The organism is Nocardioides sp. zg-DK7169 (genome assembly GCF_013155365.1).
GTDB lineage: Bacteria > Actinomycetota > Actinomycetes > Propionibacteriales > Nocardioidaceae > Nocardioides.
On record NZ_JABJRA010000012.1, the window covers coordinates 1 to 57,349 of the forward strand.

At 72.0% G+C, this 57,349-nt stretch carries 52 protein-coding genes, 3 tRNA genes and 1 pseudogene (1 of these 56 cut by a window edge); 15 read left to right on the forward strand and 41 right to left on the reverse strand.

Translation table 11 applies throughout. From position 1 onward, the window contains the following. On the reverse strand, positions 1-131 hold a 131-nt coding region (locus HOQ23_RS16990), incomplete at its 3' end, for a transposase (RefSeq protein ID WP_172216039.1). Between the two features lie 283 nt (positions 132-414). Next, a complete protein-coding gene (locus tag HOQ23_RS16995; protein WP_367650553.1) occupies positions 415-939 on the reverse strand; it encodes a GNAT family N-acetyltransferase in 525 nt (174 codons plus the stop codon). A 116-nt stretch (positions 940-1,055) separates the two neighbouring features. On the opposite strand from HOQ23_RS16995, the gene serC reads away from it, so the two are divergent. Continuing rightward, entirely contained in the window at positions 1,056-2,177 is a 1,122-nt protein-coding gene (serC, locus tag HOQ23_RS17000) for a phosphoserine transaminase (protein WP_172216041.1), read from the forward strand. Here the strand turns inward: serC and HOQ23_RS17005 are convergent. From HOQ23_RS17005 to HOQ23_RS17030, 6 genes are all read right to left on the reverse strand, one after another. Then, the gene (locus HOQ23_RS17005) at positions 2,156-2,683 is read right to left on the reverse strand and encodes a macro domain-containing protein (protein ID WP_172216050.1); all 528 of its coding nucleotides are present in this window, start codon (positions 2,681-2,683) and stop codon (positions 2,156-2,158) included. The two genes, serC and HOQ23_RS17005, sit on opposite strands and share 22 nt — an antisense overlap. Positions 2,684-2,685: 2 nt before the next feature. Next, positions 2,686-3,687, reverse strand: a complete 1,002-nt coding sequence (locus HOQ23_RS17010; RefSeq protein ID WP_172216052.1) for a DNA topoisomerase IB — start codon at positions 3,685-3,687, stop codon at positions 2,686-2,688. A gap of 157 nt (positions 3,688-3,844) precedes the next feature. Next, positions 3,845-4,891 carry a YncE family protein gene (locus HOQ23_RS17015; protein ID WP_172216054.1) on the reverse strand — a complete coding sequence of 349 codons (1,047 nt, stop codon included), beginning with the start codon at positions 4,889-4,891 and terminating at the stop codon, positions 3,845-3,847. Further along, positions 4,872-6,134, reverse strand: a complete 1,263-nt coding sequence (locus HOQ23_RS17020) for an SAM-dependent methyltransferase (protein WP_172216056.1) — start codon at positions 6,132-6,134, stop codon at positions 4,872-4,874. Before HOQ23_RS17020 ends, HOQ23_RS17015 begins: the two co-directional genes overlap by 20 nt. Before the next feature lie 148 nt (positions 6,135-6,282). Next, a complete protein-coding gene (locus HOQ23_RS17025) occupies positions 6,283-9,108 on the reverse strand; it encodes an FAD-binding and (Fe-S)-binding domain-containing protein (protein ID WP_172216058.1) in 2,826 nt (941 codons plus the stop codon). Further along, positions 9,105-9,605, reverse strand: a complete 501-nt coding sequence (locus tag HOQ23_RS17030; RefSeq protein WP_172216060.1) for a DUF1648 domain-containing protein — start codon at positions 9,603-9,605, stop codon at positions 9,105-9,107. The genes HOQ23_RS17025 and HOQ23_RS17030 overlap by 4 nt, the downstream gene beginning before the upstream one ends. Positions 9,606-9,735: 130 nt before the next feature. Between HOQ23_RS17030 and HOQ23_RS17035 the strand changes: the two genes are divergently transcribed. The 8 genes from HOQ23_RS17035 to HOQ23_RS17070 all read left to right on the forward strand — a co-directional run bounded on the left by HOQ23_RS17035 (position 9,736) and on the right by HOQ23_RS17070 (position 19,881). Next, a complete protein-coding gene (locus HOQ23_RS17035) occupies positions 9,736-10,914 on the forward strand; it encodes a glycoside hydrolase family 5 protein (protein ID WP_172216062.1) in 1,179 nt (392 codons plus the stop codon). 309 nt (positions 10,915-11,223) lie between these two features. Beyond that, positions 11,224-11,472 (forward strand): hypothetical protein, encoded by a 249-nt coding sequence (locus HOQ23_RS17040; protein WP_172216064.1) that lies wholly within the window; start codon positions 11,224-11,226, stop codon positions 11,470-11,472. Further along, the gene (locus HOQ23_RS17045) at positions 11,469-13,616 is read left to right on the forward strand and encodes a glycosyltransferase (RefSeq protein WP_172216066.1); all 2,148 of its coding nucleotides are present in this window, start codon (positions 11,469-11,471) and stop codon (positions 13,614-13,616) included. Before HOQ23_RS17040 ends, HOQ23_RS17045 begins: the two co-directional genes overlap by 4 nt. Further along, positions 13,613-15,391, forward strand: a complete 1,779-nt coding sequence (locus HOQ23_RS17050) for a hypothetical protein (RefSeq protein ID WP_172216068.1) — start codon at positions 13,613-13,615, stop codon at positions 15,389-15,391. The genes HOQ23_RS17045 and HOQ23_RS17050 overlap by 4 nt, the downstream gene beginning before the upstream one ends. A gap of 341 nt (positions 15,392-15,732) precedes the next feature. Continuing rightward, positions 15,733-16,107, forward strand: coding sequence for a hypothetical protein (locus tag HOQ23_RS17055; RefSeq protein ID WP_172216070.1), 375 nt, complete (start codon positions 15,733-15,735; stop codon positions 16,105-16,107). Beyond that, the gene (locus tag HOQ23_RS17060; protein WP_172216072.1) at positions 16,104-17,339 is read left to right on the forward strand and encodes a hypothetical protein; all 1,236 of its coding nucleotides are present in this window, start codon (positions 16,104-16,106) and stop codon (positions 17,337-17,339) included. The genes HOQ23_RS17055 and HOQ23_RS17060 overlap by 4 nt, the downstream gene beginning before the upstream one ends. Then, on the forward strand, positions 17,339-18,760 hold the full coding sequence (locus tag HOQ23_RS17065; RefSeq protein ID WP_172216074.1) for a substrate-binding domain-containing protein: 1,422 nt from the start codon (positions 17,339-17,341) through the stop codon (positions 18,758-18,760). The genes HOQ23_RS17060 and HOQ23_RS17065 overlap by 1 nt, the downstream gene beginning before the upstream one ends. Beyond that, positions 18,757-19,881, forward strand: coding sequence for a hypothetical protein (locus HOQ23_RS17070; RefSeq protein ID WP_172216076.1), 1,125 nt, complete (start codon positions 18,757-18,759; stop codon positions 19,879-19,881). The genes HOQ23_RS17065 and HOQ23_RS17070 overlap by 4 nt, the downstream gene beginning before the upstream one ends. Positions 19,882-19,890: 9 nt before the next feature. Here the strand turns inward: HOQ23_RS17070 and HOQ23_RS17075 are convergent, their stop codons facing one another. The 17 genes from HOQ23_RS17075 to rplJ form a co-directional block, all read right to left on the reverse strand. Continuing rightward, positions 19,891-20,775, reverse strand: a complete 885-nt coding sequence (locus HOQ23_RS17075; protein WP_367650554.1) for an NUDIX hydrolase — start codon at positions 20,773-20,775, stop codon at positions 19,891-19,893. Next, entirely contained in the window at positions 20,772-22,007 is a 1,236-nt protein-coding gene (locus HOQ23_RS17080) for a geranylgeranyl reductase family protein (protein ID WP_172216078.1), read from the reverse strand. Before HOQ23_RS17080 ends, HOQ23_RS17075 begins: the two co-directional genes overlap by 4 nt. Positions 22,008-22,146: 139 nt before the next feature. Beyond that, on the reverse strand, positions 22,147-26,025 hold the full coding sequence (locus tag HOQ23_RS17085; protein ID WP_172216080.1) for a DNA-directed RNA polymerase subunit beta': 3,879 nt from the start codon (positions 26,023-26,025) through the stop codon (positions 22,147-22,149). 92 nt (positions 26,026-26,117) lie between these two features. Further along, entirely contained in the window at positions 26,118-29,582 is a 3,465-nt protein-coding gene (locus tag HOQ23_RS17090) for a DNA-directed RNA polymerase subunit beta (protein ID WP_172216082.1), read from the reverse strand. 249 nt (positions 29,583-29,831) lie between these two features. Beyond that, positions 29,832-30,599 (reverse strand): DnaJ domain-containing protein, encoded by a 768-nt coding sequence (locus HOQ23_RS17095; protein WP_172216084.1) that lies wholly within the window; start codon positions 30,597-30,599, stop codon positions 29,832-29,834. Then, entirely contained in the window at positions 30,596-31,219 is a 624-nt protein-coding gene (locus HOQ23_RS17100; RefSeq protein ID WP_172216086.1) for a hypothetical protein, read from the reverse strand. The genes HOQ23_RS17095 and HOQ23_RS17100 overlap by 4 nt, the downstream gene beginning before the upstream one ends. Further along, positions 31,180-32,460: an MlaD family protein gene (locus HOQ23_RS17105; protein WP_172216088.1), complete on the reverse strand. Its 1,281-nt coding sequence runs from the start codon at positions 32,458-32,460 to the stop codon at positions 31,180-31,182. The genes HOQ23_RS17100 and HOQ23_RS17105 overlap by 40 nt, the downstream gene beginning before the upstream one ends. Beyond that, positions 32,457-33,893 carry an MCE family protein gene (locus tag HOQ23_RS17110; protein ID WP_172216090.1) on the reverse strand — a complete coding sequence of 479 codons (1,437 nt, stop codon included), beginning with the start codon at positions 33,891-33,893 and terminating at the stop codon, positions 32,457-32,459. The genes HOQ23_RS17105 and HOQ23_RS17110 overlap by 4 nt, the downstream gene beginning before the upstream one ends. After that, positions 33,890-35,032, reverse strand: coding sequence for an MCE family protein (locus tag HOQ23_RS17115; protein ID WP_216654358.1), 1,143 nt, complete (start codon positions 35,030-35,032; stop codon positions 33,890-33,892). Before HOQ23_RS17115 ends, HOQ23_RS17110 begins: the two co-directional genes overlap by 4 nt. Then, complete coding sequence (locus tag HOQ23_RS17120) at positions 35,032-36,021, reverse strand: MCE family protein (RefSeq protein WP_172216094.1); 990 nt, start codon at positions 36,019-36,021, stop codon at positions 35,032-35,034. The genes HOQ23_RS17115 and HOQ23_RS17120 overlap by 1 nt, the downstream gene beginning before the upstream one ends. Beyond that, entirely contained in the window at positions 36,018-37,052 is a 1,035-nt protein-coding gene (locus tag HOQ23_RS17125; RefSeq protein WP_172216096.1) for an MCE family protein, read from the reverse strand. Before HOQ23_RS17125 ends, HOQ23_RS17120 begins: the two co-directional genes overlap by 4 nt. Next, positions 37,049-38,323, reverse strand: coding sequence for an MCE family protein (locus HOQ23_RS17130; RefSeq protein WP_172216098.1), 1,275 nt, complete (start codon positions 38,321-38,323; stop codon positions 37,049-37,051). Before HOQ23_RS17130 ends, HOQ23_RS17125 begins: the two co-directional genes overlap by 4 nt. Positions 38,324-38,327: 4 nt before the next feature. Then, positions 38,328-39,155 carry an ABC transporter permease gene (locus tag HOQ23_RS17135; RefSeq protein ID WP_172216100.1) on the reverse strand — a complete coding sequence of 276 codons (828 nt, stop codon included), beginning with the start codon at positions 39,153-39,155 and terminating at the stop codon, positions 38,328-38,330. A 10-nt stretch (positions 39,156-39,165) separates the two neighbouring features. Next, on the reverse strand, positions 39,166-39,951 hold the full coding sequence (locus HOQ23_RS17140; RefSeq protein ID WP_172216102.1) for an ABC transporter permease: 786 nt from the start codon (positions 39,949-39,951) through the stop codon (positions 39,166-39,168). Between the two features lie 9 nt (positions 39,952-39,960). Continuing rightward, on the reverse strand, positions 39,961-40,914 hold the full coding sequence (locus HOQ23_RS17145; RefSeq protein ID WP_172216104.1) for an ABC transporter ATP-binding protein: 954 nt from the start codon (positions 40,912-40,914) through the stop codon (positions 39,961-39,963). Between the two features lie 317 nt (positions 40,915-41,231). Then, positions 41,232-41,621, reverse strand: a complete 390-nt coding sequence (rplL, locus tag HOQ23_RS17150) for a 50S ribosomal protein L7/L12 (RefSeq protein ID WP_172216106.1) — start codon at positions 41,619-41,621, stop codon at positions 41,232-41,234. An 89-nt stretch (positions 41,622-41,710) separates the two neighbouring features. Then, positions 41,711-42,304 (reverse strand): 50S ribosomal protein L10, encoded by a 594-nt coding sequence (gene rplJ / locus HOQ23_RS17155; protein WP_172216108.1) that lies wholly within the window; start codon positions 42,302-42,304, stop codon positions 41,711-41,713. A gap of 319 nt (positions 42,305-42,623) precedes the next feature. On the opposite strand from rplJ, the gene HOQ23_RS17160 reads away from it, so the two are divergent. Continuing rightward, positions 42,624-43,904, forward strand: a complete 1,281-nt coding sequence (locus HOQ23_RS17160; RefSeq protein ID WP_172216110.1) for an aminotransferase class I/II-fold pyridoxal phosphate-dependent enzyme — start codon at positions 42,624-42,626, stop codon at positions 43,902-43,904. Between the two features lie 100 nt (positions 43,905-44,004). Here HOQ23_RS17160 and rplA read toward each other — a convergent pair whose 3' ends face one another. The 5 genes from rplA to HOQ23_RS17185 all read right to left on the reverse strand — a co-directional run bounded on the left by rplA (position 44,005) and on the right by HOQ23_RS17185 (position 46,694). After that, entirely contained in the window at positions 44,005-44,724 is a 720-nt protein-coding gene (gene rplA / locus HOQ23_RS17165; protein WP_172216112.1) for a 50S ribosomal protein L1, read from the reverse strand. A gap of 76 nt (positions 44,725-44,800) precedes the next feature. Beyond that, the gene (gene rplK, locus HOQ23_RS17170; protein ID WP_153321981.1) at positions 44,801-45,229 is read right to left on the reverse strand and encodes a 50S ribosomal protein L11; all 429 of its coding nucleotides are present in this window, start codon (positions 45,227-45,229) and stop codon (positions 44,801-44,803) included. A 109-nt stretch (positions 45,230-45,338) separates the two neighbouring features. Next, positions 45,339-46,244, reverse strand: a complete 906-nt coding sequence (locus HOQ23_RS17175; RefSeq protein ID WP_172216114.1) for a transcription termination/antitermination protein NusG — start codon at positions 46,242-46,244, stop codon at positions 45,339-45,341. 81 nt (positions 46,245-46,325) lie between these two features. After that, positions 46,326-46,571 (reverse strand): preprotein translocase subunit SecE, encoded by a 246-nt coding sequence (gene secE, locus HOQ23_RS21015; RefSeq protein ID WP_172216116.1) that lies wholly within the window; start codon positions 46,569-46,571, stop codon positions 46,326-46,328. Positions 46,572-46,621: 50 nt separating this feature from the next. After that, a tRNA-Trp gene (locus HOQ23_RS17185) sits at positions 46,622-46,694 on the reverse strand. A gap of 151 nt (positions 46,695-46,845) precedes the next feature. Here HOQ23_RS17185 and HOQ23_RS17190 point away from each other — a divergent pair. Then, positions 46,846-47,886, forward strand: coding sequence for an adenosine deaminase (locus tag HOQ23_RS17190; RefSeq protein WP_172216118.1), 1,041 nt, complete (start codon positions 46,846-46,848; stop codon positions 47,884-47,886). A gap of 64 nt (positions 47,887-47,950) precedes the next feature. Beyond that, positions 47,951-48,517, forward strand: a complete 567-nt coding sequence (locus tag HOQ23_RS20600) for a DUF4190 domain-containing protein (RefSeq protein WP_216654359.1) — start codon at positions 47,951-47,953, stop codon at positions 48,515-48,517. A 34-nt stretch (positions 48,518-48,551) separates the two neighbouring features. Here the strand turns inward: HOQ23_RS20600 and HOQ23_RS17200 are convergent, their stop codons facing one another. The 8 genes and pseudogenes from HOQ23_RS17200 to HOQ23_RS17235 form a co-directional block, all read right to left on the reverse strand. Then, on the reverse strand, positions 48,552-49,589 hold the full coding sequence (locus HOQ23_RS17200; RefSeq protein WP_172216120.1) for a UDP-N-acetylmuramate dehydrogenase: 1,038 nt from the start codon (positions 49,587-49,589) through the stop codon (positions 48,552-48,554). After that, positions 49,582-49,983, reverse strand: a complete 402-nt coding sequence (locus HOQ23_RS17205) for a MaoC/PaaZ C-terminal domain-containing protein (RefSeq protein WP_172216122.1) — start codon at positions 49,981-49,983, stop codon at positions 49,582-49,584. Before HOQ23_RS17205 ends, HOQ23_RS17200 begins: the two co-directional genes overlap by 8 nt. After that, positions 49,980-50,378: a MaoC family dehydratase N-terminal domain-containing protein gene (locus HOQ23_RS17210; RefSeq protein ID WP_172216124.1), complete on the reverse strand. Its 399-nt coding sequence runs from the start codon at positions 50,376-50,378 to the stop codon at positions 49,980-49,982. Before HOQ23_RS17210 ends, HOQ23_RS17205 begins: the two co-directional genes overlap by 4 nt. An 89-nt stretch (positions 50,379-50,467) precedes the next feature. After that, complete coding sequence (rpmG, locus tag HOQ23_RS17215; protein WP_153321974.1) at positions 50,468-50,638, reverse strand: 50S ribosomal protein L33; 171 nt, start codon at positions 50,636-50,638, stop codon at positions 50,468-50,470. Positions 50,639-50,687: 49 nt separating this feature from the next. Continuing rightward, positions 50,688-50,764: transfer RNA gene (locus tag HOQ23_RS17220), tRNA-Met, on the reverse strand. Positions 50,765-50,817: 53 nt separating this feature from the next. Continuing rightward, positions 50,818-50,890 (reverse strand) — tRNA-Thr (locus HOQ23_RS17225). A gap of 14 nt (positions 50,891-50,904) precedes the next feature. Beyond that, positions 50,905-52,341, reverse strand: a complete 1,437-nt coding sequence (locus tag HOQ23_RS17230) for an amidase (protein ID WP_172216126.1) — start codon at positions 52,339-52,341, stop codon at positions 50,905-50,907. 96 nt (positions 52,342-52,437) lie between these two features. Then, positions 52,438-52,616, reverse strand: a pseudogene (locus HOQ23_RS17235) (integrase core domain-containing protein); the annotation flags it as partial. A gap of 317 nt (positions 52,617-52,933) precedes the next feature. On the opposite strand from HOQ23_RS17235, the gene HOQ23_RS17240 reads away from it, so the two are divergent. After that, positions 52,934-54,253 carry an HNH endonuclease signature motif containing protein gene (locus HOQ23_RS17240; protein ID WP_172216128.1) on the forward strand — a complete coding sequence of 440 codons (1,320 nt, stop codon included), beginning with the start codon at positions 52,934-52,936 and terminating at the stop codon, positions 54,251-54,253. Positions 54,254-54,890: 637 nt separating this feature from the next. Then, positions 54,891-55,136 carry a hypothetical protein gene (locus HOQ23_RS17245; protein WP_172216130.1) on the forward strand — a complete coding sequence of 82 codons (246 nt, stop codon included), beginning with the start codon at positions 54,891-54,893 and terminating at the stop codon, positions 55,134-55,136. 39 nt (positions 55,137-55,175) lie between these two features. Here HOQ23_RS17245 and HOQ23_RS17250 read toward each other — a convergent pair whose 3' ends face one another. Together HOQ23_RS17250 and HOQ23_RS17255 are read right to left on the reverse strand one after the other, a co-directional pair. Beyond that, positions 55,176-55,871 carry an LrgB family protein gene (locus HOQ23_RS17250; RefSeq protein ID WP_172216132.1) on the reverse strand — a complete coding sequence of 232 codons (696 nt, stop codon included), beginning with the start codon at positions 55,869-55,871 and terminating at the stop codon, positions 55,176-55,178. Next, positions 55,868-56,254, reverse strand: a complete 387-nt coding sequence (locus HOQ23_RS17255; protein ID WP_172216134.1) for a CidA/LrgA family protein — start codon at positions 56,252-56,254, stop codon at positions 55,868-55,870. The genes HOQ23_RS17250 and HOQ23_RS17255 overlap by 4 nt, the downstream gene beginning before the upstream one ends. Positions 56,255-56,318: 64 nt before the next feature. On the opposite strand from HOQ23_RS17255, the gene HOQ23_RS17260 reads away from it, so the two are divergent. Beyond that, a complete protein-coding gene (locus HOQ23_RS17260) occupies positions 56,319-56,915 on the forward strand; it encodes a flavin reductase family protein (RefSeq protein WP_216654360.1) in 597 nt (198 codons plus the stop codon). 2 nt (positions 56,916-56,917) lie between these two features. Here HOQ23_RS17260 and HOQ23_RS17265 read toward each other — a convergent pair whose 3' ends face one another. Then, positions 56,918-57,349, reverse strand: partial view of a DNA-3-methyladenine glycosylase I gene (locus tag HOQ23_RS17265; protein ID WP_367650555.1) — the 3' portion only. It continues 165 nt past the right edge of the window; 432 of the gene's 597 nt are visible here — the last part of the coding sequence; the start codon falls outside the window, past its right edge; its stop codon occupies positions 56,918-56,920.

Sequence of the window (57,349 nt, forward strand, 5' to 3'; positions counted from 1 at the left end):
TGCTTCATCCAGTTCGCCAGCGAGCCTTCGGAGATGCCGAAGTCCTTCGCGATCTGGGACAGCGGTGCCTGGCCCTTGCGGGCCACGGCCACGACGTCGTCGCGGAACTCCTTGGGATAGGGCTTTGCCACGGGGACATCCTTCCGCTTGAGGTCGAAACCTCAGAGGTCAGGTGTCAACTCAACTGGGGGCAGTCCCCAGTTCCGCAGCGTGTTTGACCGACACGCCATGAGCCAACAACTCCAACGCCCGAGCACACACGCCATCGAGATCCCGCAACACAACCTCCGCAGTCGTGTTGCACCGACCAGTTGAGACCGCCCGCACGTACCGGTACCAATCCCAGCAATTGCGCGAAAAAGTACGTGCCCGCGGCCGCGACCCCCGCGGACCTGCGCAACCCGTCGAGAACCCTCAGCCGATCCGCTTGGCGTAGCAGCGGTTGATCGGGGAGTCCCGGTAGTGCCCGAAGCCGGGGATCACCGCGTAGCCGGCCGACTCGTAGAGCGCCATCGCCTCCGGCTGGAGCGCGCCGGTCTCGAGGACCAGCGCCTCGGAGCGGTGCGCCGCCGCGCTCGCCTCCAGGTGCGCGAGCATGCGGCGGGCGTGCCCGCGCCGCTGCGCGGTCGGTACGACGTACATCCGCTTGACCTCGGCGGTGGCGCGCGTACCGCAGGCCTCGACCCCGGAGCGTCGCCAGGCGCCGGTGGCCACCGCGACGCCGTCCTCGTAGCCCACGAAGAAGCTGCCGCCCGGGGGCCGGAACTCCGCCGGCTCCACCGGGCTCTCGTCGCGCCCGCCGTAGCGGCGGACGTACTCCTCCTGGACCTCCTCGACCAGGCGCGCCGCGTCAGGGTCGTCGTAGCCGACCCGCACGATCTCCAGCCCGCCCGGCACCCGCTCGTCGCTGGTCCGCACCCGTCCCTCTCCTGCGCTCACGACCCCATGATCACCCCCGGCCCGCGATTCATCGCGCCCCCCGGCCGGCTGACACAATGGGGGCGCTGACAGCGCGGTCAGGTGAGCCTCGCCGCCCTCTCCCGAAAAGGCAGTCCATGAGCCCCGCCCCGCAGATCCCCGCCGACCTCCTCCCCGCGGACGGACGCTTCGGCGCCGGCCCGTCGAAGATCGAGGCCGCCCACCTCCAGTCGCTCGCCGCGACCGGGACGTCGCTGATGGGCACCTCCCACCGCCAGGCGCCGGTGCGCCAGCTGGTGGGCCGGGTCAAGGACGGGCTGACGACGTTCTTCTCGCTGCCGGACGACTACGAGATCGTGCTCGGCAACGGCGGCGCCACCGCGTTCTGGGACGTCGCGACCTTCGGGCTGATCGAGCAGCGCAGCCAGCACCTCACCTTCGGCGAGTTCAGCGCCAAGTTCGCCCAGGCCGCCACCCGGGCGCCGTGGCTGGCCGACCCGTCGGTGATCACCGCCCCGACCGGCAGCCGTGCGGTCGCGGTCGCCGAGGCCGGCATCGACGTCTACGCCTGGCCGCACAACGAGACCTCCACCGGCGTGATGGCGCCCGTCGCGCGCCCGGCCGGCGCCGACGAGGGCGCCCTGGTGCTGATCGACGCCACCTCCGGCGCGGGCGGCCTGCCGGTCGACCTGCGCGAGACCGACGTCTACTACTTCGCCCCGCAGAAGTCCTTCGCCTCCGACGGCGGCCTGTGGCTGGCCACGATGTCCCCGGCCGCGATCGAGCGTGCCGAGCGGATCGCCGCGACCGGGCGCTTCGTCCCGGCGTTCCTCGACCTGCCGAGCGCCATCGAGCAGTCGCGCAAGAACCAGACGCTCAACACCCCGGCCGTCGCCACCCTGTTCCTGATGGCCGAGCAGCTGGACTGGATGAACGCCCGCGGCGCGCTGCCGGGCATGGTCGAGCGCACCACGCGCTCCGCCTCGGCGCTCTACGACTGGGCCGAGCGCGCGCCGTACGCCTTCCCGTACGTCGCGGAGCCCGCCGACCGCTCGCTGGTCATCGGCACCATCGACTTCACCGAGGACGTCGACGCCGCCGCGCTGGCGGCCGCCCTGCGCGCGAACGGCATCAGCGACACCGAGCCGTACCGCAAGCTCGGGCGCAACCAGCTGCGGATCGCGATGTACCCCGCGGTCGACCCGGCCGACGTCGAGGCGCTCACCGCCTGCATCGACTACGTCGTCGAGCGGCTCTGACCCTGCTCCACCCGCGTCCGCACCACGTCGTACGCCGCGCGCCCGAACGCCACGATCCGCACCTCCTCGACGCCGCTGCCGCGCGCCTCGGCGGCGGCGACGCCCTCGAGCGCCGCGTCCACCGAGTCCTCGGCCGACCAGCCGTACACCCCGGCCCCCACGAGCGGGAGGGCGATCGTGCGGACGCCGAGCTCGTCGGCGACCTCGAGTGCCCGCACGTAGCAGGAGACCAGCAGCCCCCGGTCGGTCTCCCCGGCGTTCCGGTCGGGGCCGACGACGTGCACGACCCAACGGGCCGGGAGGCCCCCGGCCGTGGTCCAGCCGGCGTCACCGGTCGCGAGCCCCTCGGGGAAGCGGCGCACGCAGTCCTCCAGCACCTCCGGGCCGCCGACCCGGTGGATCGCGCCGTCGACGCCCCCGCCGCCGCGCATCCCGCGGTTGGCGGCGTTCACGACGGCGTCGACCCTCTGCTCGGTGATGTCGCCCTCGACCGCGGTGACCCGCATCCTCAGTCCTCCCTCAGCAGCTCGAGCGTGGCGGCCTCGAGCGCCGCCTGCCTCTCGTCGGGGGTGTCGTACTGCCCCGCCGCGGCGCCGTTGATCGTGCGGCCCTCCTCGTAGGCCTCGACGACCCGCGGGTCGACGTAGGAGGAGCGGGCCAGGGTCGGGGTGTTGCCGAGGAAGCTCGAGACCTCCTTCATCGCCGCGCTCACCGCCCGCCGCCGCGAGGCCTGGGTGCCCCCGGGCTCCTCGGTCTCCGCCAGCGCGGCCGCGGCCAGCACCGTGGCGTGCCAGGTGCGGAAGTCCTTCGCGGTTGCCTCGATGCCGGTGGTGGTGCGGATGTACTCGTTGACCAGCGCCGGCAACAGGTCGCGCCAGCTGCGCCCCTCGCGGTAGGACAGCAGCCGACCGGCCCCGCGGCGGCGCCGCATCTCCTCGATCGTCTCGACGACGACCGCGTCGTCGATCTCGATGCGGTGCTCGACGCCGGACTTCCCGACGAAACCGAAGACCAGCCGGTCCTGGCGCCGGCGCACGTGGCGCCGCTCCAGGGTGGTGAGGCCGAAGCTGCCGTTGGTGTCGGCGTAGACGTCGTTGCCGATGCGGAAGTAGCCCAGGTCCAGCAGGCGTACGGCGGCCGCGCAGGCCCGTTCCAGCGGCATCCCCGCCATGCCCAGGTCGGTCACGACGACCTCGCGGGCCGAGGCCAGCGCAGCGCCGAAGGCCAGCATCCGGTCGAACTTCTCCGCATCGCGGCGCTCGCGCCAGGCCGGGTGGTAGAGGTACTGGCGCCGCCCGGCGGCGTCGGTGCCGACCGCCTGGAGGTGGCCGTTCTCGTGCGGCGTGACCCAGACGTCGGTCCACGCGGGCGGGATCACCAGGTCGCGCACCCGCTCGGCGTCCTCCTCGGGGAGGCGGGCGCCGTGCTGGTCGAGGTAGACGAAGCCGCGCCCGGCCCGCCGCCGGGTCCAGCCCGGCTGGTCGGGAGAGGTACGGCGCAGTCGTGGCACGCCGGAGAAGTAGCCGCGCCGACGACCCCACAAACCCCGGCCGGCCCGTTGAGTCGAGAGTCCTGACGGTCGAGTCGAGAGTGGTGCACGTCGAGTCGGTACGTCGGGCACCACAAGCGCCGACTCGACGCACCACACGCGCCGACTCGGGGGATGGTCAGCGCGAGCGGCCCCACAGCCAGCGCAGCAGCACCACCAGCGCGCCCAGGCCCAGCCAGCCGCCGAGGAACCACGGCCACCCCGGGCGTCCGCCGGGGTCTCCCTTGTCGCCGGCGTCCCCTGCGTCCTCGGCCTGCTGCGACGCGGGGGCCTCGCCAGCCGCCTCGGCGTCCACCTCGGGCGCAGCGGAGCCGGACGGCGCGTCCGCGGCCAGCGCGGCACGCACCTCCGGCGACAGCGCGACGCGCAGCACCGGCTCGTGCAGCCCCTCGGAGAGCACCAGCACCTCGGCGTCCTGTCCGGCCGTGCCGTCACCGGGGTCGACCGCGAGCGCCTCGCCCTGGCGCTGGGGCGGCAGCTCGACGGGCGCGACCCGTTCCAGGGTCGGCCAGCTCAGCAGCACCGCCCCGCTGTAGCCGCGCACCAGCAGGTGCCTCCCGTCGGGCCAGAAGGCGCCGTCGGTGGCGAAGGCCGGGCCGGGGCCGAGGCGGCGCAGCCGGTTGGGGCGATCCGCGTCGAGGCGGCGCGGGACGGCGTACACGGACCCGCCGAGGACCTCCTTGGAGACCACGAGCAGCTGCCCGGTGCCCGGGTGCGCGAGCAGCGTCTCGGCGTCGCGGGCGCCGTCGGGGTAGACCAGCTCGAAGCGCTCCGGCTCGACCGTGCGGTCCCCGCGCCCGACCGGCACCCGCAGCAGCGAGACCGAGTCGCGGACCGCGCGGTTGTCGCCGATGTCGCCCACCCAGACGTGCCCGGGGCCGGCGGGCGCGAGCGCCTCGGTGTCGCGGGGCGCCTCGCTCCAGCTGGTGGTGCCGACGGTCTTCCCCGTGCCGGGGTCGACGACGAAGACCCGTCCCCCGTCGCCTGAGTCGTTGACGACGACCAGGTCGCCGTCGACGACCACCAGGCCACTCGCCTCGGTGATCGCGGGGTCGGCGATCTCGACCACCACGTCGGGCTCGGGGCGGGGCGCGGCCGCCGCCCCCAGGGCGAACGGCACGGCCACGAGGAGGGCCAGGAGCCCCTCAGGCCGGGGCCGGCGCATCCTCGGTCGTCTCCTCGGCGGGCAGCTCCCCGAGCAGAACCGCCAGGCGCGGGCGCAGCGACCAGGTCCGCACGAGCTCGTCGTACTCCGAGCGCAGGCTGCCGCCCTTGACCGGCGACCCGGCCCGCACCGCGCGCAGCAGGGTGTTGCGCGGGGTGTGCTGGCTCTCGACGAACTGCACGACGTCGACGCGGTAGCCCTGCAGCCGCATCAGGGTCGCGCGGATCCCGTCGGTGAGGGTGTCCGCGAGCCGCTCGCGCAGGATGCCGTGCCGGGTCAGCTGCGCGTACGGCGCGGGGGTGGGCGAGCGGCGCAGCTGCGCGGCGACGTCGTGGTGACAGCACGGTGCGGCCAGCACCAGCTGGGCGCCCCACTCGACCGCGCGGGCGAGCGCCTCGTCGGTCGCGGTGTCGCAGGCGTGCAGCGCCAGCACCACGTCGGGGGCGCGGTCGAGCTCGACGCCGCCGATGCTGCCGACCACGAACTCGGCGTCGACGCCGAGCTCACGGGCCACCGCGGTGTTGTGCTCGCGCGACTGCTCCTTGACGTCCACGCCGGTCACCACGACCGGCAGGTCGCGCACCGAGGTCAGGAACCGCTGGGCGGCGAAGGTGAGGTAGGCGTTGCCGCAGCCGAGGTCGACGACCCGCAACGGGTCCTCGGCGCTCGGGCGGCGCAGCTGGCCCTTGGCGAGGGCGTCGCTGATCGAGGAGTCGAGCAGCCGCAGGAACTCCTCGACCTGGCGGTACTTCGCCTGTCGGCTCGGCTTGAGCCGGCCCTGGGCGTCGGTGAGGCCGAGGGCGCGGAACAGCGGGTCGTCCTCGGCGAGCAGGCGCTGCTTGTCGCGGTCGTGGCCGCGCTCGACCGCGACCGGGGTCTCCCGCTCGGTGGTGTGCAGCAGCGCCTCGAGCTTCTTGGTGACCCGCACCTGGTGGCTCTGGGTGGTGGTCTCCACGTGCCAGTTGCCGAACGGCTCGTCGATGAGCTCGTCCACCGCGGCCCGGGCCGCGTCGCTCGGCCCGTCCGGCCCGACGGGGTGGTTGACGGTGTGCGCCTGGGTCTGGTCGTAGGAGGTGATCTGCAGGTGCCGGCCGGCCTTGAGGTCGACGTAGCGCAGCTCGACGCGGCGCCAGCGCGGCTGGGTGCCCTTCTGGCGGCCCGAGGCGACGGCGCGCACCAGGCTGTCGGGGTCCAGCAGGTGGCTCCGCATCCGGTTCAGCACCCGCAGCAGCGGCTCGCTCATCGCGTCACCGCCGCGACCACCACGATGACCAGCAGCAGCACCAGGAAGGCCGGGATGATGAAGCGGCGGTGGCGTGGGTTCACCCCTCCAGTCTAGGAGCGCCGCCCCCGCGGACCGGCATCGCTGGCGGCGCCGCCTCGGCCCCCGCTCAGGCTTCCAGGCGCGAGGCGAGCAGCTCGGCGAGGTGCATCGTCTCGACGTCGGCGAGGTCCGCGAGCTGCACCCGGCACGACATGCCGTCGGCGAGCACCACCGCACCGGGGTTGGCCCGGACCGCCGGCATCAGGTGCGTCTCCGCCACCGCCACCGAGACCTCGTAGTGCCCCTTCTCCATGCCGAAGTTGCCGGCCAGGCCGCAGCAGCCGGCGACCTTGGTGAGCGTGGCCCCGGCGTCGCGCAGCAGCTTCTCGTCGGCCGACCAGCCCAGCACCGAGGAGTGGTGGCAGTGCGGCTGGGCGACGATCTCGGTGCCGCTCAGGTCGGGCATCCGCACCAGGCCCTCGCCGACCAGGTCGGTGAGCAGCTCGGCGAAGGTCCGCACGCCGCCGGCCACCCGCGCCGCGGCCGGGTCGTCGGTGAGCTCGACGGCGTCGGTGCGCAGGGTCGCCAGGCAGGACGGCTCGAGCCCGATCACCGGCACGCCGGAGTCGACGTACGAAGCCAGCGTGCGCACGGTGCGCTCCATGATCGCGCGCGCCTGGTCCAGCTGGCCGGTGGTCACCCAGGTCAGGCCGCAGCAGGCGGCCTCGTCGATGACCCGCACCCGCAGGCCGGCGGCCTCGAGCACCTTGATCGCGGCGTGCCCGCTGCGCGGGAAGAAGTGGTCGGTGAAGGAGTCGGCCCACACCCACACGTCCGGCGCCTGCACGGGCTGCTGGCCCGCGGCCTTGGCGGCGGCGCGCCGGCTGCGGCGCAGGGTGGTGGTCGCGAAGGCGGGGATCGAGCGGCGCTGGTCGATCCCCGCGGTGGCGCGCGCGAGCGAGGCGAGCGGCTTGACCCGCATCGCGGCGTTGGCCAGCGGCGCCAGCGGGGCGCTCATCCGCACCCACTGCGGCAGCCGGCCGAGCAGGTAGTGGGTGCGCGGGCGCACCTTGCCGGCGTAGGTCTGGTGCAGCACCTCGGACTTGTAGGTCGCCATGTCGATGCCGGTCGGGCAGTCCGAGGAGCAGCCCTTGCACGACAGGCACAGGTCGAGCGCCTCGTGCACCGCCGGGTCCTGCACGCCCTGCACCAGGGCGCCGTCGAGCGCCTCCTGGAGCACCCGGGCGCGCCCGCGGGTGGAGTCCTTCTCCTCGCGGGTGGCCTGGTACGACGGGCACATCACGCCGGCGCTGGTGGCGGCGACGCACTTGCCGACGCCGGTGCAGCGGTGCACGGCGTTGCCGAAGGAGCCCTCGTCGTGCAGGAAGCGCAGCGCGGGGACGCCCTCGCGGGTGCGGGGACGCGTCGGGCGCAGGTCCGCGTCGAGCGGGGCCGGGTCGACCAGGACGCCGGGGTTGAGCACGTTGGCGGGGTCGCAGATCGCCTTGACCGCGCCGAAGAGCCGCACCGACTCCTCGGGATACATGATCGAGAGCAGCTCCGAGCGCGCCCGGCCGTCGCCGTGCTCGCCGGACAGCGACCCGCCGTACTCCGCGAGCTTGTGCGCCGAGGCGACCATGAAGTCGCGGAACGACGCGCCGCCGTCGTCGAACTTGAAGTCGATGCGCACGTGCACGCAGCCGTCGCCGAAGTGGCCGTAGGGCACCCCGTCGAGGTCGTGCTCGCGCAGGAGCGCGTCGAAGTCGCGCAGCCAGGAGCCGAGCTGCGCGGGCGGGACCGCGGCGTCCTCCCAGCCGGAGTACGCCGGGGTCGGCAGGCTGCGGCTGGCCAGCCCGGCGCCGTCCTCGCGGATGCGCCACAGCGCGGCGGCCTCGGCGGCGTCGGTGACCACGCGGTGGTCCAGCGCGCCGGAGGCGGCGACCACGGTGGCGAGCAGGGCGGGGTCGACGACCTCGACCATCAGCCAGCCGGCGCCGCGCGGCAGCTCGGGGACCGCGCCGCCGCGGGCGCGGACCAGGTCGGCGATCCGGGCGTCCATGCCCTCGCAGGCGACCAGCGCGGAGCCCTCGGTGGAGACGTCGCCCTGGCCGACGGCGGCGAGCAGGCCGGGCACGGCGTCCGCGGCCTCGAACATGTCGGCGTAGCCGAGCACGACCAGGTGGCGCGCCACCTCCGGGACCAGCCGGACCCGGGCCCGGCGGACCACCGCGAGGGTGCCCTCGGAGCCGACCAGGAACTTGTCCAGGGAGCGGCGCTCGGGCAGCAGGTGCTCCAGGGAGTAGCCGCTGACCTGGCGCGAGAAGCGGCCGAAGCTGGTGCGCACGTGCCCGAGGTGGGCCTCGACGAGCGCGGCCAGCTGCCCGGGCACGTCACCGTCGGAGGCGTAGGCCACGTCGAGGTCGACCACGTTGTCGGCGGTGCGGCCGTAGCCCAGGGCGCGCGAGCCGCAGGCGTTGTTGCCGATCATCCCGCCGATCGTGCAGCGCGGGTGGGTCGAGGGGTCGGGGCCGAAGCGCAGCCCGTGCGGGGCGGCGGCCTTCTGCAGGTTGGCGTGGATCAGGCCGGGCTCGACCAGCGCGGTGCGGGTCTCCGGGTCGATCTCCAGCACCCGGTTGAGATGGCGCACGGTGTCGACCACGATGCCGGTGCCGACCGCGTTGCCGGCGATCGAGGTGCCGGCGCCGCGCATCGTGAGCGGCACACCCAGGGTGCGCGAGGCGTCCAGCAGGGCGTCCAGCTCGTCGACGTGGCGCGGGCGGGCCACGATCTGCGGCACGACGCGGTAGATGGAGGCGTCGGTGGAGTACATCGCCCGGGTGAGCGTGGTGTCGTCGACGTCGGTGAGCCCCCGCCGGCGCAGCTCGGCCTTCAGGTCCCCGCTCGCGGGCACGCCCGTGGCGCCCGTGCCTGCGGTGATGGTCTCGGCGCTCATCGCCCCTCCTCGGGTCGGTAACGGAACAGCGACATCCACAGCGACCAGATGATCAGGCCGCCCACTCCCCCGCCGATGGCGGCGAGGAACGGCGTGCCCAGCGTGGGCTCGCCGGCCCGCGCCGTCACGACGACCGAGACCAGCACGGCACTCATCACGAGCATCGCCCCCGCGCCGAGCCCGTACAGGCCGCCGGCCATGCGCTGCTGGGCCACGGCCTCGCGCTCAGGCGTCGCGGCCCACCACGCGTGGTGCGGGACGTCGACCCACGGCGAGGACAGCGGCTGCCTCGGCAGCACCCGGGCGGCACCCACCACGGCGAGGGCGAGCACGAGCCCCGCGCCGCCCAGCAGGGCGACGGTCTCGGTGCGCGAGCCCCAGCGCTCGGGGTGCTCCATGAAGCCCAGGTGCACGGGCACCCGCTCGGGCAGCCGCGTCGCGGCCGCGCCCAGCAGCACGACGTACGCCGCCGTGGTCAGGGTGAACGCGAGCCGCACCGGCCCAGTCTCCCACCCGGTCCACGCCGGGCGCATGCCGCCCGGGACGGGTGAGACGTACGCCGCGGGCCCACCCGGGAGCGCGGCCGGCGGCGCACCCCTAGGATGCGGCCCGGCAGAGGGGGATCCGATGACTGTTGCGCGCCGCCGGCGCCGGCTGGCGCCCGTGGTCGTCGCCGCGGTCCTCGCGGCGCTGGTCACGACGATCGTCACCGGCGTCCTGCGCGGGGGTGCCGATCCCGCCCCCGCCGACACCGGAGCGGCCCAGCCGCAGGTCGTGGGCGCCCGCCTGGTCGACGCCCGCGACGGCGCGGAGTTCCTCCCCCGCGGGGTGAACTGGAGCAGCTTCGAGTACGCCTGCGCCCAGGGCTGGGGGCTCTCGTCCCTCGACGGGACCGTCGGTGCCGACAAGCTCGGCGCGCAGGCCCGCGCGATGGCCGCCTGGGGCATGAACACCGTCCGGATCCCGCTCAACCAGGACTGCTGGCTCGGCACCCGGGGCGCGCCGGTGAGCGACGCGCACACCGAGCGGACCGCGGAGGACTACCGCCTCGAGGTGGCCGCCTTCGTGCGGGCGCTCAACACCGAGGGCCTCGTCGTGGTGCTCGACCTGCACAGCCGCAAACGGGCGACCTCGCCCGAGTTCGGCAACCTCGCCATGCCCGACGCCCAGTCCCTCGACTTCTGGCGCAGCCTGGCCCAGACCTTCCGCACCAACCCCTCGGTCATGTTCGACGCCTTCAACGAGCCGTACTCGCGCTACGACGCCGCCGACCGGCTGATCTTCGAGCTCACCTGGGAGTGCTGGCGCGACGGGGGCTGCGCGGCGCCGGTGGAGGACGACCGCATGGCGAGCGACGGACGCACCACCTACGCCGTGGAGGGGATGGCGGCGGTGGTCTCGACGATCCGGGACACAGGCGCCCGGCAGCCGGTGCTGCTCGGCGGCCTCGACTACGCCAACGACCTGAGCCGCTGGGCCGAGTTCGCCCCGGACGACGACCAGCTCGTCGCGGCGTTCCACAGCTACGACTTCAAGGAGTGCGGCGACGTGGCGTGCTGGGAGGCCGTGCTGGCGCCACTCGCAGACCGGGTGCCCGTGCTCACCGCGGAGCTCGGTGCGCGCGACCCGCTCGACGGCTACGTCGAGGACTACCTCGACTGGGCCGACGGACACGGCATCGGGTCGCTGTTCTGGGTGTGGGCCGACCACCCCGACGACCCCATGTCGCTCATCAGCAACCTCGACGGCGCCCCGACCGCCTTCGGCGACCTGGTGCGCGCCCACCTCGCCGGGGCCGGCGACTGACCGGCCCACCACCCGGTCCAGACAAGCTGACCCGACCGGCGGGGCGGCCGACCCGCCGATCGAGGCACCCTCCCGAGTGGAACCGGTCACCCGCACGCAGGCGCACCGGACTGGACCGCACTGGACCACCTGAGGCCGGCTGGCGGGCGCAGCGGCGGGGCGCACGCGGCGACACGCCGACCGTTGACGAATTGTTACCGCCGCGAGGGTCGCCGCTTCCGCAGGCGTGCGGAGACTGCAGTCGATCCGGGCGCGGGGGCCGTCCGGACGACCGGAGGGCTGGGCATGTCCGCACGAACTCATCCGCGAGTGACCAGGACGTCGACGGGGTCGGCGATCGCGCGGACCCTTGCGACGCTGCTCATCTTCGTCGCGGTCTTCGTCTCGTTCCTGATCGCGCCGCTGCTGGTGCTCCTGGTGGCGTTCCTGGCCTACACGGCCATGCGCCACCGGGGCGGCTCGAGCACGCAGACGCCCGCCGCCGCTCCGGCCGCGCCGCTCGCACCGGGGGCCACCCCGCTCCCGGCGTCCGGCTTCGGCTCGGGGGCCCGGGCATGACCACGACCGCCGTACCGCCCACCGCACCGGCGGCCGTCGCCGTCGCGCCGCACCTGGGGCCCGACCTCGATCCCGAGGTGGCCCTGCTCCTGCCCGAGGGCGTCTGCCGGGTCTTCCGGGTGCTGCCCTACGCGGTGCACGACGAGGTGGTCCTCGTGGCCGCTGCCCAGCCGGGCGACCCGATCACCACGCAGGTGGTCGCCGACCTCGTCCCCGGGACGAGCCGCCTGGTCGCCCACGGCGAGCTCGAGGTGAGCGACGCCCTCGACCGGCTCCACCCCGGGAGCGCGCTGGCCGAGACCCCCGAGGAGCGTGACGACCGCGCCCACCTGGTCTCCCTGCTCACCGCTCACCGCCTGGTCACCGACGAGGAGCTGCGGATCGCGCTGCTTGAGCACGCCCGGACCGGTGACCCGCTCGGGGACATCCTCGTCGCCCACCAGACCATCGCCGAGGACGTGCTCGTCGCGGCCCTCGGCGAGATCCACCAGATGGAGCGCGTCGGCCTCGCCGACGCCGACCCGGACCCCGAGCTCGCCCACCGGATCCCCGAGCCCCTCGCCCGCGGCCTGCGGGTGGTGCCGGTGGCGCAGACCTCCGCCGCCGTGCTGGTCGCCGTGGCCCGCCCGCTCGCCCCCGCCGACCTGGCCGAGGTGGAGCAGGCGCTGGGCGCCCCGGCACGCCAGCTGCTCGCCAACCGCACCGACCTGGACCAGCTCCTCCAGCGGGTCCACTCCGCGCACTACGCGAGCGTGGCGACCCAGCACCTGATGGAGACCCAGCCCGAGGTCTCGGCCCACCAGGTCTTCACCGGCGCGCAGAAGACGGTCCCTGCGCTGGCGCTCATCGCCGTGGTGCTGTGCGCCGTGGTCTGGCCCTTCACCACGCTGGTGGTCCTGGTCGGGCTGTGCAGCCTGCTCTACCTCCTGGTGTCGGTCTACAAGTTCCGCCTCACCCTGCGAGCCCTGGGCACCCACCTCGAGACCGACGTCACCGACGCGGAGATCGCGGCGCTGGACGAGCGGGCGCTGCCGACCTACACGATCCTGGTGCCGCTGTACAAGGAGGCCGGCATCGTCGCCCGCCTGGTCCGCGACATCAACGCCCTGGACTACCCGCGCACCCGGCTGGACGTGAAGCTGTTGTGCGAGGAGGACGACGAGGAGACGATCGCCCGCATCCGCGAGCTCGCGCTCCCGCCGCACTTCTCGATGGTGGTCGTGCCCGACAGCCAGCCGAAGACCAAGCCCAAGGCCTGCAACTACGGGCTCCAGCTCGCGACCGGCACCTACTGCGTCATCTTCGACGCCGAGGACCGCCCGGACCCCGACCAGCTCAAGAAGGCCCTCGTCGCCTTCGACCGGGTCGCCGACAACGTGGTGTGCGTGCAGGCCAAGCTCAACCACTTCAACCAGGACCAGAACCTGCTCACCGCCTGGTTCGCGAACGAGTACTCGATGCACTTCGAGCTCGTGCTGCCCGCGATGGGCGCCGCCGAGTCCCCCATCCCGCTCGGGGGCACCTCGAACCACTTCGTGACCTCCACCCTCGTGGAACTCGGCGCCTGGGATCCCTTCAACGTCACCGAGGACGCCGACCTCGGGATCCGCCTGCACCGAGCCGGCTACCGCACCGCGATGATCGACTCCACCACCCTGGAGGAGGCCAACTCCCACCTGCCGAACTGGATCCGCCAGCGCAGCCGCTGGAACAAGGGCTACTTCCAGACCTGGCTGGTGCACATGCGCAACCCCCTGCGGCTGCTCTCCGAGACCGGCCTGCGCGGCTTCATGAGCTTCAACCTCACGATGGGCAGCGCGTTCGTGCTGCTGATGAACCCGATCTTCTGGGCGCTCACGACCATCTACGTCCTCACCCAGGCCGGGTTCATCGAACAGCTCTTCCCCGGGGTCGTCTTCTACGCCGCCAGTGCGCTGCTCTTCGTCGGCAACTTCGTCTTCGTCTACCTCAACGTCGCCGGCAGCCTGCAGCGCGGGGAGTTCTCCATCACCCGGACCGCTCTGCTCTCCCCGCTCTACTGGGGCCTGATGAGCTGGGCGGCGTGGAAGGGCTTCATCCAGCTCTTCACCAACCCCTTCTACTGGGAGAAGACCGAGCACGGTCTCGACGGGAGCGCCTCGTGAGCCCCACCGGCGTCCAGGACGCGCACCCCGTGACCGATGCTGTCCCCGACGCCTCCGTGGCGGCCGTCCTCACCCAGCGCGAGCGACTGGTGCGGGTGGTCCAGAGCGTCGGTCGGCGTCCTCGCGACATCACCCGTCGCCCCTGGGAGAGCGCCGGGATCTTCGCCTTCTTCCTGCTCGCCTACCTGGTGTTCGGCTACTGGCTGGTCGTCGAGATGCACGTGGTCGGCTTCGAGTCGCTCGACCGGCTGAACCGTGCGCTGATGATCTGGCACAACGACCCGGCCAAGCTCTCCGCGGTCGGCTTCGACCACCCGCCGCTGGTCACCTTGCTGATCGCGCCGGCGACGATCATCCCGGCGCTGGGCAGCTCCCTGGGCGTCGTCCCCCTGATCTCGGCCGTCTTCGCCGCCCTGACGATGGTCGTGCTCAACACGATGCTGCGCCGCGCCGCGGTGGCCCTGCCCCTGCGTCTCGCGGTGCTGGCCGCGCTCGGAGCCAACCCGCTGCTGGCGCTGTACGCCGCAGGCGGAGCCAGCCAGTTCGTCTGGATCTCCCTGACGACGGTGGCGATCGGCGCCCTGTTCGCCTGGTACGTCACCGCCGACGTCCGCTTCGTCATGATCGCCGGGCTCGCCTTCTCCGTGGCATCGCTCGCCGGCTACACCAGCCTGCTCTGGTTCGTGCTGGGCGCCGTTCTGGTCGCCGGGGTCCTGGCCAGCGCGGGCGCCGACGGCACCGAGGTTGAGGGGACCACCGTGGGCTTCGCCGCCCCGACGGTCTACGTGATCGCGCTGTGGACGGTGCTCAACCTGGTGCTGCTGGGCAACCCGGTGGCCTGGCTGACGAGCGGACGGGAGTCCACCCGTCCCGGCACCGACCTCGACGCGGCGCAGATCCTCCAGCAGACCTTCGAGCTGGTCCTGTACGGAGCGCCGTTGGCCCTCCTGGTGCTGCCCGCGCTGCTCGTGGTCGGCGCCGCACGCGGCAACGGCTTCGCCCTGTGGCTCGCCGCGTTCCTCGTCGTGTCCATCGCCACCCCCGCGGTCGACGTCGCGCTCGGCCTCACCGGGCAGCCGATCCTGATGCGAGACGCCCTGCCGGTGCTGGTGCTGTCGGTCGTCGGCGCCATCTGGCTGGCCCGTTCGGCGGGGACGCGGACCACCCTGGTCGGCGCCGTGCTCGTGCTGGCGCTGCTGGTGAGCATCCCGTGGACGTTCCGGGCGATGAAGACCTACCCGCACCAGAACCTCGAGTCCGCCTTCGCGGCGGCCCTCTCGAGCCGGGAGAGCCAGGAGGGCTCGCGCACCGTCTCCGGCTCGACGGTGGGCGTGGCCTCGGAGCAGACGATGGCCGACTACCTCAGCACCCACGTCGCCGGCCGCTCCTCGGTCCTGACCGACAACGCCCAGACCTTCCCGGTGATGTTCTTCACCGGCGATCCCGCCCTCTTCCTGGACCGCATCGACGAGGGCGAGGGTCCCTGGCAGGACGCCGCAGACGACCCGGCCGGTGCGGGCGTCGACTTCCTGCTGCTGTCCATCGACACCGAGGAGGACCTGCTGAGCAGGCGCTTCCCCGAGGCTGTCGCGGGCACCGACCCGCTGCTCCCGGAGATCTTCCGGACCACCCGCTACGTGCTGGTCGGCGTCCCTGCCGACTACGCCCCGCCCGCGGAGGACGAGCAGCCCGCCGACCAGACCGAGCCCAGCACGGGCCTCGGGACGACCTCGACCGACGTCGGCCTCACGCCGACCGGGGGTGACCTGCCGTGATCGATCTCCGCTCTCCCGCTCCCGCGCCCTCCGTCGAGGAGCTGCTCGCCACCCCTCCGGGCGGTGCCCCGACCGCCGGCGGGCCCGTGACGACGCCCGACGCGGACGTCGAGCCCGTGACGCCCCCCGGACCCGCTGCCGCCGGAGCGGACGCCGAGGCCGCAGGTCCCGACGGCCCCGCGCCCCAGGAGACCACCCCCGAGGACTCCGTAACGCCCGCCGGATCGGCCCCGGCGAACGAGCCGGACGAGCCGGTCGCGGCAGCACCGCCCGCATCGCCCACGTCGCCTCCTCCGCCTGCGCCGCCCGTTTCGAGCCCGCCGACTCCGGCCGGTGAGGTGGTGCGGACGGCCGAGGCGGTCCTGGCCCGGATGCGGTCCGCGGAGGCCACCCACCGCAGTCACCTCGAGACCCTCGAGGCCGAGTTCGTCAGCCGGCGCGAGCTGCTGCTCAGCCGGGCCGAGCTCGACGCCGAGATCATCCGCCTCGAGGCCCGCCGCGAGGCCCAGGCGATCCTGGCCGCTGCCCGCGCCGCCACCGACCCGGGCACCGCCGAGGCGGGCCGCGTCGACGACGCGGAGCTGGCCCAGATCGGTGCCGCGTTCGCCCGGTTCGCCAGCGCCGTCGGCGCGGCGAGGACCCCCACCCCCCAGCCCGGCCCCCTCCAGGCCTTCGTCCCACCGATGTCCCGCAAGGGCTCCGAGGAATCCTCATGACCGCCGGCTCTCCTGCTCCCCTCCGACCGCGCCGACCGGCGCTCGCCCTGACCACGCTGGCCCTGGCCGGCTCCCTGGCACTCGCGGGGTGCAGCGGCCAGGACGACGCCGCCGCCCCCGACCCGGGCGGCAACGTGGCGGCCACCGTCGCGCCGGTCGGCGGCGTACCGGTGTCGACCGTCGCCGAGACCCGGTTCTTCAGCGACGACTCGCCGTGGAACACCCGTGCGGACTCCCTCGAGGTCGACCCCCGCTCGGGAGAGATGATGCGGCTGGCGCAGTACCGCATCGGCGTCATCGAGCGCGGTGACGAGGTCGAGACCGAGGACCGGTTGATCACCGACCCCGTCTACATCAACACCGAGGCCTGGACGACACCCGTGGTCGCGGGCGGGCAGCCCACGCCGGTCGTGTGCCGCCAGGTGGTCTGCGGTGACGGCGAGGACTCGATGGTGCTCCACGTGCCGGCCGACATCGACCCCGACCCGCGCTACGACGGCTGGTTCACGATCTTCGACACCGAGCAGTCGATCGCCTACGACCTGTGGCGCGCCAGGCGTGAGGACGACGCGAGCATCTCCTACCACTTCATGCGGATCTGGGAGCTCGACGGACCGGGCTACAGCGAGCCCCAGGTGGTCAGTGCCCGTGGCTCGGGCCTCCCGCTCTTCGCCGGGTTGATCCGGCCCGGCGAGCTCGAGGCCGGGCAGATCGACCACGCGCTGGCGATCAGCGTGCCGGGCCCGGCCCAGAGCTCCTTCGTGCAGCCGGCGTCCTCCACCGACGGCAACGGCCGGGTCGCGTCGCTCCCCGAGGGCGCCCGGATCCGGCTGCGCGCCGACGTCGTGGTCGCGGACCCGGTCGACCCCACGACGGGGCAGCCGATCGCGCTGAGCGACCAGCAGCGCCGCTATGCCGACGCGATCATCGCGGCGTTGCGCACCTACGGCGCGATCGTGGTCGACCGGGCCGCCGTCCCGACCCTCTACGCCCAGCGCGACGTCACCTCCGAGATGCTGCGCGGCAACGAGCTGCAGGGCCTGCACCTCAGCGACTTCGAGGTCACCACCCTGGGTGAGCGGTTCCGGTACCCGCCGGACGAGCCCGACGCCGGAGGCGGCACCGGGGCACGCCGGTCGGCGCCGTCCACCGATCCGACCGGGCCCACCGGCGCACCCACGACCGCGGCCACCACGAACACCACCACCGACGCCACGGGAGGTGTCCGCTGATGACGCGTCGACGCTCCGCGGGCCTGGCGCTGGCACTCGTCCTGGGCGCCGCCCTGAGCGCCTGCTCCTCCGACGACGCGCCCTCGGACGACCTGGTCACCCGGGCCCAGGAGGACCAGCAGCGCCAGCAGGTCGCCGACGAGCAGCGGCTCGCCGAGCGGCAGGCCGAGCTGCCCGGGCTCGCCCCCGGCACCGTCGTCGTCGACGGCGCCACGACCGGCTCGCTGACCCCCGCCGTCTCCCGGGACTGGGCCGGCAGCGGTACGCCGGTGCGTGTCGAGGTGCGCCGCAACGGCGAGGACCGTGCGTTCGCCGACCTGTGCGCCGGCCGCATCGACGTGGCCGACTCCGCGCGGGGCATCAGCGCCGCCGAGTGGGAGGCCTGCCGTGCCGTCGGTCTCGAGCTGGTCGAGATCCAGGTCGCCGCCGACGCGGTGGTCGTGGCCATCAAGTCCGAGACCGATGTCGGTGGTGACTGCCTGAGCACCGTGCAGGTCCAGGACGCCTATCGCGCAGGGTCCCCGATCACGAGCTGGTCGCAGCTCGGTCTGAACGACATCCCGCTCACCACCGGCGGACCGGACCCGGACAACAACGCCTTCGGCTTCTTCGGCCGCCACGTGCTGGACGCGCCGCAGCCCGCCCTGGTCAACTACCGCTCCGACTACGTGGCCCACGACAGCGACGAGGAGTCACGGGTGTTCGTCGTGGGCGACGAGGCGGACGAGCGGGTCGCCGGCCGTGCCGGGGACTGGCAGCGCCGCAGCGACGACGTGCGCAGCACGGTCGCCATGCGCCGCCAAGTCGTCGCCGACGCCCAGGTCGAGGTGGACATCGCCGGTGCGGAGGTGGACAAGGGCGTCCGGGACAAGCGACCAGCCTCCCAGCAGCAGGCCGACCGGGCCCGGCTCGACCGTGCACGCGCCGCACTGAGCGCCGCCCGCGCCGACCTGCGGCGCGCACAGGCGCTCTCGCAGCGGGTCCGGGCCCGCACCGGCGCCACCGTGGCCGCGCAGCAGCGCGTGGCCGCCACCCTCGGCCACACGGCGTACTTCCGGTTCAGCTACTACGAGCTCTTCGAGGACCAGCTGCGGCCCTTCGAGATCACCGGTCCCGACGGGCAGCGCAACTGCGTCTTCGCCTCCCAGCGCACGATCGTCTCCGGTGAGTACCCGCTCTCGCGCCGCCTGCTGCTGACCACCACCACGCGGTCCCTCGAGCGCGAGGAGGTGCACACCTACCTCGAGCACTACCTCCAGCAGGCGCCCTCGCTGGCCGAGGCGGCCCGTCTGGTGCCGCTGCCCGAGGACCAGGTGAACGCCGAGCTGGCGATCGTGCGCGGCGAGACCGCGCCGACGCCGCTGACACCCGACGGCGTCGAGGAGCCCGGCACCGGGCCGAGCGACCAGCCGGCGCTGTGAGGATCGCCAGCGGCCGGGGCGCCGCGCTCGGCGTGGCGCTCGTGCTGCTCGTCGCGGGGACGCTGAGCGCCGCGGGGACCCGCGACGCGGCGTCGGCCGCCGGCGCCCACGCACCGGTCTCGACGCCGGCGAGCGCCACCGACCTGCACCGCGCGAACGTCGGGACCCGGGCCCGCCCGGCTCCCCCGCCGCCGGCCGCCCGCTCGACGCCGATCCGCAAGGTCCAGCGCCTGAAGCTGCACTGGAAGGGCACCCAGCGCACGCGGCGGATGACCCGCGCCGCCGTCGTCCCGGGCATCGGCCGGCTCAGCGTCGTCTGCCGCCCGCGCAGCACGATGGTGCGCCTGTGGGCCGAGGACCGCACCGCCGAGACCCAGATGTGGTTGGCGAAGTACGAGACCAAGGGCGGCCATGCGGTCGTCGCCACGAAGACGGCGCGCGTCTACACCTACGCCGACGCCGACGACCCGGGCCGCGGCGGCACCGGGGCGATGGCCCACGAGGGCCTCAACCAGCGCCCGCGCCCTGAGAACTTCTCCTCCGGTCACCTCGACGGGATCATCAGCCAGCGCCGCGGGCGCCATCTCCCCGCGAGCGGCGCCGCGACCCCGCCGTCGACCTCGCTGAGCCTGAACTGGTGGTGGACCGGCTTCCGCAACCCCCGTTCGTGGCAGCAGTGCCGCGTCGACGCCGTCCTGACCACCCGCCTCGACATCCAGCCGGGCATCAACTGGCACGGCGACGAGGACGGGATCGCCGGCGGCGGGACCCGCACCTGGCGACTGCCGAACCTCGGCGAGCTGGAGGTGCGCTGCGAGCCGTACCCCGCCGGCGACCGCCAGACGATCGCCCTGGTGCCCGCGCGCCGACCGGCGCGGGCCTGGGTCGAGACCGTCACCGGCGAGGGCCGTCTCGAGCACCACGTCGAGGGCGAGAGCCACGCCCGTGATCCGGTGACGGGCCGGCTCGGCCGCTTCCCGCTGCCGCGCAACGGGATCATGCGGCTCTTCCTCACCGTCGGCGGCGTGGAGCGGGTGCTGGTGGTCTCCAGCTACCACGTCACCAACAACCAGCGCCGTCCGGAGCTGAACACCTGCGAGGTCGCGGTCGCGTTCGCCTAGTGCGCCCGCTCAGCCACGGCGCGCGTCCGCGTCGAGCGCGGCGCGGACCACGTCGAGGACCGGCACCGCCCCCGACTCGATGTCGGCGAGCGGCACCCACGCCGCGGCATCGGTCGTGCCGTCGACCTCGCCCACCTCCGGCCGGGCGTCGGGCGCCACGGTGGCGGAGAAGACCAGGTGCACGCCGTGGAAGTCCTCGCGGCGTCCGGTCGGCGCGGTACCGGTGAAGTGCACGTCGTGGACCTCCAGCACCTCGCCCACCTCGGCCTCCACGCCGCACTCCTCGCGCAGCTCGCGGTGAAGCGCGCGGCGCGGCTGCTCGCCGTGGTCGATCCCGCCGCCGGGCAGCGTCCAGCTGCCGGGGTGGGCGCCGCGCGCGGAGATCCGGGTCAGCAGCACCGCGTCGCCGCGACGCGCCAGGGCGTAGGCCGCCACCCGCTGGTGCCGCGCGGCCTCGTGGTCGGCCAGCGCCTCGCGCACCAGCGCCGTGACCGGCAGGGTCCCGTCGAGCACGTCGGCCAGCGGCTGCCACGCGGCCTCGACCGTGGAGCCGTCGACCTCGACGACGTGCGGCGCGGGCGCGTCCACCGGGACCCAGGCGTCGTAGACCATCCGCACCGACCACACGTCGACGCGGCGCCCGTCGCGCCACGCGGCGGGCTGGTGGAAGGTGTAGACCCGGGCGCGCTCCCCCACCGTGGCCCTTAGGCCGGTCTCCTCGTGGACCTCGCGGACCACCGCCGCGCGCGGCTCCTCGCCGCGCTCCAGGCCGCCGCCGGGCAGGGTCCACATCTCGCCCTGGGCGATGCGCTCGGCGATCCGGCTGAGCAGGATCCGCCCGTCGCGGACGATGACGGCGTACGCCGCGACCCGCTGGACCAGCGGCCGGCTCACGAGAACGGCGGCCGGTGGTCGCGCGCGATCGAGCGGCGACCCGCCCAGCGCCACACGCGTGCGGCCCGGTCGCGGTCCTCCTCGTCGACCAGGTTGCCCATCCAGCGCAGCGCCAGGGTCATCAGCCAGTCGTTGCGCATCCCGACCGGGCCGAGCGTGGCGATCAGCCGGGGCACGGTGGCGATCCCCGCGAGCCGGCGGGCGATCGAGAACGCCTCCCCGTAGTGCTCGCGCAGCACCGCCGGCCACGCGGTGGCCAGGTCGCTGCCGTCGGCGAGGAGCTCGGCTACCAGGCGACCGGTCTCCAGGCCGTAGTCGATTCCCTCGCCGTTGAGCGGGTTCACACAGGCGGCGGCGTCGCCGACCAGGGCCCAGTTGGCGCCTGCCACGCCGCTCACGGCGCCGCCCATCGGCAGCAACGCGGACGCGGGCGCGCGCAGCTCGCCGGAGAGGCCGAAGTCCTCGCGGCGCAGGTCGGCGTAGTGGCTCATCAGCGGACGCACCGCGATGTTCGCCGGGCGCGCGGCGGTGGCGAGGGCGCCCACGCCGAGGTTCACCTCGCCGGTGCCCAGCGGGAAGATCCAGCCGTACCCGGAGAGCACGGTGCCCTCCTGGTCACGCAGCTCGAGGTGGGAGCTGATCCACGGGTCGTCGCTGCGCGTGGAGGCGACGTAGGAGCGCCCGGCCACGCCGTACACGGTGTCGCGGTGCCACTCGCGGCCCAGCACCTTGCCGAGCGGCGAGCGCACGCCGTCGGCGACGACGAGGCGCTCGCAGCCGATCTCGAAGGTCTCGCCGTCGCGCCGGAACACGACGGCGGCGACCTTGTCCCCGTCCATCCGCACGTCCACGGCGCGGGCGTTCTCCACGCCCACCGCACCGCGCTTGAGCGCCGCGGTGCGCAGGTGGTCGTCGAGCTCGGTGCGCGCGACGGCGGAGCCCCACGAGGGGTGCTCACCGCGCGGCCAGGGCAGCTCGCGGACCTGGCCCCAGCCGTGGGCGCGCAGCCCGCGGTTGACGGTGTGCGAGCGCACCCAGTCGGTGAGCCCGAGCCGGTCCAGCTCGGCGATCGCGCGCGGGGTCAGGCCGTCGCCGCAGGTCTTGTCCCGGGGGAACACCGCCGCGTCGGCGAGCACGACGTCCGCGCCGGAGCTCGCGGCCCACGCGGCGGCGGCCGCACCGGCGGGGCCGGCGCCGACCACGAGGACGTCGGTCTTGGCAGGGGTGCTCACCCGGCGATTCTCGCAGGGCACCGGGAACGCCACCAAGCCACCACGCCTCCCGCGGGACCGCCGAGCGGTGCCCGGACGCGGGACGGCCCCGCTCCCAGGAGGGAGCGGGGCCGTCTCGTGACTGCGAGGACGCGCGAGATCAGTTCTGGTAGGAACCGAAGTCGAAGTCGTCCAGGGCGACCGCGGCGCCGGCGGTGCCGCCGAACTCGTAGTCGTAGGAGTCGTAGCCGGTGACGGAGTACGCCGCGGCGCGGGCCTCCTCGGTGGGCTCCACCCGGATGTTGCGGTACCGCTCGAGGCCGGTGCCCGCCGGGATCAGCTTGCCGATGATCACGTTCTCCTTCAGACCGCGCAGCGAGTCCGAGCGGCCGTGGATGGCAGCGTCGGTGAGGACGCGGGTCGTCTCCTGGAAGGAGGCGGCCGACAGCCACGACTCGGTCGCCAGCGAGGCCTTGGTGATGCCCATGAGCACCGGGCGACCCGAGGCCGGCTTGCCGCCCTCTGAGACCACGCGGCGGTTCTCCTCCTCGAAGATCACGCGGTCCACGAGGTCGGAGGGCAGCAGGTTGGTCTCGCCCGACTCGATGACCGTCACCCGGCGCAGCATCTGCCGGACGATGATCTCGATGTGCTTGTCGTGGATCGCCACGCCCTGGCTGCGGTAGACCTCCTGGACCTCGTCCACGAGGTGCTCCTGGGCCTTGCGCACACCCAGGATCCGCAGGACGTCCTGCGGGTCCGGGGTACCCGAGGTCAGGTGGTGACCGACCTCGACGTGCTGGCCGTCCTCGATGTTGAGGCGCGAGCGCTTCGAGACGGGGTACTCCTGGACCTCGGAGCCGTCGTCGGGGGTGAGGATGACCTTGCGGGCCTTGTCGGAGTCCTCGATCTCGACGCGACCGGCGGCCTCGGCGATCGGCGTACGACCCTTCGGGGAACGGGCCTCGAAGAGCTCGACCACGCGGGGCAGACCCTGGGTGATGTCGTCCGCGGAGGCCACACCGCCGGTGTGGAAGGTACGCATGGTCAGCTGCGTGCCGGGCTCACCGATGGACTGGGCGGCGATGATGCCGACCGCCTCACCGATGTCGACCAGCTTGCCGGTGGCCAGCGAGCGGCCGTAGCACTTGGCGCAGGTGCCGGTGCGGGCGTCGCAGGTCAGCACGGAGCGGACCTTGACCTCCTCGATGCCGGCCGCGATCAGCTCGGCGATCTTGACGTCGCCGAGGTCGTCGCCGGCGGCGGCGAGGAGCTCGCCGGTCTCCGGGTGGGCCACGTCGACGGCGGCGGCACGGGCGTACGCCGCGGTCTCGGCGTTCTCGTGCTTGACCACGGTGCCGTTCTCGAGGCGCTCGCCGATCCGCTTGGGCAGACCGCGCTCGGTGCCGCAGTCGTCCTCACGGATGATGACGTCCTGCGAGACGTCCACCAGACGACGGGTCAGGTAGCCCGAGTCGGCGGTACGCAGCGCGGTGTCGGCCAGACCCTTGCGAGCACCGTGGGTGGAGATGAAGTACTCCAGGACCGAGAGGCCCTCACGGAAGTTCGCCTTGATCGGGCGCGGGATGATCTCGCCCTTCGGGTTGGCCACGAGGCCACGCATGGCGCCGACCTGGCGGATCTGGTTGTAGTTACCGGACGCGCCCGAGTTCACCATCATGTGGATCGGGTTCGTGTCGACGAACGCCTTCTCCATGGCCTCACCGACGCGCTTGCCGGCCTCGGTCCAGATCTCGACGAGCTCCTGGCGACGCTCGTCGTCGGTGACCAGACCGCGCTCGAACTGCTTGAGCACCTTCGCGGCCTTCGCCTCGAAGTCGGAGAGGATCTCCTTCTTGTCCGGCGGCGTGGTGACGTCGTCGATGGAGACCGTGACGCCCGAGCGGGTGGCCCAGTGGAAGCCGTTGTCCTTCAGGGCGTCCAACGAGGCGGCGACCTCGACCTTGGTGTAGCGCTCCGCGAGGTCGTTGACGATCGCGCCGAGCTCCTTCTTGCCGACCTTGTTGTTCACGTAGGCGTAGTCGGCCGGAAGGGTGTCGTTGAAGATCGTGCGGCCCAGCGTGGTCGGGAGGACCAGCGGCTGGCCGGGCTCCCAGCCCTCGGGGGTCTCGAAGCCCTTCGGCGGCACGAGGTCGCGCAGGCGGATGTTGACCTTCGACTGCAGCGAGATCTCGCCGCGGTCGAACGCCATGATCGCCTCGGCCTGGGAGACGAAGGAACGCCCCTCGCCCGGCTGGCCCTGACGGTCCTGGGTCAGGAAGAACAGGCCGATGATCATGTCCTGGGTAGGCATGGTCACCGGACGGCCGTCCGACGGCTTGAGGATGTTGTTCGTCGACAGCATCAGGATCCGGGCCTCGGCCTGCGCCTCGGCGGACAGCGGCAGGTGCACCGCCATCTGGTCACCGTCGAAGTCGGCGTTGAAGGCCGTGCAGACCAGCGGGTGCAGCTGGATGGCCTTGCCCTCGATCAGCTGGGGCTCGAAGGCCTGGATGCCGAGGCGGTGCAGCGTGGGCGCACGGTTCAGCAGCACCGGGTGCTCGGTGATGACCTCTTCGAGCACGTCCCACACGACCGGGCGGGCGCGCTCGACCATGCGCTTGGCGGACTTGATGTTCTGCGCGTGGCTCAGGTCCACCAGGCGCTTCATCACGAACGGCTTGAACAGCTCCAGCGCCATCTGCTTGGGCAGACCGCACTGGTGCAGCTTCAGCTGCGGACCCGACACGATGACCGAACGGCCCGAGTAGTCCACGCGCTTGCCGAGGAGGTTCTGGCGGAAGCGACCCTGCTTGCCCTTGAGCATGTCGGAGAGCGACTTCAGCGGCCGGTTGCCCGGGCCGGTGACCGGGCGACCACGACGGCCGTTGTCGAACAGCGAGTCGACGGCCTCCTGGAGCATCCGCTTCTCGTTGTTGACGATGATCTCCGGCGCACCGAGGTCGAGCAGGCGCTTGAGGCGGTTGTTGCGGTTGATCACGCGGCGGTACAGGTCGTTGAGGTCGGAGGTCGCGAAGCGGCCACCGTCCAGCTGCACCATCGGACGCAGGTCCGGCGGGATGACCGGGACGGCGTCGAGGACCATGCCCTCGGGCTTGTTGCCGGTCTTGCGGAAGGCGTCGACGACCTTGAGGCGCTTGAGCGCGCGGACCTTCTTCTGGCCCTTGCCGTTGGCGATGGTGTCGCGCAGCGACTCGATCTCGGCGGGGATGTCGAAGTCCTGGAGGCGCTTCTGGATCGCGGTGGCGCCCATGTAGCCCTCGAAGTACTTGCCGAACCAGGTCTTCATCTCCCGGTACAGCATCTCGTCGCCCATGAGGTCCTGGACCTTCAGGTTCTTGAAGGTGTTCCAGACCTCGTCGAGACGGTCGATCTCGCGCTGCGAGCGGTCGCGCAGCTGCTTCATCTCGCGCTCGGCGCCGTCGCGCACCTTGCGGCGCTGGTCGGCCTTCGCACCCTCGGCCTCGAGCTGGGCGAGGTCCTCCTCCAGCTTGCGGCTGCGGTCCTCGAGCGCCTGGTCGCGGCGCTTCTCGAGACGCTCGCGCTCCATGCCGACCTTGCCCTCGAGGGAGGACAGGTCGTTGTGGCGCGCGTCCTCGTCGACCGAGGTGATCATGTAGGCCGCGAAGTAGATGACCTTCTCGAGGTCCTTCGGGGCCAGGTCGAGCAGGTAGCCCAGACGGCTCGGGACACCCTTGAAGTACCAGATGTGGGTGACGGGCGCGGCCAGCTCGATGTGGCCCATGCGCTCGCGACGCACCTTGGAACGGGTCACCTCGACGCCGCAGCGCTCGCAGATGATGCCCTTGAAGCGCACGCGCTTGTACTTGCCGCAGTAGCACTCCCAGTCCCGGGTGGGACCGAAGATCTTCTCGCAGAAGAGGCCGTCACGCTCGGGCTTGAGCGTGCGGTAGTTGATGGTCTCCGGCTTCTTGACCTCGCCGTGGCTCCAGGTGCGGATGTCGTCCGCGGTGGCCAGGCCGATCTGAAGCTGGTCGAAGAAGTTCACATCGAGCACGGTGGCTGTTGTCCTTCGTTAGTTCTCGAAATCAAAGCTGAGGACTGATCGGCCCCGGGCCGGCGGCGGTGGCCGCCGGCCCGGGTGCTCGATCAGACTTCTTCGACGCTGTTGGGCTCGCGGCGCGAAAGGTCGATGCCGAGCTCCTCGGCGGCGCGGAAGACGTCCTCCTCCGCGTCGCGCAGCTCGATGCGCGAACCGTCCTGGCTGAGCACCTCGACGTTGAGGCAGAGGGACTGCATCTCCTTGACGAGCACCTTGAACGACTCCGGGATGCCCGAGTCGGGGATGTTCTCGCCCTTGACGATCGCCTCGTAGACCTTGACGCGACCGGGCACGTCGTCGGACTTGATCGTGAGCAGCTCCTGCAGGGCGTAGGCGGCGCCGTACGCCTCCATCGCCCAGACCTCCATCTCGCCGAACCGCTGGCCACCGAACTGGGCCTTACCGCCCAGGGGCTGCTGCGTGATCATCGAGTACGGACCCGTGCTGCGGGCGTGGATCTTGTCGTCCACGAGGTGGTGCAGCTTGAGGATGTACATGTAGCCCACCGAGACCGGCTCGGGGAACGGCTCGCCGGAGCGGCCGTCGAAGAGCCGGGCCTTGCCGGTCTCGTCGATCAGGCGCTCGCCGTCGCGGGTCGGGATCGTCGCACCCAGCAGGCCGGTGATCTCGTCCTCGCGCGCACCGTCGAACACCGGGGTCGCGACCTTGGTGTTCGCCTCGGCCTTGTCGGCCTGGATCTTGATCAGGCGCTGCTTCCAGGCCGAGTCCTCCGGGTCACCGGAGAGGTTGATGTCCCAGCCCTGCTTGGCCAGCCAGCCGAGGTGGAGCTCGAGGATCTGGCCGATGTTCATGCGTCGCGGAACACCGAGCGGGTTCAGGATCACGTCGACCGGGCTGCCGTCCTCCATGAACGGCATGTCCTCGACGGGGAGGATCTTGGCGATGACGCCCTTGTTGCCGTGACGACCGGCGAGCTTGTCACCGACCGAGATCTTGCGCTTCTGGGCGACGTAGACGCGGACCAGCTGGTTCACGCCGGGGGGAAGCTCGTCGCCGTCCTCGCGGTCGAAGACCCGGACGCCGATGACGGTGCCGGACTCGCCGTGCGGGACCTTCATCGAGGTGTCGCGCACCTCGCGCGCCTTCTCACCGAAGATCGCGCGGAGCAGGCGCTCCTCGGGAGTGAGCTCGGTCTCGCCCTTCGGCGTGACCTTGCCGACCAGGATGTCGCCGGTGGTGACCTCGGCGCCGATGCGGATGATGCCGCGCTCGTCGAGGTCGGCCAGCATCTCCTCGGAGACGTTCGGGATGTCCCGGGTGATCTCCTCCGGGCCGAGCTTGGTGTCGCGGGCGTCGACCTCGTGCTCCTCGATGTGGATCGAGGTGAGGACGTCCTCCTGGACCAGGCGCTGGCTCAGGATGATCGCGTCCTCGTAGTTGTGGCCCTGCCACGGCATGAAGGCCACGAGGAGGTTGGTGCCCAGCGCCATCTCGGCGTTGTCGGTGCACGGACCGTCGGCGATCGGGCTGCCGGCCTCCAGGCGCGCGCCCTCGTCGACCAGCGGTCGCTGGTTGATGCAGGTGCCCTGGTTGGAGCGGCGGAACTTCGCCAGGCGGTAGGTGGAGTAGGTGCCGTCGTCGTTCATCACCTCGATGGCGTCGGCGGACACCTCCTTGACCACACCGGGCTTCGTCGCGGTGACGACGTCACCGGCGTCGACGGCGGCGCGGTACTCCATGCCGGTGCCGACCAGCGGGCTGTCGGACCTGATCAGCGGGACGGCCTGACGCTGCATGTTGGCGCCCATGAGCGCGCGGTTGGCGTCGTCGTGCTCGAGGAAGGGGATCAGGGCCGTCGCGACGGAGACCATCTGGCGCGGCGAGACGTCCATGTAGTCGACCTCGTCGGCCAGGATCTCGGAGACCTCGCCGTCGCGCTGGCGCACCAGCACGCGCTCCTCGACGAAGTTGCCGTCGTCGTCCATCGCGGCGTTGGCCTGCGCGATGACGTAGCGGTCCTCGTCGTCGGCGGTCAGGTAGTCGATCTGGTCGGTGACCCGGCCGTTCTCGACCTTGCGGTACGGCGTCTCCACGAAGCCGAACGGGTTGATCCGGCCGTAGGAGGCCAGCGACCCGATCAGGCCGATGTTCGGGCCTTCCGGGGTCTCGATCGGGCACATGCGGCCGTAGTGCGACGGGTGGACGTCACGGACCTCCATGCCGGCACGGTCGCGGGAGAGACCGCCGGGGCCCAGCGCGGAGAGGCGACGCTTGTGCGTCAGGCCCGCGATCGGGTTGGTCTGGTCCATGAACTGCGAGAGCTGGGAGGTTCCGAAGAACTCCTTCAGCGCAGCCACGACCGGCCGGATGTTGATCAGCGACTGCGGCGTGATCGCCTCGACGTCCTGGGTCGTCATCCGCTCGCGGACCACGCGCTCCATGCGGGCCAGGCCGGTGCGGAGCTGGTTCTGGATCAGCTCGCCGACCGTGCGCATGCGGCGGTTGCCGAAGTGGTCGATGTCGTCGGAGGAGATGTCCAGGGTGCCCTGGGGGGTCTCCAGCTGCTTCTGCCCGTCGTGCAGCGCGACGATGTAGCGGATCGCGGCGACGATGTCGTCGATGGTCAGCGTCTGCTGGTCGAAGGCCTCCAGCAGGCCGAGCTTCTTGTTGATCTTGTAGCGACCGACCTTGGCCAGGTCGTAGCGCTTGGGGTTGAAGTAGTAGTTGTTCAGCAGCGTCTGCGCGGCCTCCTCCGTCGGCGGCTCGCCCGGGCGCAGCTTGCGGTAGATGTCGAGCAGCGCGTCGCGCTGGGTCTCGGTGTTGTCCTTCTCCAGCGTGAGCATCATCGACTCGTACTGGCCGAACTCCTCGCGGATCTGCTCGTTCGTCCAGCCGAGGGCCTTGAGCAGCACCGTGACGTTCTGCTTGCGCTTGCGGTCGAGGCGCACGCCGACCAGGTCGCGCTTGTCGATCTCGAACTCGAGCCACGCACCGCGGCTCGGGATGAGCTTGCCGGTGTAGATGTCCTTGTCGGACGTCTTGTCCACGGAGCGCTCGAAGTAGACGCCCGGGCTGCGGACCAGCTGGCTGACCACGACACGCTCGGTGCCGTTGATGATGAAGGTGCCCTTGTCGCTCATGAGCGGGAAGTCGCCCATGAAGACCGTCTGGCCCTTGATCTCACCGGTGTCGTTGTTGGTGAACTCCGCCGAGACGTAGAGCGGCGCGGAGTAGGTGAAGTCCTTCTCCTTGCACTCCGCGACCGTGTACTTGGGGTCGTAGAAGACCGGGTTCTCGAACGAGAGCGACATCGTCTCGGAGAAGTCCTCGATCGGGGAGATCTCCTCGAAGATCTCCTGCAGACCGGACTTGTCCGAGACGTCCTCACCCTCGGCGCGCCGGCGCTCGAGAGCGGCCTGGTGGCGCTCGTTGCCGATCAGCCAGTCAAAGCTGTCGGTCTGCAGGGAGAGGAGCTGCGGGACCTCGATGGGGTCCTGGATCTTGTTGAAAGAGATGCGGCGGGGGTTACCGGAGGTGCTGCGCGTGGCCAACAGGTTTCCTTCGACGGAATCGCACGGTGAGACGCGCCGCCCCCCACTAGGTCATCCAACCGGGCAGGAGACAAGCATTTGAGGGCAGGCGCAAAGCGCTACACTACCTGACAAATAGGCTCGCGGCAATGCCAGCAGCCACCTGTCGCATGATCCTGACGAAGATCATGCGGGGCCAGGTCGCGAAGGTCAAGCAGGCTCTCCCCAGGCGAGTCCCGTGTCGCCCATCCTACGACGCTTCCACGACGCTCAGGCGCGGGTCTTGAGACCGGCGACCAGCCACTGGTCGTCGGTGCGCTCCATCGTGACGGTGACCCAGTACTTGATCGTCGAGGGCTGCTTGCGCCTGGCGTTGGTCGTGGCCTGGTCGAGCAGCACGAACACCTCCACCCGGTCCTCCCCCGCGCGCACGATGCCCGAGCGCAGCACGCTGGTCTCCACGACCGTGCCGGTGCGGGGCGCGTTCTTCGCCATCACGCCCTCGAAGAACTGCTCGTACTCCTTGCGGTAGCCGGGCGTCAGGTAGGAGGTCGCGGCGGCGCGCGAGGCCTCCAGGTCCGCGGCGTCGTAGGACAGCACCGGCACCACCGCGGTCTCGGCGGCGACGCGGGCGGCTCGGGTCGCGTCCTCGACCTCGGAGTCCGCCGGCACGAGGAACCACAGCCAGGAGGCGGCAGCGAGCGCGAGCGCGGCCAGCACGCCGACGAGCGCCAGCAGCCAGGCGGGCACCGCGCGCGTGCCCACCGCAGGCGTCGCGGGCTCCGGCTCGGCGGTCCCCGAGGCCACGGTGGTCCCGCCGGTCTCGGTGGCCTCGGCTTCCCGGACCGCGTCGTACGCCGCGCGCCGGTCGGGGTCGAGCAGCACCTCCGCCGCCTGGCTGAAGGTGCGGAACCGGCGATCGGTCGGGTCCAGGTCGGCGATCGCGGCCTTCCACGCGGCGCGGATCTCCGCCGTGGTGGCGGAGGGCTCGACGTCGAGCAGGTCGTACCACGAGGGCGTGCTCGTCCCGGTGCTCACTTCTCGGCCTCCGATGCCTGGTTGAAGTCGTCGACCAGCCAGTCGCCGTCGACCCGCACCAGGTCGACCACCACCCGGAACAGGTCCGAGCGGGCCGGGACCTGCTTGCCGCGCGCGTTGCGGAATGTCGAGGTGATCTGCCCGGTCACCAGCGCCACGGCCGAGTCGTCGTCGATGGTCTCGACGCCGAGGCCCAGCACCTCCGCGCTGCGGCTGACCCCCTGCTGGGAGACCAGCTGCTCGGCGACCGTGACCGTCTCGTCGAAGCCGGCCATGAACTTCGGGGTCGCGACCTCCTCGACCAGGGTGCGGTACTCGGTGAGGCGGCCCTCCTCGTCGAGCTGGTCGGGGCCGTAGGTCTGCCCGCGCAGCATGAACTGCCGGGTCTGGGCCATCACCCGCTCGCGCTCGTGCTGCACCGCGTCGGCCGCGCTCTCGCGGCCCGGCAGGGCACCGGGACGGTCGGCGAGCAGCCAGGCGCTCAGGACGCCGGCGACGAGCAGGACCACGACGAGGACCGCGAGCAGGACGACCCGGAACCGCGCCGTGGGGGTGGGCGCGTCGGTGCTCGGGTCGTGCGTCAGTCCCGGGTCAGGGGCTGGAGGAACAACCACTTCCACGACTCCTCTCCTAGGGATGCGGGTGCGACCGTGCCACCGCCGTCGAGGCGTGCGGCGCGGGCGCCCCACGCGGTGCGGCCGCTCTCCGGGTCGTACGCCGCGACGGGGGCGCGGCCGTAGTCGGTCGGCGCGCGGGGGGCGAGGTTCTGCGGCCCGCGCGCGTTGGTGCGGGTCGCCGGCTCGGTGCAGCCGGCCTCCATGTTCATCGGCCGGTTGGTGCCGTCCTGCGGGATGCGCCGGTCGGTGCTCTCGTAGCCCTGCCGACAGGCCGGCTGGGTGGTCAGCACCAGTCCGAAGTGGGCGTCGTACAGCCCGGTGTCGGGCGACTTGGAGACGACGGTGAAGCCGCCCTCCACGACGTAGGGGTAGACCACGAGCAGCTGCTCGATGCCGGCGAGGTTGGCCACCGCCACGTCGCCGGTGGTGCGCACGTTGTTGATCAGCTCGCCGAGCTGCACGCCGTTGTCCTCCAGGAATCGGCGCAGCTCGGAGGCCGCCACCGCACCGGAGTCGATCACCCCGCGCAGGTCGGCGTCGGCGCCGGCCAGGGTGCCGCTGAACCGGGACAGGTCGCGGGCGAAGGTGCGCAGCGCGCTCTCGGAGTCCGCCTGCCCGCGCAGCACCGTGTTGGCGTCGCGGATCAGGTTGGTCGTGAGCTCGAAGTTGTCGTCGGCGGTCTCGATGAAGGAGGTGCCGGTGTCGATGATGCGCTGCAGGTCGCGCCCGGTGCCGTCGAAGGCCGCCCCCAGCTCGTTGACGGTCGTGCGCAACGCCTTGCGGTCCACCGAGGAGACGGTGCGGGCGAGGTCGCCCAGCAGCGTCTCGGTGGCGATCGGGGTGCGGGTGTCCTTCGCCTCGATGCGCGACTGCTCGGTCAGGTAGGGGCCCTCGTCGGCCTGCGGCTGGAGCTCGACGTACTGCTCCCCCACCGCCGAGCGGTTGCCGACCACGGCCAGCGCGTCGGCGGGGATCTCGTCGTGGTCCTTGTCCACCGACAGGTGCACCTCGACGCCCTTGTCGGTCAGCTCCAGGCGGTCCACCGACCCGACCTGCACGCCGCGGTAGGTGACCTCCGCCCCGGCGAAGATGCCGCCGGAGGTCGTGAAGTGGGCGACCACCGTGTAGGTGTCGTCGATGAAGAGCCGGTCCAGGCGCGCGTAGCGGGCGCCGACGTAGGTGACGCCGACCAGCGTGATGATCACGAACACCAGCAGCTGGATGCGGGTACGACGGGTGATCACCGGGTGCTCCCCTCGGTCGCCAGGTCCTCGGCCACCAGCCCGGGGAGGAGCAGGTCCACCAGGGCCGGGTCGAACGCGCCCCGCAGGTCGCCCACCGTGAGCCCGCTGCGCGGGCCGGCGGGCCGGGCGTCGCCGGTGACCGTGCGGCTCAGGCCGATGGCGCCGAGCAGGTCGTCGAGCGGACCGATCCCGGTGTCGGGCAGCCCCGGCACCTGGTTGAGCAGGCGGCACACGACGGTCTCCCGGTTCTTGGGCTTCAGGCACTCCTGCTTCAGCTTCAGCACGCCGCCGATGTTGGTGCGCACCTCCTCGCAGGCCGGGCTGTCCAGCCGGCCCGAGCCGATGCACTTCACCACGTTGCTCACGATGTTGACCGGGTTCGCGTCGCTGGGCAGCAGCGGCGGCACGCCGTTCTCGTCGATGCCGAGGCTGAGGTCGATGTCGAGCTGGACGGAGAGGTTGGTGTAGTCGCCGAGGTGGAGGTTGCGCGCGACCTGCGGGTCGCGGCCGACCACCTCGTCGACGAACGGGTAGGTGAGGAACACGTGGAAGGCCTCGACCAGGCCGTCACCGGAGTTGGCCAGCTCGGTCAGCACAGGCTGGAGGCGGCGCACGGTCGCGATCGTGGACTCCTTCGACGCCGAGATCACCTCGACGCCCACGTCGCCGAGCTCGTCGAGGGCCTGGAGCATCCGCACCAGGTCGCCGCGCTGGCCCTCGATCGAGGTGAGCGCGCTGGGCAGCTCCTCCAGCGTCGCGTCGATGGTGTCCTGCTGGGAGCGGACCTCGCGGGCCAGCCGGTCCAGGGACTCGATGGCGCGCACGATGTCGGCCTTGTTGTCGTCGAGCTCGCCGGCGAAGTCGTCGACCTGGGTGAGCACCGAGCGGGCGGCGTCCTCGCGCCCCTCGAGGGCCAGGTTGAGCTCCTGCGCAATGGTCTTCAGCTGCGCGACGCCGCCCCCGTTGAGCACCAGGCTCAGCGCGCCGAGGACCTCCTCGACCTCCGGGTTGCGCCCGGAGCGGGCCAGGCCGATCGTGTCGCCGGACTCCAGCGGCTCGCTGCTGCCGCCGTCCGCGGGGGCGCTCAGCGACACGAACTTCTCGCCCAGCAGGCTGGTCTGGCGGATCTCGGCCACCGCGTCGTCGGGCAGCTCGGTGTCCCCGCGCAGCTCGACCACCACTCGCGCGTGGTAGCCGTCGAGCTCGACCTCCTTGACCTGCCCGACGCTGACGTCGTTGACCTTCACCGTCGACTTCGGCACCAGGTCCAGCACGTCGCGGAACATCACCGTCACGGTGATCGGGTCGTCGCCGACGTCGGTGCCGCCGGGCAGCGGCAGGTCGTAGATGTCGGCGTCGCAGCCGGTGAGCAGCAGCGCGCCGAGCACCGCGGCCGCCACGGGACGCAGGAAGCGCCTCGCTCGAGAGGTCACCGGGTCACCTCCACCAGTCCGCCGAAGCTGGGGTCGACCCGCTCCTCGCGGGCCGCGCCGGCGGCGCCGGGCTTCGTCAGCGCCCCGGGCCGGGGCAGGATCGAGTCGATCAGGTCGCACAGGGTGCCGGTCTTGTCGACCTGGGCCACGAAGCTGCACAGCAGCAGGCCGGGGTCGGAGACGATCTCGTTGGCGAGGTTGCCGAGGTTGGCGTTGGTGTCGAGGGTGCCGGTCTGCGGGTTGTAGGCGAGGAACAGGTTGTTCAGCGCCAGCGGGCCGGCCCGGAGGACCTCGTCGAGGGCGTCGCGCTGCTTGACCAGCACCTTGGCCACCCGGTTCAGGCCGGTGACGTTGCGCCCGAGGCTCTCGCGGTTCTCCCGCACGAACACCGACACCCGGCCGAGCGCGGTGGACAGGTTGCCCAGCGCCGCGGACAGCTCCTCGCGCTCGCCCTCGAGCATCGTGGAGACCTCGGCGAGGGAGGTGTTGAAGCGGCGTACCGTCGTGTCGTTGCGCGCCAGGGTGCCGATGAAGGACTCCAGCTCCGCGGCCGAGCCGAAGAGCTCCTCCTTGTTGTCGTCGAGGGTCTGGCTGAGCTCGCCGAAGTCGCGGATGGTCCGGTTGAGCTGGGCCCCCTGGCCGCCGAAGTTCTCCGCCGTGGTGCGCAGCAGGTCGCTCAGGGCGCCGTCGGCGTTGGCGCCGGTCGGGCCGAGCGCGACGGTGAGCTCGTCGATGCTGGCGTAGATCTGGTCCAGCTCGATCGGCGTCGCGGTGCTGTCGACCTCCAGCGTGGCGCCGTCCTCGAGCACCGGTCCGCCGTCGTGGACGGGGGTGATCTGGATGTAGCGGTCCCCCACCACCGACGGCGCGACGATCACGGCCTGCGCGTCCTCGGGCAGCGAGACGTCGGCGTCGTAGTGGATGTGCACCTCGACCTCGGTGCCCGACGGGGTCACCGAGTCGACCTTGCCGATCGGCACGCCGAGCACCCGCACGTCACTGCCCTCGTAGATCGAGATGGCGCGCGGGAACTTCGCGGTCAGGGTGCAGGTCTCCTCCCCACCCAGGATGGTGAGGGCGAAGGCGAGGGCCAGCACGGCGACCACCAGGGGCGCGACCGCGCGTCGCAGCAGGCTCATCACAGACCACCCCCGACGCCGCCGCCGTTGGCGAGGTCCGGGATCGGCGGGAGGTTCTGGATGTAGGTGTCGAACCAGGGGCCGGTGCCGAGGGTGCTGGCGAAGACCCGGTAGAACGGCGCCATCAGCCGCAGGCTGTTGTCGATGTTCTCCTCGTTGCGCGTCAGCACCTCCACGACCTGCTCCAGCTGCGCGAGCGCCGGGCGGAGGTCGGCCCGGGTGCTGCGAACCAGGCTGGTCAGCGATCGCGACAGCTCGGTGGTGGAGACCAGGAGGTCGTGGATCGCCTCGCGGCGGCCCACGAGCGAGGCGAACAGGACGTCGGCGTCGCGCATCAGGGCGACCAGGTCCTGGTCGCGGTCGTCGAGGACCGAGGAGACCCGCTTGAGGTTGCCGAGCAGCTCGTTGATCTGCTCGTTCTTGTCCGCGATGTTGGTCGACAGCGCCGAGACCCCGGCCAGCGCGGCCCGGAACTCGTCGGGAGTGTTGCGGGTCAGGTCCGACAGCGTGGTCAGCGAGGCCGCGAGCTGGTCGGTGTCGATCGCAGCGGAGGTCTCGGCGAGGCCCTCGAAGGCCTCGACCACGTCGTACGGCGAGGTGGTGCGCTCGACCGGGATCTCCCCGCCGGCCTCGAGCTGGCCCTTGCCGACCGGCTCGAGGGCGAGGTACATCGCGCCCAGCAGCGTCTTGACCCGGATCGTGGCCCGGGTGTCGCGGCCGAACTCCGCGCTCTCGTCGATGCGGAACGCGACCCGGACGTGGCCGTCGTCGAGCTCGATGGACTCCACCTTGCCGACCCGGACGCCGGCGATGCGGACCTCGTCGCCCGGCTTCAGCCCGCCGGCCTCGGCGAACGCGGCGTAGTACGTCGTACCGCCGCCGATGAGCGGGAGGTCCTGCGCGCGGAACGCGCCGAGCAGGAGGGCGGCGAGCACGACGAGGCTCACGGCGCCGATGACGACGGGGTTGCGCTCACGGAACGGCTTCATCCGAGGTCACACCTCTCCGAGCCGACGTGGTAGTTGACGTGGGGCGCGATGCCGCCGGGCAGGCGGACCCGGCCCTCGAGGTGGCACAGGTAGAAGTTGAACCAGGAGCCGTAGATGGCGGTGCGGCCGATCTTCTCCAGCTTGATCGGCAGCACCTGCAGCGCCCGGTCGAGCTCGCCCTTGTTGCGGTTGATGTTCCCGGTCAGGCGGCGCAACTGCTTGATGTCCTCGGTCAGCGGCGCCTCGATCCCGGTGACCAGCCCGGCGGTCTCGACCGAGAGCGCGGAGATCTGGTCGAGGGAGTCCAGGATCGCGCGCCGGTCGTCCTTGAGCCCGCCGACGAGGGTGCGGAAGTTGATGATGAGCTCGGAGAGCTGGTCGTCGCGGTCGCCGAGGTGGTCGAGCACCTGGTTGAGGTTGGTGATCAGCGAGGTGATCACGTCGTCGCGCTCGGCCAGCGTGCTGGTGACCGAGGCGGTGTGGCCCAGCAGGCTCTCGAGGGTGCCGCCCTCGCCCTGGAAGACCTGGACGATCTCGTAGGAGAGCTTGTTGACGTCGGAGGGCGACAGCGCCTGGAACAGCGGCTTGAAGCCGTTGAACAGCACCGTCAGGTCCAGCGCCGGGCTGGTCCGTTCGACCGGGATGGTGTCGCCCTCATCGAGGGGCTCGGTGTCGCCGACACGGTCCTCGAGGGCGAGGTAGCGCTGGCCGACGAGGTTGCGGTAGCGCACGGTGACGTGGGTGGACCCGCTCACCGTGGCGTCCTCCTCGACGGTGAAGGTGACCCGGGCCCGCGCGCGGTCCACGACCTCGATGTCCCCCACGGTGCCGACCTTCACGCCGGCGATGCGCACGTCGTCGCCCTTGTTGACGCCGGTGACGTCGGTGAACTCCGCGCGGTACTCGCGGGTGTCGGCGAAGGACAGGTTGCCGATCATCACGATCAGCACCGAGGTGGCCAGGGCGGTGACGACCATGAAGACGACCAGCTTGGCCAGGTCGGCACTGGTACGGCGGTCCAGCAGCTTCATCGCAGCGTCACCTCCGCACCGCGCGCCATCGGGGCCAGCAGCAGCACGCCGAGGTCGTCGACGTCCTCGGTCGGGGTGGCGGTGGCGGCGCCGAGCAGCTCGCGCAGCAGGGCGTCCTCCTCGAGGGTGCCGCTGACGCCGTCCCCGCCGAAGCCGGTGGGCGCGCGCATGGTGCCCTTGCCGGTGGGCTCGTCGACGCCGTCGTCCATGTTCGGCTGGCTGCGCAGCGGGTTGTCCTGGCTGCCCGGGGAGTCCGGCAGCCGCAGGCAGGTCGGGCCGCGGTCCTCGCCGAAGCGCGGGGCGTCCTCGGCGGTGTAGGGCCGGGGCTGGTTGGGCAGCAGCTCGAGGACGATGTGCAGGGTGTAGCCGCGGAACGCCTCGGCCTGCCGCTCGCCGGCGCCGACGATGCCGTTGATCAGGCACGGGAAGCCGGGGCTGTACTTGGCGAGCAGGCCCACGAAGTCCTTGCTGACCTCGCCGAGGCGGATCAGGTTGTCGCCGTTGTCGGCCAGGAAGGTGCGGGCCGTCCCGGAGAACGCCGTGACCTCGGTGAACAGCCGGGTCACCTCGCTCTCGCGCTCCTCCAGCGTGCCGGTGGTGGTGATCGTGTCCTGCAGGATCTCGGCCACCTCGGGGAGCACGTCGGTGTAGATGTCGGAGACCTCGGCGGTCAGACGGAGGTCCTCGATGAGCGCGGGGATCTGCGGGTTGAGCCGGGTGAGGTAGGCGTCGAGGGTCTCGAGGGTCTGCCCGACCTGGTCGCCGCGCCCCTCGAGCGCGGTCGCCAGCGCGTTGAGGGTCGCGTTGAGCTGCGCCGGCTGCACGGTGCGCAGCAGCGGGTAGAGGTCGGCGAGGACCTCCTCCACCTCGGTGGCCACCTCGGTGCGCTCGATGACCGCCGCCGGCCGGATCGGCTCCTTGGCCGGGCGGGCCGGCACCTCCAGGGAGACGTACTTCTCCCCGAAGAGGGTCTTCGGCACGATCGAGCCGGTGACGTTCGCCGGGATCGTCTCCCGCTCGCCGGGGTGCAGGCCCAGGGTCAGCTCGGCGCCGTCGGCGGTCACCTCGGCGTCGAGCACCTCCCCCACGATCACGCCGCGGATCTTGACGTCGGCGCGCTGCGGGAGCTGCAGGCCGATGTGGGAGGTGCGCAGCGTGACCTCGTCGTACTCGGCGAACTTCTTGGTGAAGACCGCGTAGGTGAGGTAGACGCACGCGAGGAGCAGCGCGAGGAACACGATGCCCAGGAGCTTGGTCTGACGCAGGATCATCGCGCTACCCCGCCAGCCGTACGGTCGCGCTGGTGCCCCAGATGGCCATGGAGAGCATCAGGTCGATGACGTTGATCGCCACGATGCTGGTGCGCACCGCCCGGCCGACGGCCACGCCGACGCCCGCGGGGCCGCCGGAGGCGTTGTAGCCGTGGTAGCAGTGGATCAGGATCACGACGACGGCGAAGACCAGCACCTTGCCGAAGGACCACAACACGTCCTCGGGTGGCAGGAAGGTGTTGAAGTAGTGGTCGTAGGTGCCGGTGGACTGGCCGTAGAACTGGGTGACCACCGTGCGGCTGGCGACGTAGGAGGACAGCAGTCCGACCACGTAGAGCGGGACGATGGCGATCATGCCGCCGATCACCCGGGTCGCGACGAGGAACGGCATCGAGGGGATCGCCATCACCTCGAGGGCGTCGACCTCCTCGGAGATGCGCATCGCGCCGAGCTGGGCGGTGAAGCCGCAGCCGACGGTCGCGGCGAGCGCGATGCCGGCGACCAGCGGCGCGATCTCGCGGGTGTTGAAGTACGCCGAGATGAACCCGGAGAACGCCGCGGTACCGAGCTGGTTCAGCGCGGCGTACCCGGACAGCCCGACCTGGGCGCCGGTGAAGAAGGTCATGCCGAGGATCACCCCGACGGTGCCACCGATGACCGCCAACGCGCCGGAGCCGAGGGTCACCTCGGCCAGGATCCGCATGATCTCCCGCGGGTAGCGCACCAGCGAGCGCGGCATCGCCCGGAGCACGCGCAGGTAGAACGCGAGCTGCGCACCCAGGGAGTCCAGGGAGTCCAGCGGCCTCTGGTAGGCGCTGCGGAGCTTCGACATCGCGGCGCCCTCAGCCCGTCTTCGGGGGAACGATCTGGAGGTAGATCGTGCTCAGGACGAAGTTGGTGATGAACAGGAGCATGAAGGTGATGACCACCGACTCGTTGACCGCGTCGCCGACGCCCTTCGGCCCGCCGGCGGCGTTCATGCCCTTGTAGCAGGCGACGATCGCGGCGATCAGGCCGAAGACCAGCGCCTTGAACAGGCCGATCCACAGGTCCGGCAGCTGCGCGAGCGCGGTGAAGCTGGCGACGTACGCGCCCGGGGTGCCGTCCTGGAGGACGACGTTGAACACGTAGCCGCCGGCGACGCCGACCACGCTCACCATGCCGTTGAGGAAGACCGCGATCAGCATGCAGGCGAGCACCCGGGGCACGACGAGGCGCTGGATCGGGTCGATGCCCAGCACCATCATCGCGTCCAGCTCCTCGCGGATCTTGCGCGCGCCGAGGTCGGCGGCGATCGCGGAGCCGCCCGCACCGGCGATGAGCAGCGCGGTGCCGATGGGCGCCGCCTGCTGGATCACCGCCAGCACCGACGCCGAGCCGGTGAAGGACTGCGCGCCGAACTGCTTGATCAGCCCGCCGACCTGGAGGGCGATGACGGCGCCGAACGGGATGGCGACCAGCGCGGTCGGGATGATCGTGACCGAGGCGATGAACCAGGCCTGCTGGAGGAACTCCCGCAGCTGGAAGGGGCGCTGGAACAGCGCGCGCCCGACGTCGAGGGCGAACGCGAACAGCTTGCCGGCGGTCCCGATCGGGCGCAGCGCGCGCGAGGACGTGAGAGAGGCCAACGTCGTCCCTCAGGCCCCGGTGACCATGGACATGGCCCCGTCGAAGGACCCGGGGGGCGGCACGATGCCGTGCTCGCGGCACCACGCGCCGGGCTCGCGCTGGGAACGGCGCGGGATGCCGTTGGAGGGCTCGAGCTGCAGCGGGATGGGCGGCAGCGGCGGGAGCTCCTGGTCCTTCTCGGCGGCCAGCTCGTCGGCGTCCTTCTCCTCCGACATGCCGATGGGGCCGACCCGCTGGGCGTTGAGGAACTGGCGCACCACCGGCTCCTCGGAGCTGAGCAGCATCTCGCGCGGCCCGAACATCGCCAGGTGGCGGTGGTAGAGCAGCCCGATGTTGTCGGGCACGGTGCGCGCGGTGTTGATGTCGTGGGTGACGATCAGGAACGTCGCGTCGATCTGGGCGTTGAGGTCGACGATGAGCTGGTTGAGGAACGCCGTGCGGACCGGGTCCAGGCCGGAGTCCGGCTCGTCGAACAGCACGATCTCGGGGTCGAGCACCAGGGCGCGGGCGAGGCCGGCGCGCTTGCGCATGCCGCCGGAGATCTCACCGGGGAGCTTGTCCTCGGCGCCGACCAGGCCGACGAGGTCCATCTTCTCCATCACCACGTCGCGCACCTGCGACTCGTTCATGCGGGTGTGCTCACGCAGCGGGAAGGCGACGTTGTCGTAGAGGTTCATCGAGCCGAACATGGCGCCGTCCTGGAACAGCACGCCGAAGAGCTTGCGGATCTCGTAGAGGTCCTTCTCCGAGCAGGAGGCGATGTCGGTGCCCTCGATGAGGATCGAGCCGCGGTCGGGCTTGATCAGCCCGATGAGCGTCTTGAGGAAGACCGACTTGCCGGTGCCGGAGGGGCCCAGCATCACGCAGATCTCCCCTGCGGGGACGGTGAGCGACACGTCGCCCCAGATCAGCTGCGACCCGAAGGACTTCGTGAGCCCCTCGACCCTGATCTCCACACCCATGCCTGGCTCCCTCTCGCTCCGGCCACTCCCGTCGGCCGGAACCTGCTCCCACGAGTGTGACGTGCGCCCCACTCGCCGGTAACAACGCGGTGACCGGCGCGAGGTTACGCATGACCCCCGCCCCTGTCCCCGGGCCGCGCGCTCGCCCGGAGCGCCCCGCCGCCCCTTCCGGGCTGCGATCTACCCACGCCCTCACCTGCGGAAACGTTCCTGGACGGCGAGGTGCCGGAAATGCGGCGAAGGGCGGCCACCCTGGGGTGGCCGCCCTTCGGCGGTGGTGCGGGTGCCACCGGGCGCGAGCGCCCGGCGGCGGGGTGTCACTTGAGGGTGACGGTGGCGCCGGCGCCCTCGAGCGCCTCCTTGGCCTTCTCCGCGGCGTCCTTGGCAACCTTCTCCAGGATCGCCTTCGGGGCGGCCTCGACGAGCTCCTTGGCCTCCTTCAGGCCGAGGGAGGTCAGGGCGCGCACCTCCTTGATGACGTTGATCTTCTTCTCGCCGGCCGACTCGAGGATGACGTCGAACTCGTCCTGAGCAGCAGCCTCCTCGCCGCCAGCGGCGCCACCGGCGGCCGGGGCGGCAGCAACGGCGACGGGGGCGGCGGCGGTGACGCCGAAGGTCTCCTCGAACTCCTTCACGAACTCGGAGAGCTCGATGAGGGTCATCTCCTTGAACGCGTCGAGCAGCTCGACGGTGGTGAGCTTCGCCATGGTGGCGGTTCCTTCCATTCGGTGGCCGACTCCGCGGGGCGGGCCGGCCGGGGTTTCAGGTGGTGTGCTGCCGTGATCTGAGCGGGTGCTCAGGCCTCGGCGGTGTCGCCCTCGGCGGCGGCCGGCGCACCGGCACCACCTGCGAGGTTTTCAGCGGAGTCCTGCCCAGACTCTTCGAGCTTCGCCTGCAGGGCGCCGGCGAGCCGGGCAGCCTGCGAGAGCGGGGCGTTGAGCAGGTAGACGGCCTGGCTGAGCGACGCGAGCATCGCGCCGGCCAGCTTGCCCAACAGGACCTCGCGCGACTCGAGATCGGCCAGCTTGGCGATCTCGCTCGCGTCGAGGATGTTGCCGTCCAGGACGCCACCCTTGATGACCAGGGTGGGGTTGGCCTTGGCAAAGTCACGCAGACCCTTGGCCGCCTCGACCACGTCGCCGTTGATGAAGGCGATGGCGGTCGGGCCGGTCAGCAGGTCGTCGAAGCCGGAGATGCCCACCTCATTGGCGGCGATCTTGGCAAGCGTGTTCTTGACCACGGCGTAGTTGGCGTTCTCGCCGAGGGAGCGCCGCAGGTCCTGCAGCTGCTTCACGGTGAGACCGCGGTACTCGGTCAGCACAGCACCGGCGGAACCGTTGAACGACTCAACGATGTCCGCGACGGCTGCCTGCTTGTCTGCCCGCGCCATGGGTCTCCTTCCGGACTGGCGAGACCACCGCCCAATCCCGGAGAAAGACGAACGCCCCGAGCACAAGTGCTCAGGGCGTGGACTGCGGGCCGAGGCCCGGGTCTAGCTCTTCAACACCTGCGCTGGACGCCCGCTCTCGCGGAGCCTTCGGCCGCAGCGCTGGTGCGCCACGACAACCGGCGGTCTCTGGTTTCGACGCAGACTCTACGAGCCCCCGGCGTACCGGCCAAATCGGCGCCGCCGCGGCCCGCGCCACGGCGGGCGTCCGCAGGAGGGGATCACATGGAGCAACGGTGGGCGCGACTGGCAGGATCGCACTATGAGCCCCCGTGCCCCCCTCGCGACCCTGTCCGCCGACGAGCTCGCCGCCTTCCGCACGGCCAGGCAGTCGGACTACGCCGAGCTGAAGGCGCGCGGACTCCGCCTCGACCTCACCCGCGGCAAGCCGTCCTCGGCCCAGCTCGACCTCTCCGACGACCTGCTGCGGCTGCCCACGAGCACCCGCGACCGGGCCGGCACCGACGTGCGCAACTACGGCGGGCTGGACGGCCTGGTCGAGCTGCGCGAGATCTTCGCCGAGCTGCTCGAGGTCGACGTCGCCCAGGTCGTGTGCGGCGGCAACTCCAGCCTCACGATGATGCACCAGGTCATCAGCTTCGCGATGCTGCACGGCGCCCCCGGCTCCGCGCGGCCGTGGAAGGACGAGCCGGTGGTGAAGTTCATCTGCCCCGTGCCCGGCTACGACCGCCACTTCTCCCTCCTCGCCGACCTCGGCATCGAGATGGTGACGGTCCCGATGAACGCCGACGGCCCCGACGTCGAGGCCGTCGCCGCCCTCGCCGCCGACCCCGCGGTCAAGGGCATCTGGGTCGTGCCGACCTACGCGAACCCGTCCGGCGCGGTCTGCTCCCTCGAGGTGGCGCGCGCCCTGGCCTCGATGCCGACCGCGGCGCCGGACTTCCGGATCATGTGGGACAACGCCTACGCGCTGCACCACCTCACCGAGGACGAGGTCACCAGCGCCGACATCCTCAGCCTGGCCGCCGAGGCCGGCAACCCGGACCGCCCGGTGATGTTCGCCTCGACCTCCAAGATCACCTGGGCCGGCGCCGGGGTGGCCGTGCTGGCCGCGTCGCCCACGACCCGTGCCTGGTACCTCCAGCACCTCGGCATGGCCTCGATCGGCCCCGACAAGGTCAACCAGCTGCGCCACGTGGAGTTCTTCGGCGACGCCGACGGCGTGCGCGCACTCATGCGCCGCCACCGCGACCTGATCGCCCCGAAGTTCGCGGCCGTCGACGACGCGCTGCGCGCCGAGCTCGAGGGCCTGGAGGTCGCCGAGTGGAGCCACCCGACCGGTGGCTACTTCGTCAACCTCGACGTCCTCGACGGGACCGCCTCCCGGGTCGTCGAGCTCGCCCGCGAGGCAGGCATCTCGCTGACCCCGGCCGGGGCGTCGTTCCCGCTCGGGCAGGACCCGCGCGACCGCAACATCCGCCTGGCGCCGACCTTCCCCGAGCTCCCCGAGGTGGAGACCGCGATGGCCGGCGTCGCGACCTGCGTCGCGCTGGCCGCGGCAGAGAAGCTCGCCGCCGGCTGACCCGGCCGCCCGGGCCGCCCCGTGCGGCCCGGGCCCCCAACGCGACGAGGCCCCGACCACCAAGCGGTGGTCGGGGCCTCGTGCTGTGCGGGGGACGCGATCAGGCGGTGGCCTCGTCCTCGACCGCGACGTTGCGCGTGCGGTTGGGGTCGACCTGGATGCCGGGGCCCATCGTCGTGGAGACGGTGACCTTCTTGATGTAGCGGCCCTTCGAGCTGGCCGGCTTCAGTCGCAGGACCTCCTCCAGCGCCGAGGCGTAGTTCTCCGCGAGCTGGCTCTCGGAGAAGGACGCCTTGCCGATGATGAAGTGCAGGTTGGCGTGGCGGTCGACGCGGAACTCGATCTTGCCGCCCTTGATGTCCGTCACGGCCTTGGCCACGTCGGGGGTGACCGTGCCGGTCTTCGGGTTCGGCATGAGGCCACGGGGACCGAGCACGCGGCCGAGTCGGCCGACCTTGCCCATCATGTCCGGGGTCGCGACGACGGCGTCGAAGTCGAGCCAGCCGCCGTTGACCTTCTCGATCAGCTCGTCGCCACCGACGATGTCGGCGCCGGCCTCACGGGCGGCCTCGGCCTTGTCCGCGTTCGCGAACACGAGGACGCGGGCGGTCTTGCCGGTGCCGTGGGGCAGGTTGACGGTGCCGCGCACCATCTGGTCGGCCTTGCGGGGGTCGACGCCGAGACGCATGACGACGTCCACGGTCTCGTCGAACTTCTTCTTGCTGGTGCTCTTCGCGATCTTGATCGCGTTCAGCGGGGCGTAGAGCTCGTCCTTGTCGAACGCCTCAGCCGCCGCGCGGTAGGTCTTGCTGCGCTGCATGTCTGGTTCTCTTCTCTGTCCAGGTGTGGTCTGAAGGTGGGCCAGCGCGGCCCTGCCACAGGTGGGTGCGGTCTGATCAGTCGGTGGTGACGCCCATGGAGCGGGCGGTGCCCTCGACGATCTTCATCGCGGCGTCGATGTCGTTGGCGTTGAGGTCGGGGAGCTTGGTCTGCGCGATCTCGCGGACCTGGTCCTTGGTCAGCTTGCCGACCTTCTGCGTGTGCGGGACGCCCGAGCCCTTCTGGAGACCGGCGGCCTTCTTGATCAGCTCGGCGGCCGGCGGCGTCTTCGTGACGAAGGTGAAGGAGCGGTCTTCGTAGATGGTGATCTCAACGGGGATCACGTTGCCGCGCATGGACTCCGTCTGGGCGTTGTACGCCTTGCAGAACTCCATGATGTTGACGCCGTGCGGACCGAGCGCGGTACCGACCGGCGGGGCCGGGGTCGCTGCGCCGGCCTGGAGCTGCACCTTGACCAGTGCAGCGATCTTCTTCTTGGGAGGCATGTCAGCTTCTCTTTCTCGTTCGTGGTCTTGACGAGGACACGGGGCCCTCTGCCACCTGGGTACTACCTGGGTCGTGCGGTGCAGGCACCGCGACGCCCGGTGGAGCTTCTCAGACCTTCTGGATCTGGCTGAAGCTCAGCTCGACCGGGGTCTCCCGGCCGAAGATCTCGACGAGGGCCTTGACCCGCTGGGACTCCGCGTTGATCTCGGTGATCGTCGCGTGCAGCGTGGCGAACGGGCCGTCGACCACCATGACGGAGTCGGACACGTCGAAGTCCGCGACCTCGACGGGCTTGCGGGCCGTGGTGGCACCGCCCGCACCGCGACCGGAGCCGGACGCGGCGGCAGCGGCCGCCTCGGCCTCGGCCGCAGCGACGACCGCGGGAGCCAGCATCGACTCGACCTCGGACATGCTCAGCGGCACCGGCTGGTGGCTGTGGCCGACGAAGCCGGTGACCGAGGGCGTGTGGCGCACGGCGGCCCAGGACTCGTCGGTGAGGTCCATGCGGACCAGGACGTAACCGGGGAGGACGGTGCGCTTGACCATCTTGCGCTGGCCGTTCTTGATCTCCGCGACCTCCTCGGTGGGGACCACGATCTCGTGGATGTAGTCCTCCATGTTGAGGGAGATGATGCGGTTCTCGAGGTTCGACTTCACCCGGTTCTCCATGCCGGAGTAGGTGTGCACGACGAACCAGTCACCGGGCTTGGCCCACAGCTCGCGGCGGAACGCCTCGAGCGGGTCCTCGGCCTCGGCCTCGTCAGCGTCGTCCTCGGACTCGGGGTCCTCGTCGCCCTCGGCGGCGCTGAGGCCGGCGGAGGTGGCGTCGGCGGAGTCGGCGTCGTCGAGACCGAGCGCCTCGTCGGTGTCCTCGTCGGTCACCTCGGCGTCGAGGGCGGCCTCGTCGAGCTCGCTGTCACCCTCGTCGGGCTCGCCGAACTCGTCCTCGAGGCTCGCCTCGGGGTTCTCGTCGACCTCGAAGGGGTCCTGCTGCTCCGACACGTGGTGCTCCATCAGTTCGCTGTGGTCGTCTGGGACGTCCGGCTGCGCCGGGAAGTCATGGACCTCGTCGCGGTCGCCGCCGGGGCGAGGCCGTTAGTCGTTCGGGCCGGTGAAGATCGCGAACGCGAGCCGGCCGAATGCCAGGTCGAGCGCCGACACGATCGCCATCATGATCAGGACGAACACGAGAACCACGATGAAGTACGTCGAGAGCTGCTCGCGCGTAGGCCAGACGACCTTGCGCAGCTCGGCGACCACCTGGCGGTAGAACGTCGCCGGGCCGGTGCGCTTGACCGGCTCGCCGTCGCGGGGCCCGCGGACTGCGTTGCTGTCCGACACGCCGTCACCTCTCGTAGTTCGTCCACCGGTCGTGCGACCGGTTCGTCTCGCAGGGCACGAGGGACTTGAACCCCCAACCTTCGGTTTTGGAGACCGATGCTCTGCCAGTTGAGCTAGTGCCCTTCACGGGGGATCACCACCGACTCGGGCATGCCGAAGCCTGTGGGGAAACCACCAGACAGGGAGTCTACGGGAAGGACCACGACCTCATGCAAACTCGGGGCGTCCCTACGATGGCGAACATGACCTCGACGCCTGCCGCACGCCATCGCCCGTGAGCAGCGCGAGGGGCCCGGCCCGCGACCTGCACCGGCTGCCCAAGGCCCACCTGCACCTGCACTTCACCGGCTCGATGCGCCACTCCACGCTGCTGGAGCTGGCGGAGCGCGACGGGATCGTGCTGCCCGACCAGCTCGTGGAGGAGTGGCCGCCGCGGCTGTCCGCGGCGGACGAGAAGGGCTGGTTCCGCTTCCAGCGCCTCTACGACGTGGCCCGGTCGGTGCTGCGCACCGAGGACGACGTACGCCGGCTGGTGCGCGAGGCCGCCGAGGACGACGTCGCCGACGGCGGACGATGGCTGGAGATCCAGGTGGACCCGAGCGGCTACGGCGCCCGCTTCGGCGGGATCACCGCGTTCACCGACCTGGTCCTGGACGCGGTCCGCGATGCGTCCGCCTCGACCGGCCTCGGCATCGCGGTCGTGATCGCGGCCAACCGCACCCGGCACCCGCTCGACGCGCGCACCCTCGCCCGCCTGGCCGGCCAGTACGCCGGACGCGGCGTCGTCGGCTTCGGGCTGTCCAACGACGAGCGCCGCGGCACCACGACGGAGTTCGCGCCGGCCTTCGCGATCGCGGAGCGCGCCGGACTCGCGCTGGTCCCGCACGGCGGGGAGCTGCGCGGGCCCGACCACGTGCGCACCTGCCTGGACCAGCTGCACGCGGACCGCCTCGGGCACGGGATCCGCTCGGCGGAGGACCCCGAGCTGCTGGACCGGATCGTGCAGGCCGGGGTCGCGCTCGAGGTGTGCCCGGTCTCCAACGTCGCACTGGGCGTCTACTCCGACCTGACCTCGGTGCCGCTGCCCACGCTGCTCGCGGCCGGCGCCACGGTCGCCCTCGGCGCCGACGACCCGCTGCTGTTCGGCTCGCGTCTGGCCGGCCAGTACGCCACCATGCGCGCCGCGCACGACCTCTCCGACGACCAGCTCGCCGAGCTGGGCCGGATGTCGGTGCGGGCCTCCCGGGCGCCCGACGAGGTGAAGGCGCGGATCCTCGCCGACGTCGACGCCTGGCTGGCCGGCCCGGCGGACTGACCGGCCCTGACCGGCCCCGCGGTCACCCCCGACCGGCGGCCTCGCGCGGTGCCATGATGGAGCGATGACCGGTCCCGACTCCGGCGAGCCCCGCGACGAGGAGCTGCCGCCGACCCACCAGCCCTACGGCCAGGAGCCCCCTCCCCCGCCGCAGCCGGGGCAGCAGCCCTGGAGCCCGGCGCCCACGCCGCCGTACGAGCAGCCGCACGCGCAGGGGTCCTCGCCGTACGGCCAGCCCTATGGCCAGCCCTACGGCGCCGCGCCGGCGTACGGCTACGGCACCCAGCAGGCGCCGCTGCACCCGCAGGCGACGACCTCGATGGTGCTCGGGATCGCCTCGCTGGCCGGACTGGTCACCTGCCAGCTCCTGCTCGTCCTCGGCCCGGTCGCCTGGGTGATGGGCTCGCGGGCGTGCAAGGAGATCGACGCCGCGCCGGGGCAGTGGCAGGGGCGCGACCGCGCCAACGCCGGGCGGATCATGGGCATCATCGCCACCGTGCTGCTGGTGCTCGGCGTGCTGGCGATGGCCGCGCTGCTCGTGGGTGTGCTCGCCTTCGGCGCGTTCGAGAGCTGGGACACCGACACCGGCGTCGACGTGAACGCGCTCGCCGCCCTGACCGGGCTGGGCTGACCAGGGCCTTCCCAGCGGCTGATCAGGGGGCTGCTCAGAGCTCGCAGCCGACCAGCACCGGCTCGTTGACCAGCCGGATGCCGAAGCGGGCCTCCACGCCGTCGCGGACCTCGCGGGCCAGCGCCAGGACGTCGGCCGCGGTTGCGCCGCCCCGGTTGGTGAGCGCCAGCGTGTGCTTGGTCGAGAGCGAGGCCGCAGGGCCGCCGTGGCCCTTGGTGAAGCCCGCGTGCTCGATCAGCCACGCGGCGCTGGTCTTCACCAGGCCGTCCCCGGCCGGCCACGCCGGCGCGCCCTCGGGGACGCGGTCGGCGGGCAGCACCGGGTTGGTGAAGAACGACCCGGCGCTCCAGGTGTCGTGGTCCTCGGCGTCGAGCACCATGCCCTTGCCGCGGCGCAGCCCGAGGACCGCGGTGCGCACGTCGCCCAGCGGGGCGCGCTCGCCGCTCCCGACGCCGAGGGTGCGGGCCAGCTCGGCGTACGCCACGGGCGCGGAGAGGTCGCCGGTGCGCAGCTGGAAGGTCACCGACAGCACCACGTGGCGCTGGGGGTCGGCCTTGAAGCGGCTGGTGCGGTAGCCGAAGCCGCAGTCGGCGGCGGCGAAGCTGCGGACCCGGCGCTCGACGCGGTCCCAGGTGCGGACCCGGGCGATGGTCTGGGCGACCTCCTGGCCGTAGGCGCCGACGTTCTGCACCGGGGTGGCCCCGACGGTCCCGGGGATGCCGGAGAGCGCCTCGAGGCCGACCCAGCCGCGCTCGCAGGCCAGGGCGACCAGGTCGTCCCAGCCGGCGCCGGCGCCGGCGGTGACGCTCACGCCACCGCAGGCGGGCCCGTCGTCGTCGCCCTCGACGGTGATCTCGTCCATCGCGAGCTCCACCACGGTGCCGGGGAAGCCCGCGTCGGCCACCACCAGGTTGGAGCCGCCGCCGAGCACGAGGACCGGTTCGCCGCGCTCGTCGGCCGCCGCGACGGCGGCCACGGCCTGGTCCTCGGTGCGCGCGCGGACCCAGCGGGCGGCCGGGCCGCCGACGCGGAGCGTGGTGTGGTCGCGCAGCAGGTGGAGCGGCTCAGGCACGGACGACGGCCTTCGGCATGCCGAGCACCTTGGCTCCGTCGCAGGTGACCTCGAGCGCGATCGCGGCACGGCCGTCCTCGACCGACTTCACGGTGCCGGCGACGCGGACCACGACGCCGATGTCGTCGTCGGGGACCACGACCGGGTTGGTGAACTTGCAGCCCAGCTCCAGCACCTCGGCGCCGTCGGTCCAGGAGGCGACCGCGCGGGCGGCGAGGGCCATGGTGAACATCCCGTGGGCGATCACCCCGGGGAGCGCGACCGAGGTGGCGACCCGGTCGGACCAGTGGATCGGGTTGAAGTCGCCGCTGGCGCCGGCGTAGCGGACCAGGTCGGCGCGCGTCACGGCGTACTCCTGCGGGGCGAGTGCGTCGCCGGCGCTCAGCGCGCTCATGCGGCGGCCCGGTGCACGAGCGTGGCGGTGGTGGAGCACACCAGCGCGCCGTCGGCGTCGCGGACCTCGCTGGCGGTGCCGATGATGTCGTTGCCGCCGATCTGGCGCAGGCTCGCGACGGTCAGGGTCGCGGTGAGCACGTCGCCGGGGACGACGGGGCGCTCGTAGGCGAACTTCTGCTCGCCGTGGACGATGCGGAACAGGTCGATCTCCTCGGCCGCCAGGAAGGCGTTCATCGCGTCGAAGGCCAGCACGATCGGGAACGTCGCGGGCGCCGGTCCCCCGTCGTACGTCGTGCCGGCGGCGGTGGCGAACTCGCGGACCTTCTCCTCGGAGACGGCGTACGGACGGGTCGGGGGGAAGGTCTTCCCGACCAGGGCGGCGTCGACGGGCATGGCGTCCACCCTAGTGGCGTGGCCACCAACGACGACGACCCCGTCCGATGGCTCGGACGGGGTCGTCGTGGAAGACGTGTGCGCTGTGATCAGCGGGTCTCGCGGTGGGCCGTGTGCGTCCGGCAGCGGGGGCAGAACTTCGCCAGCTCCATGCGGTCGGGGTCGTTGCGGCGGTTCTTCTTGGTGATGTAGTTGCGGTCCTTGCAGTCCACGCACGCGAGCGTGATCTTGGGGCGAACGTCGGAGCTCTTGCTGGCCACGGGAAGTCCTTGTAGGTCGTCGAGAATGCTGCTGCTCGGTGGTCTTGCCTGGTAGCGGGGGCGGGACTCGAACCCGCGACACCACGATTATGAGCCGTGTGCTCTAACCACCTGAGCTACCCCGCCACATAGGTCGGGTTGCGCCACCATCCTACGACCGCGGCGCAACCCTCACCCAGAGCCCCTTTACGGAATCGAACCGTAGACCTTCTCCTTACCATGGAGACGCTCTGCCGACTGAGCTAAAGGGGCAACGACAGAGAAGATTACACAGGTCCCTGCGGGACGTGAAATCGAGGGTCCTGCTTGGACAAAACCGCAGGTGGGAGGGCCTGTTCGAGCTCCAGGGCCAGCGCCAGCAGGACCCCCTCGCGACCCAGCCCTGCCCCGAACATCATGCCCTGGGGCAGCCCCGCGGAGGTGGTGGCGAGAGGCAGGGAGACGGCCGGGTCGCCGGTCACGTTGTGCCACGGGGTGAAGGCCACCCAGTCGAGCAGTCGGCCCATCACGACGTCGTAGTCCTGGGTGGGGTCGAGGTGCCCGACGAGGGGCGTCGGCGTGGCGACGACGGGCGACAGGGCGACGTCGTAGCGCTCGTGGAAGGCCCGCGAGACCTCCCGCGCGGCCCGCAGGCGGCGGATCGCGCCGGGGAGGCGGTGCACGTGGCGGCGCAGGTGGCGCTCCAGGCCGAGGGTGAGGTTGTCCAGGCGCGTGGGGTCCCACTGGCGGCCGTGGGTCAGGCGGCCGGTGCGGACGATGGCTGCGGCGAGCAGCGCCCAGTACAGGACGAAGTCGTCGGGGAACGTCGACGGCGCCGGGACCGGGACCTCCTCGACGTGGTGGCCCAGGTCGGACAGCAGCGCGGCGGTGCGCAGCGTGAGATCCGCCACCTCAGGGTCGGCGTCCCGCGCGACACCGGTGGTGTGGACGGCCACGCACAGCCGGTGCCGCCCGGGCCGCGTGATGTCACCGACCGGCGCGAGCTCGAGGCAGCGGTAGACCTTCTCGCTCTCGCGGAACAGCGCCGCCGTGTCACGCACCGAGCGGGTCACGACGCCGTCGGCGACGATCCGGATCGGCATCTGGCGGTTGAGCCGTTCGCTCGGCATCCGACCACGGCTCGGCTTGAGCCCCACCAGGCCGTTGACGGAGGCGGGGATCCGGATCGAGCCACCGCCGTCGTTGGCGTGCGCGAGCGGTACGGCGCCGGCCGCGACGAGCGCCGCGGAGCCGGCGGACGACGCGCCCGCCACGTGGTCGGTGGACCACGGCGAGCGCACCGGCCCCTGGCGGGGGTGCTCGGCGACGGCGCTGAAGCCGTACTCCGACATCCGCGTCTTGCCCAGCGGCAGCAGCCCGGTGGCGAGCAGCGCCCGCGCCACGTCGCCGTCGGCCTTGGCCGGCTGCGCCACGAACGCGTCGGAACCGTGATGGGTGGGCATCCCCTCCACGTCGATGTTGTCCTTGAGGAAGGTCGGGACCCCGGCGAAGAACCCACCGTGCGGGGCCCGCGCGTCCTCCCGGGCCCGCCCGTAGGCGCGGTGGGCGACCGCGCCGAGCGCCGGGTCGACCGCCTCGGTGCGCGCGATGGCCGCCTCCACCACCTCCGGCACGGAGACCCGCCGCGCCCGCAGCGCCTCCACCACCCCCACCGCGTCGAGGTCGCCGAGAGCGTCGTCAGAGAAGGCGTGGACCCGCGTCATGGGGCCAACCTAGGGGCACGGCGGTCGCGCGGCGGTCCGTTCGCCGAGCGACGGCCCGTCGGCCGAGCCCATCGGGGTACGCAGGGCACTGGAAGACGGGGTGGGCCTGCCCGGTAGGCCATGATGGGGTCGCTGGGTGTTGTAGATGTCATCGAACACATCGACCTGGGCTGCAGCTCGGCCAGGGTCGCGGCGAGTGGCCGCTTGTCGAGGTAGCGGAACAGCGTCTGATGAAAGCGCTCGCCCTTCCCCTGGGTGGTCGGCCTATAGGGCTTGCGCCGACCCTTCCTTGCGGACCCGTGCACGGATCGCGTGGAACACCTTGCGGGAGATGCCGTGCTCGACGCGGAAGGTCGACACCGCCGCGCGAGGGGCGCCGTCGGGCCACTGAGTAATCGCGAGGCAGACACGAGGACCAACAGGCTCATGGGCAGTTGGCACTGCACCAGACCGCCAGAAGTGTCACCGCCAAGCACCCCGGTCGTGTCACCGATGTCTCGATAGAGAACCGTCACCGATGTCTTGAGACATCACAGCGGAACCCCTGGGGAGAATCCCTTGTTCTCGAACATGCGTTCGAGTAGACTGAGGCATGGCCTCCCCAGAACTCCCCCACTGCGACACCCCAGCCGCCGTGCTGGCGTTCGTGCAGTCGCGTCGGGCTGCGGTCCAGCGGGCCGAGCTGGAGATCCTCCAGGGGGCTCTCGCGTGGACGGCGATGCACCCGGAGGAGTCGGTCTCCGACGGGGCCTCGACAGGCTCGGCCAACGGTGGTGGCGGGCTGATCTTCGCGGAGATCGCAGTCCCGCTCGCGGGTGAGGGCACCCCGCTGGTCGCGGAGTTCGCGCCGATGGAACTGGGTGCCGCCCTCGGGGTCTCGACGGATTCTGCCAAGTCGCTGATCGGCGACGCGCTCGAGCTGGCCCACCGGTTGAAGCGGACCTGGGCGCTGGTGCAGGCCGGGGAGGTCCCGGCGTGGAAGGCCCGCCGGGTCGCACAGCTGACCACCACATTGCCGCTGGCGGGTGCGGACTACGTCGACCGCCAGCTCGCGCCGGTGATCGGCCGCATCGGCTTCGCCGCCATCGGCCGGCTCGTCGAGCACGCCCGGGTCACCTTCGACCCCGAGGGTGCCGAGAAGCAGCGGCGTGAGGCCGCCGACGGGCGCCGCTTCGACGTGCACACCGAGGCCGCCGACTTCGACGGGACCGTGCAGGTCGAGGGCACCCTCGACCTCGCCGACGCACTCGACCTCGACGCCGCGATCCGGCAGGGAGCCGTCGATCTCGCCGCGCTGGGCTCGGAGGAGCCGCTGGACGTGCGCCGCTCGATGGCCGCCGGCGAGCTCGCCCGCCGCCAGCTCACCCTCGACCTGATGGGCGACGCGGGCGACGGGACCGCTGCGGTGGTCAAGCCGCGGCAGGTCGTCATCCACGTCCACCTCTCCCACGCCGCGATCAGCCGCGACGAAGCGGGCATCGCCCGAGTCGAGGAGACCCGCTCCATCGTCTCCACCGACCAGGTCCGCGACTGGTGCAGCGGCGACGCCCAGGTCGTCATCAAGCCCGTCATCGACCTCGACGCCCACCACCACACCGACGCCTACGCCGTCCCCGACCGTCTCGTCGAGCAGACCCGTCCCACCCAGCCGACGTGCGCCTTCCCGTGGTGCGAACGCCCGGCCCGCCGCTGCGACACCGACCACGTCATCGCCCACGGCGACGGCGGCCCGACGTGCAGCTGCAACCTGGCCCCGCTGTGCCGGCGACATCACCGCGCCAAGACCCACACCGGCTGGACCTACGAACGAACCGACCAGGCGACCTATCTCTGGCGATCCCCACGTGGCCTCCACCTCGTGAAGTCCGACGGCACCACCCGCCTCCTCACCGCGCACCCACCCGACGCGTAGAAGAGCTCCCCCCTCTCATGGAGGGTCCAGACCCCGCCAGCCGCCTGCTGGCGGGGCAGACCGCCGTCCGGAGGACGCTTCCCTGTCCTGGTCAAGGGATGTGGGGTGGGGGTTCTCGAGGCGTCGGTAGAGGTCGCGGACGATGTAGCGCTTGAGGCAGCGGTGGATCTCGAGGGGTTCTTGGCTTCGCTGGCGCGGCGGGCGGTGTGGTCGCGGGTGGGTCGACCGTGGCGTTGGCGGGTCTGGCCGCTGTTGGCCTGGACCGGTGCGGCGCCGGCGCGCATCGCAAACGCGGGTTCGGAATGGATCCGGCCGAGGTGGGACGACGCGCACAGCACGATCGCGGCGTTGATCGCGGTGGTCTCGCTGTCATGGTTGGCATGGACGCGCAGGGGGACGCGGTGCACCATCACGGCCGGGTCCTGGGCGCGGAACCGGTTGCGGATCCTGTCGGGTGCCGTGAAGACCAGGACGGACAGCTGACGTCGGGCTTCGGAAGGCCTCGACGAGCGCGACCAACAGCGTTGGATCGACCGACGGATGACCCCACCGGCGGACCCGCGGATACCGATGCCCACCGTGCCGACGAGTGGGCGATTCCGGGGCGGCGGGGCTGTGGATCTGACAGGGTGGGGCGGTGACCGAGCCTGCCCACCTCCCCCCGGAAACCGACGAGGCCGGGCGTTCGCCGGGCGAGCCGAGCGCGGTGGTGGTGCCGGGGATCGTGCTGGTGGTCGCGGGGCTGTGGATGCTCACCGACAACGGGCCGCTCGTCGTGGGCTGGGCGTGCGCGACCGTGGGTCTCGCGCTGCTGCTGGTCGGGTCCGTCGCGTGGGGCGTGGCCTGGGGTCTCGGTCTGCACGAGCACGACCGCCGACGCTGAGCGCGGCACCCCCTCCGCTCCCGGCTCGGAGAGCCAGCCTCAGAGCAGCAGCGCCGCCAGCGGCGGCAGCGCCAGGCTGGTCGTGAGCGCGGTGAGCCCCATCGAGAGCCCGGCGAACGCGCCCTCGGCCTCGTTCTCGGCCAGCGCGCGCGAGGTGCCGATGCCGTGGGACACCGCCCCGAGGGCGAGCCCGCGGGCGCGGCGCTCCCGCACCCGCGCGAGGGTGAGCACGGCCGGGCCGAGCACCGCTCCGACGATGCCGATCAGGATCGCCAGCACCGCGGTGAGCGGGGCGATGCCGCCCAGGCTCTCCGACAGCGCGAGCGAGACGGGGGTGGTGGCGGCCTTCGGCGCCATGGTGCGCTCGAGCAGCTCGTCGCCGCCCAGCGCGCGGACCAGCAGGACGCCGGTGGTCACCGAGACCAGCACCCCCAGCGGTACGGCGACCAGCAGCGGTACGACGAACCCGCGCAGCCGCGACATCTGCCGGTGCAGCGGGACCGCGAGCGCGACCGTCGCGGGCCCGAGCAGGAAGACCAGCACCTGGGTGCCGTCGAGGTAGGTCGCATAGTCGATGTCGAGCAGCGTGATCGTCCCCGCCACGACGAGGATCGCGACCAGCGCCGGCTGGGCGAGCGCGTGCCCGCCGGTGCGGTCGCGCAGCTCGCGCCCCAGCCGGTACGCCGCCAGCGTGAGCAGCAGCAGGAAGACCGGCGACTCCAGGACCGCCCTCACCGGCCCGCCCCCTCCGGCTCGCCCGGACCAGCCGCGGCCTCGCCGTGGTCGCGGGTCAGCAGCCGCGCGGACCACCCCACGACCAGCAGGCCGGCCAGCCAGGAGCCGAGCATCGCGACCGAGATCGGCACCAGGTCGTCCCGGATCACCGCCAGGTAGGCGACCACCCCGACGCCGGCCGGCACGAACAGCAGCTGGAGGTGGCGCAGCAGCCCGTCGGCCGCCCGCACCACCGTCGCGTCGTCGCCGGAGCGGCGTACCTGCAGGAGCACGAGGAGCACCGCCATGCCCACGACCGGTCCAGGGACCGGGAGGTCGGTGAGACGGACGACGACCTCCCCCACCAGCTGGCAGCCGAGCAACCACATCAGTCCGTTGACCATCGCCGACCATCCAAGCACGGCGCGTGATCCCGCCCCGTCCGGCCCGGCTGCCTACGGTGGGGGCGTGCCCTCGCCCACCTCGCGCCGCGTCCTGGACCCCGCCTCCCCCGACGTCGACGCCTACCGGTGGCTGACCGACCTCGTCGTCCCGCGTCCGATCGCGTGGGTCTCGACGCTCTCCGCGGAGGGGATCGGCAACCTCGCGCCGCACTCCTTCTTCACCGTCGCGTGCGCGCGGCCGGCGATCGTGCAGTTCACCTCGGTGGGCGACAAGGACACCCTGCGCAACGTCCGCGCGACCGGGGAGTTCGTGGTCAACCTGGTCAGCCGGCCGCTGCTCGAGGCCGCCAACGCCTCCAGCGCGTCGTACCCGCACGACGTCGACGAGGCCGACGAGCTCGAGATCGCCGTCGAGCCCAGCGAGTGCGTGGCGCCGCCCCGCGTCGTGGCCTCACCTGCCTCGATCGAGTGCGTGCTGCACTCCATGATCGGGCTCGGCGACTCCACCGTCGTGCTGGGCCGGGTCGTGCGGATCACCGTGCGCGAGGACGTCCTGGTCGAGGACCGTCCCGCGATCGCGCTCCTCGAGCCGCTCTCCCGCCTCGGCGGATCGGAGTGGGGCCTGCCGCCCGAGCCGGTCCGGGTACGACGCCCGCGCTGAGCTCAGCCCAGGTGCGTGCGACCGCGCCGGTGGCAGCCCACCAGATGCGGGTCGAAGATCCCGATCGCCTCCATCAGCGCGTGCATGGTGGTCGGCCCGACGAAGACGAAGCCGCGGCGCTTGAGCTCCTTCGACAGCGCGAGGGACTCCGGCGAGGTGGTCGCGACCTCCTCGACCGTGGCCGGCGCCGGAGGTCGTGACGGCGCGAAGGACGCGATCAGCGCAGGCAGCCCCTCCTGCTCGCGCAGCGCGCGGGTGGCGCGGGCGTTGAGGATCGCGGCGTCGATCTTGCGCCGGTTGCGCACGATGCCCGCGTCGGCCATCAGGCGCGCCACGTCGTCCTCGCCGAAGCCGGCGACCGCGTCGGCGTCGAAGCCGCAGAACGCCGCCCGGAACGCCGGGCGCTTGGCCAGGATCGTCGACCACGACAGCCC

Excerpts from the sequence above, each read along its gene's own strand:
- serC (WP_172216041.1), top strand. The coding sequence starts at position 1,056 with ATGAGCCCCGCCCCGCAGATCCCCGCCGACCTCCTCCCCGCGGACGGA.
- HOQ23_RS17005 (WP_172216050.1), bottom strand. The coding sequence starts at position 2,683 with ATGCGGGTCACCGCGGTCGAGGGCGACATCACCGAGCAGAGGGTCGAC.
- HOQ23_RS17015 (WP_172216054.1), bottom strand. The coding sequence starts at position 4,891 with ATGCGCCGGCCCCGGCCTGAGGGGCTCCTGGCCCTCCTCGTGGCCGTG.
- HOQ23_RS17020 (WP_172216056.1), bottom strand. The coding sequence starts at position 6,134 with ATGAGCGAGCCGCTGCTGCGGGTGCTGAACCGGATGCGGAGCCACCTG.
- HOQ23_RS17025 (WP_172216058.1), bottom strand. The coding sequence starts at position 9,108 with ATGAGCGCCGAGACCATCACCGCAGGCACGGGCGCCACGGGCGTGCCC.
- HOQ23_RS17035 (WP_172216062.1), top strand. The coding sequence starts at position 9,736 with ATGACTGTTGCGCGCCGCCGGCGCCGGCTGGCGCCCGTGGTCGTCGCC.
- HOQ23_RS17045 (WP_172216066.1), top strand. The coding sequence starts at position 11,469 with ATGACCACGACCGCCGTACCGCCCACCGCACCGGCGGCCGTCGCCGTC.
- HOQ23_RS17060 (WP_172216072.1), top strand. The coding sequence starts at position 16,104 with ATGACCGCCGGCTCTCCTGCTCCCCTCCGACCGCGCCGACCGGCGCTC.
- HOQ23_RS17065 (WP_172216074.1), top strand. The coding sequence starts at position 17,339 with ATGACGCGTCGACGCTCCGCGGGCCTGGCGCTGGCACTCGTCCTGGGC.
- HOQ23_RS17115 (WP_216654358.1), bottom strand. The coding sequence starts at position 35,032 with ATGAGCCTGCTGCGACGCGCGGTCGCGCCCCTGGTGGTCGCCGTGCTG.
- HOQ23_RS17120 (WP_172216094.1), bottom strand. The coding sequence starts at position 36,021 with ATGAAGCCGTTCCGTGAGCGCAACCCCGTCGTCATCGGCGCCGTGAGC.
- HOQ23_RS17125 (WP_172216096.1), bottom strand. The coding sequence starts at position 37,052 with ATGAAGCTGCTGGACCGCCGTACCAGTGCCGACCTGGCCAAGCTGGTC.
- HOQ23_RS17130 (WP_172216098.1), bottom strand. The coding sequence starts at position 38,323 with ATGATCCTGCGTCAGACCAAGCTCCTGGGCATCGTGTTCCTCGCGCTG.
- HOQ23_RS17135 (WP_172216100.1), bottom strand. The coding sequence starts at position 39,155 with ATGTCGAAGCTCCGCAGCGCCTACCAGAGGCCGCTGGACTCCCTGGAC.
- HOQ23_RS17145 (WP_172216104.1), bottom strand. The coding sequence starts at position 40,914 with ATGGGTGTGGAGATCAGGGTCGAGGGGCTCACGAAGTCCTTCGGGTCG.
- rplL (WP_172216106.1), bottom strand. The coding sequence starts at position 41,621 with ATGGCGAAGCTCACCACCGTCGAGCTGCTCGACGCGTTCAAGGAGATG.
- rplJ (WP_172216108.1), bottom strand. The coding sequence starts at position 42,304 with ATGGCGCGGGCAGACAAGCAGGCAGCCGTCGCGGACATCGTTGAGTCG.
- HOQ23_RS17160 (WP_172216110.1), top strand. The coding sequence starts at position 42,624 with ATGAGCCCCCGTGCCCCCCTCGCGACCCTGTCCGCCGACGAGCTCGCC.
- rplA (WP_172216112.1), bottom strand. The coding sequence starts at position 44,724 with ATGCAGCGCAGCAAGACCTACCGCGCGGCGGCTGAGGCGTTCGACAAG.
- rplK (WP_153321981.1), bottom strand. The coding sequence starts at position 45,229 with ATGCCTCCCAAGAAGAAGATCGCTGCACTGGTCAAGGTGCAGCTCCAG.
- HOQ23_RS17175 (WP_172216114.1), bottom strand. The coding sequence starts at position 46,244 with ATGGAGCACCACGTGTCGGAGCAGCAGGACCCCTTCGAGGTCGACGAG.
- HOQ23_RS20600 (WP_216654359.1), top strand. The coding sequence starts at position 47,951 with ATGACCGGTCCCGACTCCGGCGAGCCCCGCGACGAGGAGCTGCCGCCG.
- HOQ23_RS17205 (WP_172216122.1), bottom strand. The coding sequence starts at position 49,983 with ATGAGCGCGCTGAGCGCCGGCGACGCACTCGCCCCGCAGGAGTACGCC.
- HOQ23_RS17210 (WP_172216124.1), bottom strand. The coding sequence starts at position 50,378 with ATGCCCGTCGACGCCGCCCTGGTCGGGAAGACCTTCCCCCCGACCCGT.
- HOQ23_RS17230 (WP_172216126.1), bottom strand. The coding sequence starts at position 52,341 with ATGACGCGGGTCCACGCCTTCTCTGACGACGCTCTCGGCGACCTCGAC.
- HOQ23_RS17240 (WP_172216128.1), top strand. The coding sequence starts at position 52,934 with ATGGCCTCCCCAGAACTCCCCCACTGCGACACCCCAGCCGCCGTGCTG.
- HOQ23_RS17255 (WP_172216134.1), bottom strand. The coding sequence starts at position 56,254 with ATGGTCAACGGACTGATGTGGTTGCTCGGCTGCCAGCTGGTGGGGGAG.